This is a genomic window from Ruegeria sp. B10, from assembly GCF_056539825.1.
Genome location: NZ_JBQFVP010000014.1, coordinates 110610 through 155249 on the forward strand (window position 1 = coordinate 110610; position 44640 = coordinate 155249).

Below are 44640 nucleotides of genomic sequence, written 5' to 3' on the forward strand. Positions count from 1 at the left end.
GGCGGTATGGACCCCGAGGACCGGCGCATCGTCGAAACGCGTTTTGCGCGCGAGGACGGGTTGATCGTCGTCGCCACCGTCGCTTTCGGGATGGGCATCGACAAACCCGATATCCGCTGGGTCGCCCATGCGGACTTGCCGAAATCCATCGAGGCCTATTACCAAGAGATCGGCCGCGCCGGGCGCGATGGAGGCCCCGCCGAAACCCTAACTCTATTCGGCCCCGACGACATTCGCTTGCGGCGATCGCAGGTGGATGAGGGCCTCGCCCCGCCCGAGCGGCGCATGGCGGATCATGCGCGTCTGAACGCTCTGCTGGGTCTGGCCGAGGCTCTGGTGTGCCGCCGTCAAACTCTGTTGGGCTATTTCGGAGAAACGGCCGAACCCTGCGGGAAATGCGATCTCTGCGACACCCCGCCCGAGGTTTTTGATGGCACAACCCCCGTCCGCATGGCGCTGTCGGCGATCCTTCGGACCGAGGAATGGTTTGGCAGTGGCCATCTGATCGACATCCTGCTGGCCAATGAAACCGACAAGATCCGCGCGCGCCGCCATGATACGCTGTCGACCTGGGGTATCGGCAAGGACTGGTCGCGTCCGCAATGGCAGGCGATCTTTCGGCAGATGATGGGCCATGATCTGGTTCGCCCCGACCCCGAACGCCATGGCGCCCTGCGCATGACCGAGGCCGCGAAGCCTATCCTCAAGGGTGAGGCGCAGATCAACCTGCGCAAGGATACGATCCGCAAAGCCACGCGCCGCCCTGCGGTCAAGGCGATGGTGGCTGAAGAAGACGCGCCGCTGCTCTCTGCTCTTAAAGCCAAACGCCGTGCTTTGGCCGAAGCCCAGCGCGTTCCGGCCTATGTCATCTTCCCCGACCGCACCCTGATCGAAATGGCCGAGAAACGCCCGCAAACGCTGGACGACATGGCCCGGATCGGAGGGGTCGGAGCCAAAAAACTTGAACGCTATGGTGACATCTTCCTTGAGGTCATCGCCGGGGCCGTAGAAGCTGTCCACCCCGCCCGCCGTAAGCTGGCCGGGCGCGAGCAGGGCGAGATTTACGACCGCCTGCTTGAGGTACAGTCGCAATTGTCCCGTGGGCCAGAGGGGATCGACAAGCCGCTCAGCTGCACGGCCTCGCAACTGGCGAAGGTGGCGCAGATGCGGCCCGATGACCTGCGCGGGATCGAACAGGTGTTGGGCGATCGTCGTCACGAAAGGTTTGGGGCAGCCTTTCTGGACGTGCTGCGGCAAGAGGGCTAAATACGCCCTATCAGGCAAGGAACGAGGGCGGATATGCTGGTAGTGATTTCCCCGGCCAAGCGGCTGGACTGGGCAGAGCGGGATGTTAAGGCCACGCAGCCCGACTTTCAGGACGATGCGATCCGTTTGTCCAAGACTGCGCGCAACCTGACACTGGGCGACCTCAAGAAACTGATGGACCTTAGCGATGATCTGGCCCGGCTGAACCGCGACCGCTATCGCGCTTTCGCCGACTCGCCCGGGCTTGAGGCGACCCGCCCCGCCGCACTGGCCTTTGCCGGTGACACCTATCAGGGGCTGGAGGCAACCTCACTGGACGCTGATGAGATGGCATGGGCGCAGAACCATCTGCGCATTCTGTCCGGTCTTTACGGTGTGCTGCGCCCTCTGGACGCGATTCAGCCCTATCGGTTGGAAATGGGCAGCAAGCTGAAAACGCGGCGCGGAAAGAACCTGTATGAATATTGGCGCGATCAGCTCAGCAAAGCACTGAATGCGCAAGGGGTCGAGGTTGGCAGCGAGGTCCTGGTGAACTGTGCCAGCCAGGAATATTTCGGGGCGGTCGACCTGAAATCGCTGAACCTGAAGGTCATCACTCCGGTCTTCATGGAAGACAAAGCCGGTACGCTTAAAATCGTCAGCTTTTTCGCCAAGAAGGCGCGCGGTGCGATGGCGCGGTATATCATTCAGCATCGCCTGACTGATCCGGCCGATTTGCTAGATTTTGACAGTGGCGGCTATGAATACCGCCCCGATCTGTCCGAGGGCGACAAGCCCGTTTTCGTGCGTCCCTACACTTTGTAGAAGGTAGTAAGCGAGGGGCCAGCCCGCCGACATTGAGGCTTGAACCAACGGCGCACCAATGACGGCTCCCCGAGATATTTTTAGCCAGATGAAGGTGGGATCCCTTATTAGGGTCTCTGCCGCTGCTTAAACGGGTTTAGGCGTGATAGGTTCAGCGTCCTCGGGGCAATGATCCAGGATCATTTGCTGGATGAGGTTCTTGTGCAGCGGTTTGGTCAGGTAGTGATCGAGGCCGACCTCCAGAATGCCCTGATCATCCCCCGCCATGGCGTGCGCCGTCAGGGCGACGATTGGAACGTGACGACCGGTTTCAACCTCGCTGCGGCGGATTTCGGCGGTGGCTTGTTTGCCATCCATGCGGGGCATCGAAATGTCCATGAAGATCAAATCGGGTGAAAACTCCTGATAGAGATCAACAGCCTCTTGCCCGTTGCCTGCGAAACGCAAGTCGATGTTCAGATCCTTGACCATCTTCTTCAGGATCAGCTGGTTGGTTCTGTTGTCCTCGGCCGCCAGAACGCGCATCACGCGGTTCCCGATTGGATGGGTCACAGGCGTAGGTTGAGGCGAGGAATCCGGTTTGGACGCGGTATCCCCCAAAGCGATCAGCCGGCTGTAAAGCTCGGACCGGGGGATTGGTTTTTGCAAAGCGCCTTGGATCAAATGCCGCGCGGGGCTGGCGTGAATGATGCCTGGGTTGGTGGACATGATGACCACCGGCAACTCGGTCCAGCCGCGGTCGTGCAGGATGGTCGCAAGCTCCATCCCGTCCATGTCGGGCAGGTCGTGATCGCATAGCAACAGATCAATCGAGGGGTCCAGTTTCGACAGCGCTTCCCCTCCAGAAGCGCAAACTGTGACCTTTGCCCCAAGGCGCCCCAGTTGCTTGGCGAGGATGGCCCGGTTGGCGGCCATATCCTCGACCAGCATCACGTGTTTCAGATGCCCTTGCAGGTCGGGCGGAGAGGGTTGCGGCCCCTCGGCAGTGGGCAGAGTCACCCGGAAGCCAAAGCACGACCCTTGCCCAACTTCGCTTTCGACCCAGACATTGCCCCCCATCATGGTGATCAGTCGTTTTGTGATTGCGAGGCCCAGCCCTGTCCCTTCGAATTGACGATTGCGTTCATCTTCGACCTGATTGAACTCACCAAAGATGTGGTTGATCTTGTCGTCCTCAATCCCGATACCGGTGTCTTCAATGGCGATGTGAACGTCGCAATCCTGGCGGTTCGAGTGGGGAACACCGGTCACCCGGATCAACACATGACCTTCGCTGGTGAACTTGACGGCGTTGCCCACTAGGTTGGTCAAAACCTGCCGCACGCGCCCCGGATCACCCACGAACAGCGTCGGCAGGAAGATGTCGTAATCCACCAGCAGCGTCAGGCCCTTGTCGCGCACGCTGGGTTGTAGCAGCATCGCGACCTCAAGGATGCAGCGTTCGAGATCGAATTGCTCGGGGTGCAGGATCAGCTTGTCCGCTTCGATTTTGGAATAGTCCAGCACGTCGTTGATGATGACCAGCAAAGCCTCACCCGAGTTGCGGATCGTGTTGACATAGAGGCCCTGTTCTTCATCCATCGGTGTTTCGGACAGCAGCTCGGTCATGCCGACGATGCCGTTCATGGGCGTGCGGATTTCATGGCTCATATTCGCCAGAAAGGCCGATTTGGCGCGGTTTGCAGCCTCGGCCCGGTCGCGTGCGGCCTGCAATTCCGCCTGATGCCGGACGGAAGCGGTGATGTTCAGGGCAAGACTAACCACATCACCGCCGCTGCCACGCTGGTCGATCAGGCGGATATATTGACCATTCCACAATTGGATCACTTCGGGTGGCGGATTGGCCCGTGCCCAGCGTCTTTGCATGCGGGCCTGCCAGTCCCCGGCCTTTTCCGAGCCGGTGTCGACTATGCCTTCGTTGGTCAGCAATTCAAGAATGCGCGTATACGAGATACCCGGCGCGACCTCATCCAGACCCTCAAACACGCTCAGATAGGCGGTATTGGCCCCGATCAGGCGACTGTCACCGTCGAAAAAGGCAAACCCGTCCTGAATGGTCTGGATCGAATGCCACAGGCGACGCTCGGCCACTTCGACCTTGGCATGGGCCTCGGTCAGATCGGATTTGACCTTTTCATTCTCGTCCCTAACGGTTTCAACCTCAGCCTGGGTTTCGCCGATGCGTTTGGTCAACGCCATCGCGTGGCGGCCCAGTTTGCGGTTGGCCGAGGACAGCTCGGCCTGTTTCAGCGCCAACATCCGTTCCGCCGCGAGTCGCGCGCGCCGTTCCTGTGCCAGTTTTTGTGCAAGGCTCATGATGCGTGATTCCGGTCTGCTCTGCCGTCAGCATCCGGGCAATCGGTGAAAAAGTGTTTAAGCCGTTGCCTGAGGGGCACCGCACGTGTCAAATTGACCTGAAACAGGAGGTCAAAATGCACCACTTTGTATTTTTTTCAATAACTTACATCATTTCAACTTTCGCCCTGACCCCGGGTGCTCTGGCCCAGACTGCCGTGCCCGAGTTCCGCTATATCACGACCCGAGATGCGGATTTTTATGGCTCGGATCTGGATGCGCTGTTCGATACGGATCTGAAGTCCTGTATCCGCGCGTGTTCGGTCAATAAAAGCTGCACGGCCTTTACCTACAACACGCGATCGGATGCGTGTTTTCCTAAAAGCGGCGTGAACCGGCAGGAGCCATATCAAGGCGCGGTGTCGGCACAAAAAGCATTCACCCCTGAACAGACCCTATTATTAGGGAAAACGCGCGCTGAGTCCCTCACATTCCTTCGCCAGAAAGACCTGAACGAAGCGTTTCAACAGGCCCGCGACCTTGGGTTTCGCCACTCTGCCGGAGGGCGTGACCTGCAGACTTTGCTGGAGTCAGCGCTGAACGCAGATACGGACCGACTTGCGATGTTGTGGACTGGGGAGGCCGTGACCCTCAGCGATGCGTCCGACCTATGGGTTGAATACGCCCGGCTGCTGCTGCGCCTGAACCCGAACGGATATCAGGAGCAGCAGGACTTCCGCACCCGCGCGTTGAACGCCGCCATCAACGGATATCTGCGCGCGGACACACCGGGGGCCCAAATCGCGGCGCTGATGGTGATGTCAGACGCGCTGGAAGCGGTCGAACGCGGTCGCGATATGGTGTCGGCACTGCGGCTGGCCGAACAGGTGCAACCGCGTGAGGATGTCCTGGCAGCTTTGGACGATGCCATCGGCAAATACGGGTTCCGCATCATCGACAGCACGGTGGAAAGCAACGCCGCCGCGCCGCGTATCTGCGTTGAGTTCTCGGAACCCTTGGTCAAGGCGGGGGTCGACTACGACCCGTTTGTGCAACGCAGTGACGATGGGCTGGTGGTGCAAGTCGATGGCAAAAGCCTCTGCCTGGACGGCGTTGCGCATGGTCAACGTTATCGCTTTGCCCTGCGCGACGGGCTTCCGGCGGCCTCGGGCGAGGCCCTGAACCGTACTGTCGAGCTGACGCACTACGTGCGTGATCGTGCTCCGTCGGTCCGATTTCCGGGGCGCAGCTATGTGCTGCCAAAGTCGGCAGATGCGGCCTTGCCGGTCGAGACGGTCAATACCGGCTCTCTGTACCTGACCTTGCGACGTGTCAGCGATCGCAACCTGATCCGGGCGGTCCAGCAGGATTTCTTTGGCCGCCCCCTCAGCGAATGGCAGGAACGTGAATTCTCGGACGAGATTGCCGAGGATGTCTGGACCGGCACAGCCGAGATCGCAAACGAACTGAACCAAAGCATGACCGCCCGTCTGCCCATGGCCGAAGCGATTGCCGATCAACCCGCCGGGATCTACGCCCTGACTGCGCGCGTCCCCGGAGCCGATCCCTATGATGATCCAGGCGCGACACAGTGGTTTGTGCTGACCGATCTGGGGATCAGCACGGGTCTTGGCACCGACGGGCTGCATGTCACCGTACGCGGCTTGCACGACGCGACCCCTCGCGAGGGGATCGAAGTCTCGCTGGTTTCAAACGCCAACGCGGTGATTGCCAAAGCGCAGACAGATGCCAGTGGCTATGCGCAGTTCGAACCGGGCCTGACCCGCGGCAAAGGCGCAAGCGCACCTGCTTTGGTGATGGTGGCAGACGGGGAATCCGATTTCAGCTTCCTCTCTCTGACCGACCCTGCTTTTGACCTGTCGGATCGCGGGGTCGAAGGGCGCGCGCCTGCGGGTCCTGTGGATGTGTTCCTGACCACAGACCGGGGCGCCTATCGCGCCGGAGAGGTCATTCACATCACAGCTCTATCCCGCGACAACACGGCTCAGGCCATCGAAGGCCTGCCCCTGACTGCCGTTCTCTATCGCCCCGATGGGGTGGAATATCGCCGCGCGGTCTCGGATGGCGGTGTTGCCGGCGGCCATGTCTTCAGCCTGCCCGTCGCCCCGGATGTGCCGCGCGGAACGTGGAAGATCGAGATCAAGTCCGACCCCAAGGCCGACGCGCTAGCCCGTCAAACCGTGCTGGTCGAGGATTTCCTGCCCGAGCGCATCGACTTTGACCTCAGCCTGCCGGACGCGCCTCTGCGCCCCGGCGATACGCCGCCTTTGCAAATTGAAGCACGCTACTTGTTCGGTGCGCCGGGTTCGGATCTGAGCATTGACGGTCAGGTCATCGCCCGCCCAACAGACGCCGTTCCGGGTTTTGAAACCTATCGCTTCGGCCGCTACGACGCCGAGACCTCAACCAAAAGCACCTATTTCGGCGATGCGCAGACGGATGCTTCTGGGCAGGCCTCGATTGCCATCGAAATCCCCGTGTTAGAGACGAATGGCAAACCTCTTGAGGCCGAAGTAATCGCCCGACTGACGGACGGATCGGGTCGCCCTGTCGAACGCCGCCTGACGGCTCCGGTCCGATCCGCACAGGCGACGATCGGTGTCCGCCCCCTGTTCGAGGATGTGATCCCCGAAGGCACCGAAGCCGCGTTCCAAATCATCGGCCTATCTCCAAACCTGACCGCTGAACCCATGCGCCTGCGTTGGACGTTGAACAGGCTGGAGACTCGCTATCAATGGTATCAGCTCTATGGCGACTGGAATTGGGAGCCGACCACGCGACGTACCCGTATTGCCACAGGCGAGATTGAAACAGGCGCAGAGCCGCTGAACCTGTCGCAGCCGGTTGACTGGGGTCAGTACGAAATGGTGGTCGAACGCCTAGATGGCACTTACGCGGAAACCGCCGTGGAGTTCAGCGCGGGCTGGTATCAGGCGGCAGACGCCTCAACCTCGCCCGACCGACTAGAGATGTCGCTGGACCGCGACAGCTATCGCCCGGGTGAGACAGCGCAACTGCGGATCGTGCCGCGCATGGCGGGCGTGGCGCAGATCGAGGTCCTCTCGAACCGTCTGATCCACCGCCAGATGGTCGACGTGCCAGAGGGCGAAACCGTGATCCCGATCGACGTGACCGAGGATTGGGGCGCCGGAGCCTATGTCACCGCCACCGTGATCCGTCCCATGGATGTCGCCGCCGGTCAGAACCCGGCACGGGCGATGGGCGTCGCCCACGCAACGGTTGAGCCTGTCGGGCGTCTGTTGGATGTGAGCATTGATGTGCCGCAGGTGACCTCTCCCAGAACGACGCAGAAAGCCCTTGTTAGGGTCGAAAATGCGCCCGAAGGTGAGCCTGTTTGGCTGACGCTGGCCGCCGTGGATGTGGGGATTCTGAATCTGACCGGTTTCGAAAGCCCCGATCCGCAAGGCTACTATTTCGGCCAGCGCCGTCTGGGCGTGGACCTGCGTGATGTCTATGGCCGCCTGATCGACGGCATGAACGGTGCAATGGGCACGATCCGCTCCGGTGGAGACAATTCGGGAATGCAGAGGCAGTCCCCGCCGCCCACACAAGACCTGATGGCCGTTTTCAGCGGCCCGGTTCAGGTGGATGCAAACGGACAGGTCGAGGTCGACATCCCTCTGCCCGCCTTCAACGGAACCGTACGGCTGATGGCGGTTGCCTGGTCGGCGGCAGCCATAGGACAGGCCGAGGCCGAGATGATCGTGCGCGACCCCGTGGTCGTCACCGCCAGCCTGCCCCGTTTTCTGGCCCCCGGCGACCAAAGCCGGATGCTGCTTGAGATCGTCCATGCCGATGGCCCATCAGGTGAGATTGGACTGGGGCTGACCACCGCATCCGGGTTGGAGTTGGGAACAGCGCCCACCAGCTTTGTGCTGGAGGATGGCGGCAAGGCGGTGTTCGAAATCCCGCTTCGCGCGCTTGCCGTCGGAGACCCGGAAATCAGCGTGGCGATCACGACGCCGGATGGCCGTGACTTGTCGCAAACCCTCCGGATGCCAATACGCGCAAACGACCCTATTGTGGCTCAAACACGGCGGTTTTCGCTGGGTACGGGCGACAATTTCCTGTTCACCCAGGACGTGTTCGATGGCTTCCAGCCCGGCACCGCAAAGGCGATCCTGTCTGCGGGCGCTTTGGCAAAGTTCGACACGCCCGCTCTTCTGGATCAGTTGAACCGCTACCCCTATGGCTGCACCGAGCAGATCACCAGCAAGGCCCTGCCGCTGCTGTATCTTTCTTCCGTTGCCCAAGCGTCGGGGCTGGGTGACGGGCCGGTTGTGGATCAGCGCATCAGCGACTCGATTCGCAGCATCCTGACCCGGCAGGCCCCGAACGGAGCATTCGGCCTCTGGCGGGCGGAGAGCGGAGATTTCTGGTTGGACGCCTATGTCACCGACTTCCTCTCGCGCGCCCGAGCGCAAGGCCACCCGGTGTCGGACCGCGCCTTTGCGCAGGCCATGGACAACCTGCGCAACCGCGTAAACTATGCCCCGGATTTCGACGAAGGCGGTGAAGATATCGCCTATGCTCTGATGGTGCTGGCGCGCGAAGGCGCAGCCTCGATGGGCGATCTGCGCTATTACGCGGATACCAAGGGTGACGCTTTCGACACCCCTCTGGCCGCCGCGCAACTTGGGGCGGCGCTGGCGTCCTACGGAGATCAAACCCGTGCCGATGCCATGTTCGCCCGTGCGGCCCAGCTGTTGCAGCGCCGACCCGTGCAGGAGCGCTACCTGTGGCGAGTCGACTACGGCACAGACCTGCGGGATGCCGCCGGGCTGCTAGCCCTTGCCGTCGATGCGGGTAGTCAGACGGTGGACCGGGACGCGTTGATCCAGCGTGTCACCTCAAGCCGCGCGCATTTGTCGACGCAGGAGGCTTCATGGTCGCTGCTGGCCGCGCATGCGCTTGTATCTGACCCATCCGGATCGGGGTTGGTGGTGAACGGCGCGCCGGTCTCGGGCCCCTTCGTTCAGGTGCGTGAGGCAGGGTTTACTGATGACCTGAACATCTCGGCCACAGCAGCCAACCCAACCGATATCACGCTGACAGTGACGGGCATCGCAACCACTCCGCCCGAGGCCGGAGGCACCGGATACGCCATAAACAGAGCCTATTACTCGCTTGAAGGCGACCCTCTGGACCCGTCCACCTTCACTGCCGGTGACCGCTTTGTAACCGTCCTGACCGTCACACCGTTCGAGAGCGGCGGCGCGCGGTTAATGATCGATGACCCTCTGGCAGCGGGGATCGAGATCTACAACCCCAACCTGTTGCGATCAGGCGATGTGCGCGCGTTGGATTGGCTGGACCTGTCCGACGCGACGCATACCGAGTTCCGCTCAGACCGTTTCCTGGCGGCGGTCGATCTGTCCGGGGGCGAGACGGTGACACTGGCCTATGTGGCCCGCGCGGTCACTCCCGGTACGTTCCACCATCCGGCCGCCTCGGTCGAGGATATGTATCGCCCGCAAAACCGCGCGCGGACGGAAACCGGGCGGGTTGAGGTGCGGTGATCACTCGCCCTCCATATCGGCGCAAGGGGGTCGCCCCGGCGCTGCTAGCGCTGGCCTCTGCGCTCTACCTGACCGCCTTCGCGCGGGACCGGTTGGATACGTGGGTAGACGCGACCGTCCTACCACCTGTTCTGGCCGAAACCTCGGTGGAAGTCAGAGACCGGGACGGAGCCCTTCTGCGGGCCTTCCCGGTCGAGGACGGCATCTGGCGGATGCGCCCCGGCCCGGTTGATCCCGCCTTTACCGAGATGCTGATCCGGTATGAGGATAAACGGTTCTGGTCACATTCCGGCGTCGACCCCCTCGCGTTCCTCCGCGCGGCTGGCCAAGCCCTATGGAACGGACGTACCGTTTCGGGTGGATCGACGCTCACCATGCAGGTCGCGCGGCTGATCGAGGATGGCTCAACCGGGCGCTGGAGTGGCAAAATTCGCCAAGTTAGGGTCTCATTGGCGCTTGAAAGACGGCTGAGCAAGCAGCAGATCCTAGACCTCTACCTGACCCACGCCCCCTATGGCGGCAATCTGGAAGGCCTCCGCGCAGGTAGCCGCGCGTGGTTTGGAAAAGATCCAGCGCGGCTAACTCCAGCACAGACCGCTCTGCTGATTGCGCTTCCGCAGTCGCCCGAGGTTCGACGCCCGGACCGCGCGCCTTTGGCTGCCCGAGACGCGCGAGATCGGGTTCTGAAGCGGATGCAGTCTTATGGGGTTCTGACCGCGTCCGAGACGTACAGCGCGCTGACCGAAGATATCCCGGATCAGATGCGCCCATTTCCCCGTTTGGCCCCTCACCTCACAGACCGAGCGCGGCGCGAAAACCCGGGATCAGAGGCTTTGGATCTGACACTGGATGCCGGGCTGCAGGAACGGCTGGAGCCTCTTGTGGCGCAGGCAGCGGCGCGAGCGGGACCGCGTATTTCGGGGGCTTTAATCGTGGCTGATCACCGCAGCGGAGAGATTGTCGCCTCAGTCGGTTCTGCGGGCTATCAGGGCGCGCGGCAAGGGTTCGTGGATATGACCCGAGCGCTGCGCTCACCGGGGTCGACGCTGAAACCTCTGGTCTATGGGTTGGCTTTCGATCAGGGGATGGTCCATCCCGAAACGTTTATCAGCGACAGCCCGGTGATGTTTGGCCGCTACGCGCCGCGTAACTTCGATGGCGCCTTTCGTGGCGATGTAAGGGTGCGGGACGCTTTGCAACTGTCGCTCAATATCCCGGTTGTTCGGCTAACGGATGAGCTTGGACCTGCGCGCGTGATGGCTGCCCTGCAGCAAGCCGGTGCAGCCCCACAACTGAACGGAAGCACCCCGGGCCTTGCCGTTTCACTGGGGGGTGTCGGGCTGAGCCTGCACGATTTGGTGCAACTCTACGCCACGCTGGCCGCAGGTGGGCAGGGGCCATGGTTGCGCCATGAGGCCTTGGCGGATCGCACTGAGACGCCTCGGGTTCTGTCAGATGTCGCGGCATGGCAGGTGAGTGATATCCTGTCCGGTCTGTCGCCCCCACCGGGGGCTGCCGCGTTTGGCTTGGCGTACAAAACCGGCACGTCTTACGGGCACCGGGACGCCTGGGCGATCGGCTATGACGGCCAGCACGTTATCGGCGTCTGGCTAGGGCGCGCGGATGGCACTCCGGTCCCCGGCGCCTTTGGCGGAGAACTGGCAGCCCCTTTGCTGTTTGAAGCCTTCGGCCACCTGAAACCTACCGCCACGCCATTGCGCCCACCGCCGCCTTCGACCTTGATCTTGGGGGCCGCCGAACTGCCGCAACCCCTACAACGCTTTCAGCCCCGAGGGGCCGCGTTCGACGACAATCCAAGCGCCCCGGACCTGATCTTTCCGCCCAACAACTCTGTGTTAGAGACGGCTGGAGGTCCCGTGACCGTCAAACTACGCGGCGGGGTTGGGCCGTTTTCACTGCTTGCGGATGGTGTTCCGGTTTTGACCGGGCAACGGCATCGCGAGTTCGACATCCCGAACCCGGGTCGTGGGTATTCCGCACTCGTGGTGGTGGACGCACATGGCGCGTCGGATCGGGTGTCAGTTCGGATCGACTAAAGCGTGGCAGAGTATTCGTGTCACTGGTCAAACCCGAAGCGATCTAGCGACGGCCTTCGCGCAGCCAACCGCCCAACAGGAAGCCACCGGCCAGCAGCAGTACCAGCCACGGCGGCAGCAGTCCGGCTTGGGTAACGTCCCGTGTCTCATAGGCCTCGCGCGGGGTTAGGCCGATCCAGCCACGCCCCGCCGCCGGACGCCCGGCGCGAACGTTGCGGATTGAGGGCAAACCCTCTTCCAGCCGGATTACGCCACCGCGCATGGCGGTGATCACAGGTTCCAGCACGTCGCCGGTTGCGATTGTACGCTCAAACTCTTTCGGGGCAGCGGGTCCCAGTCCGATCACGGCCATCAAATCGCCCTCCTGCAGGCGATAGAGGCCAATCTCGGGTCCGAAATACTGCGCTTCGAACCGTCCGGGCGAAACCTCTTCAAGGATGATCTCTAGCGTTTCGCCATTGGGCCGGGTGATCGTAACCGGACCGACATCTTCTTCGAGGGTCTGGCGAATGATGCGCATCGACTGGCCGTTGGCCTCGGCCCAAAGCGCCTCTTCTTCAAGCTCGGGCTCTTTCATCATCCAATGTGCCAGACGTCGCAACAATTCCAGCTGAGGCCCGCCACCCTCAAAACCGCGGCTCCACAGCCAGGCGTGGTCTGACGCCAACAGGGCTACCCGCCCTTCACCGACCCGGTCCAATACCAACAGCGGCCGGTCCTCAAGGCCGGTCATGAGTACTTGGCCCGAGCGTTCATTCACGTCGATCTGGCGCAGCCACGCACCCCAATCCTCGGAATCGCCGAGATTGGTGGTCACAGGGTGCCGATGCCCCAGATCGCTGACCATGGGAACGTAGCGCTCTTCGATCACCCGTGCCGTCGGTTGCGCTGGCAGACTACCTGCAAGGGGCGAGCGGAAGATACTGTCCGCGGTGGCGAAATCAGGGCCTGCTGCAATCAGAACAGCGCCGCCGCTGTCGATATAGTCAGCCACGTTATCCAGATAGATCGCAGGCAGGATGCCCCGCCGTTTGTAACGGTCAAAAATGATCAAGTCGAAGTCGTTGATCTTCTCCAGAAACAGCTCTCGCGTCGGGAAGGCGATCAGAGACAATTCATCCACCGGGACACCGTCTTGCTTCTCGGGCGGGCGTAGAATGGTGAAATGCACCAGATCGACCGAGCTGTCGGATTTCAGCAGGTTGCGCCAGGTGCGCCCGCCGGGATGCGGCTCGCCCGACACCAGCAGAACGCGCAGGCGGTCGCGCACGCCGTTCATCTGGATCAATGCGGTATTGTTGCGATCGGTCAGCTCACCTTCGGCCTCCGGGACCGTAAACTGAATGACATTCCGCCCCCCATGCGGCAGTGAGATAGGCAGTTCAACATCCACGCCAATGGGTATGCGGAATTCCTCCGGCTCGCCCCCATCAACCGAGATCTCAAGCGGCGCGCTGGTGGCTCCGCCCGGAGCCGCCCCGCTGTCTTCAACGTGCAAGGTCAGGGTCACGGGTTCACCGATGATGGCAAAGGCAGGTGCATTGCGGACAATGAGCCTGCGGTCCCAGTCGCTCTCACGCCCGGTCTGCAAAAGGTGAAGTGGCGCAGGCAAATCGGGCGCTTGATCAACGTCATGAACGATACCGTCCGAGACCACGAGGATACCGGCCACCCGCGCGCGCGGCTCCTCGGCCAGGGCCGCGTTCACAGCGGCCATCACCTGCGTGCCTTCGTCGCCATCTCCGTCGCCCACGCGGATGCGGCGCAGTTCGGTATTGTCACGCGACTCGATCTCGGCCGCCAAGGCCTCAGCCGCTTGGGCGGTTTGGTCGGCTCGGTCCGAGAGCGTCTGGCTGGCGCTTTCATCCTCGATCATCAGAACGATATCTGTCAGCGGCGCGCGGTCTTCGACCTGATAGACCGGACCGGCAAGTGCCGCGATCACTACCAAAACAGCTAACCCACGCAAAGCCCATCCGGACAACCCTCGCCAGACCGCCAGGACCACACCTGCAACGGCGATCGAGGCGACCACAAGTAGTATTGGCCACGGGATCAGCGGATCAAAGATAACGGTTCCGGTCATTGTCCCAACCTGTCCAGCAGAGCAGGCACATGGACCTGATCGGATTTGTAGTTCCCGGTCAGCACATGCATCACCAGATTGACCCCAAAGCGATTGGCCAGCTCGCGCTGACGCTCCCCTGCATAGCCTCGACCGACCGGCAGCAGGGCTTGCCCATTGCGATCCACCGCCCAGGCCCCGGCCCAGTCATTGCCGCCAATCACCACGGGTGTCACATTGTCGTTGAGGTTACGGAAGGGCATCCCTTCGATCTGTTCGGCATCCAGCGGAGCGGCCTCGACCCAGACATCGGTTCCGGCGTAGCGGCCAGGGAAATCCTGCAGAAGATAGAAAGTCCGCGTCAGCACGTGATCGTTCGGAATCGGCTCTAATGCGGGGATATTTAGTGGAGCTGCCAGTTGCTGCAGCTTGCGCCCATTGGGGCTGGAGGCTCCGAACCCCGCGATATCCGCATCGCGCGTGTCAAATAGGATCATACCGCCCGAGCGCAGATAAGCATTCAGCTTGGCATAGGCCTCATCCGAGGGGCGCGGCTGATCCTGCGTGATGGGCCAGTAGAGCAATGGGAAAAAGGCCAACTCATCCCGTTCCAGATCGACGCCAATTGGCGCAGCGGGTTCGACCGAGGTGCGGTAGTTCAACGTCTGAGCCAATCCTCGCAACCCAGCCTGTGCGATGTCGTCCACCTGGCTGTCACCAGTCAGCACATGCGCCAAAACCAGTTCATGGGTCGCGGCGAGGGCAAAGTCGGTCTCATCGGGCGACTGCGCCTGCGCCTCGGGCACGAGCAGCACGGCCCCCATGGTAACCGCTGCCGCCTTAGCCAGACCTAAACGACCCGACAAGGCCAGGGACGCGATTACATCCACGGTCAATAGGATCAATGCGAGGCTCAGCAGTAATCCTCCCAAGGGCGTTTCGGTTGAGGCCTCCTGCCCGCGGATCGGAACATCTGCGGGCCAGACAACAGGGCTGAGCGTGGTCTCCTCGGACAGCACATTCCGCGCCAGCTTTTGCTTCCCACTTTCATAAAGGCCAGGACGAAGGTCGGGCCCGATCTGCCCCGACACCAGCTCAACCCCATCCACACCCGCCAGCGTACCGGCATCGGACAACGCGCCGAACCCATCGATGATCTGCACAGGCTCCCACGTGGTGCCCTCCAATTGCGCGACCTGACGCGATTTCGCGGCCGAGGCGACGGCCAGACGGTCCAGCATTTCCACGAACAAGCCGGACAGCGGCAGGCTGGACCATTCCGCATCTGCCGTCACATGGAACAGGACAACCTGCCCCAAACCCAGCGCTTTGCGGGTGACCAGAGGGGTGCCGTCCGACAGCGATGCAATCACGCGATCGGCCAAGTTAGGGTCTGGTTGTGCCATGACCTGAGTGGAAACGGTCACGTCACTCGGGATCTGCAACCCGTAGAAAGGCGAGTCCTCAGGGAACGGTGCCAGTGTCTTGGATTCCCCCCAGCTCATCGCGCCGCCTACGGTACGCCCGCCGCTGCGCAGACGAACGGGCAGCAGCGTATCCTCTTCGTCACGCCCCAGATCGCTGGCCGCCATGCGGGGCCCTGCAAACCGCAGCAACAAACCGCCCTGTTCAACCCACTCGATCAGAGCAACCTCTTCCGGGCCCGAGATCTGGGCGACGTCCGACAGCACAATTACATCGGGATTGGCAGGTAGAACCTCGGGCAGGCCGCCCTCAACAAAATCGGCGGTAGGGATCAGAACCTGCGTCAGGTAGTGCAGCGGAGACAACAGCTCCAGCCCCTCGCGGTTGAGGGTTCCGGCAATCAGCGCAACCTCGCGCCGCCGCAAGCTGTCATCAGTCAGCGTCACCGCCCCGGCTGAGCGCTGGCCCTGAAGCTCAAACCGTGTGATCCGGGCGCGCAGCTCAGACGGCAGGGCGAGGTCGATTTGGGCCTGGGTCTCGCCAGCTGCGAACGTCATCTCGGCCGATTGCAACACCCGCGCCGTGCCCGCCGGGTCACGGCCTTGCGCCAGAACGGTCACACTCTCCTCTGGGCCCGATTCGGCCCGCAAAGCGGTCAATTGAATGACGCCGTCCTGATAAACGGCCGGCAAAAGCGCCAGGGCTGTCGCGTTCGAGCGGTAGACGGTGACCTGCCCTCGGGACTGCAGTTCAGACACTAACTCAGGGTGTTTTTCATAAGCCAAGCGGTCGCTGAACCAATGCGTATCAAACCCGCCGTCGACCTGATCCAGCGCGGCGATGACCTGATCAACCTGATCCTCGGTCGGCTGCCATGGGTTCGGAGCAAGGCCCGGCAAACGATTGCGCCAAGCTTCGGCCGCCTGAAGCACGGGCGGTTCCGGCTCGGTCAGGCGCAGGATCGAGACGGGGCGGCCCGCGCGTCCGGCTTCGGTCAATTGCGCGTCGATCTGGTCTAGCGTTGACGACCAGCGCGTGGCCCCGGCCCAGCTTGCATCGAGTACCAACATCAGGGGGCCAGTGCCCGTCTGATCGCGCGACGGGTTCAATACGGGACCGGCCAGCCCGACGATGATCGCTGCTGCCGCCAGCATTCGCAGTAACAGCAACCACCAAGGCGTTCGGTCCGATACGCTTTCGTCGTCTTTGAGGCCGAGCAACAGTGTGACCGCCGGGAACATCCGACGGATCGGCGCGGGTGGGACCGCGCGCAGGATCAGCCACAGAATCGGCAGGGTCAGCAGACCCAACAACACCCATGGCGCGGTGAAGCCGATGCCCGCCAAAACGGTCATTGAACACCCCCGTCCAGCGCACGATAGAGCCACAATAGAGCCGATTGCGCGCTGTCACCGGTGTGGTGCAAACCCAACTGCCAGCCGGTTGCGCGACACAGATGCGTCAGCGCATCCTTGCGCGCGGCAAGGCGGTCCAGATACCGGTCGCGCAGCTCTCCGGCCTTCAGCGTTTCATGCCGAACGGTGCCGCCGACGCTTTCAAAAATGGTGCGGCCCGCGAAAGGAAACGTCTCTTCCCCCGGATCGAGGACTTGCAACAAAACGCCCCGAACGCCGCGATCTGCGGCTTTGGTCAGGGCCAGTTCAACCTCATCCATCGGGCCAAGAAAATCCGAGATGAACACCGCACGGGCATGAGGGATCATAGCGCGGTGTTCCGGTGGAGCGTAGTCGACCTCCGAGTCCTCGGACCAGGCCTGCGCCAGACGAATGATCTGCGCATTCCCGCGTCGGGGTGGCAGGGTTGTACCCGTCAGGCCAACACGCTCGCCCCCGCGCACCAGAAGGATCGCAGTCGCCAGACCCAACAGTCTGGCGCGATCCGCCTTGGAGGGCAGCGCCTTATCCGACGCAAAGCGCATCGAGGCCCCCTGATCGACCCACAGCATGACCGATTGCGCGATCTGCCACTCGCGTTCGCGCACAAATTGCTGATCTCCGCGTGCCGAGCGGCGGTGGTCGATCATCCGGCGGCTGTCTCCGATCTGAGCGGGACGATATTGCCAGAAGTCGTCCCCCATGCCGGATCGCCGCCGGCCATGGTCACCCAGCAGAACAGTGCCTGCCAAATGCTCGGCGCGCGCCAATAGGGGCGGTAGCCGGGACGCCTCGGCCTCGGAACGTTGACGAAGGGTCAGCGCAGCATTCACGCCGCAGCCTCAGTGCGGATCAGGCCAGCCGCTGTGCTATCGATCAGATCGGCAAGGCTGTCGCCCCGCGCACGTGCCGCAAAGTTCAGAGCCATCCGGTGGCTGAGAACCGGGCGCGCCATATCCAGAACGTCCTCGGCATTCGGGGCAAGACGCCCCTGCAGCATCGCCCGCGCCCGCACGGTCATCATAAGCGCCTGCGCCGCACGCGGACCGGGACCCCAAGCAACGGTTTCAGCGACACGAGCCGAGACGCCCGCTTCCTCGGGACGGAACGCGCGGACCAGATCGAGGATCAGTTCCACAACGGAATCCCCGACAGGCATCCGGCGCAACAGGACCTGAGCTGCCAACAGCTCTTCCTTGCTGAAAATCTGATGCGCCTCGTCCTCGGCCACGCCGGTGGTGGCCAACAGGATATCCCGCTCGGTCTGACGATCGGGGTACTCTACGTCGATCTGCACAAGGAAACGGTCCAGCTGAGCTTCGGGCAGCGGATAGGTGCCCTCTTGTTCAATCGGGTTCTGCGTTGCCAACACGTGGAACGGCGTGCCCAGCACGCGGTCTTCGCCCGCCACGGTCACTGTGCGCTCCTGCATCGCCTGCAGCAATGCCGACTGCGTCCGAGGGCTGGCGCGGTTGATCTCATCCGCCATCAGCAGCTCGCAGAAGATTGGCCCCGAAATAAACCGGAAATGACGGCTGCCATCATCGGCGGTGTCCAGAACCTCGGACCCCAGAATATCGGCGGGCATCAGGTCGGGCGTAAATTGAATACGGTTGCCATGCAGGCCCATAACGGTCGACAGCGTCTCGACAAGTCGGGTTTTTCCCAGACCCGGCAAACCGATCAGCAGGGCATGCCCCCCGCACAGCAGCGCCGTCAGAGTCAGGTCCACGACCCTCTCCTGCCCGATGAAGCGGCGGGTGATCGAGGATTTTGCCTCTTGCAGCTTGTTTTCCAACGCTTCGATCTCGGACACGAGGTCGGCAGGTTCGGACATGACTTTCCCTTCCGTGGACTATTATAGATGAAGTCTATCGCGCTGAGAGGAAATGGCAAAAGCAATGAGCGGACAAAAACCTGTGAAACCTTCCCCTGACGGTCTTGCGGCCTCGATCAAAGCGACCAAAACCAAGGGTTTACCCCCCGTTCACCTCTGGAATCCCCCTTTTTGCGGTGATCTGGACATCCGGATCGCCAAAGATGGCACTTGGAGTTATTTAGGCTCGCCCATCACTCGTTTCGAGCTTGTGAAGCTTTTTTCCTCAATTCTTAAGCTGGAGGACGGGAATTACTATCTGGTGACCCCTGTCGAGAAGGTGGGAATCACCGTCGAGGATGCGCCGTTCATCGCGGTCGACGTCGATGCCTCGGGCGACGGGCAGTCGCAGGTTCTGACTTTCACCACCAAGGTTGGCGATGTCGCGGTGGCCGGGCCGGATCAGCCGATCCGCGTTGTCATGGAACCGCAGACCCAGGAACCCTCTCCATACATCCTGATCCGTGATGGCCTTGAAGCCCGGATTGACCGCAAGAGCTTTTATCGATTGGTGGAGATGGGTACGCATCATGAGGGATGGTTCGGAGTTTGGTCCGAACAGCGCTTCTTTCCGTTGATCAGATCTGAGGATCTGCCGGATTAAGCCGCCTTTGCAACTTTTCGATCCTGCGCCAGCACGACGGCCACCGCAACAACCCCTGCTCCCAAAGCGCGGGTCCAGTTCCACTCTTCCCCCAGCACCAGCATGATCAGCATCACGTAGAACGGGGCGATGTTGATGTGGAACGAGGCCAATGCAACGCCCAGTTTCCCAACGGATCCGACAAACAGAACCTGGCTGAGGCCCATAGACACCAGAGCATAGATCCCAAGCATTCCGATCTGTTGAACATCAATCTGCGCCGTTGGCATGACGTCCATACCCACTTGGCGTGCCCCGAAGAACAGCAGCAAAGCGACAACCAAGCCGCCGAAGAAGGTGATGGTGCTGCGCCCAGTTTGGCTCAGCTCGGGGAAATCCCTCGCCGTTGCCATAGTCGCCCAGCAGAACAACCCGGTGGACACGATGGCGCAGATCGCGCCCAAACCCAATTGCGCGGGCGCCACTGCACTGGTCGCGATCAGACCGCCAATGATGGACACCACAACGCCCAGCGCAAAATTCCAACGCAACCGCCGTGCCCCGGTTGCCAGTTCGATCAGAGTGGCAAACAAAGGCGCGCATGAAGCAATGATGGCAACCGTCACCGGATCTGTCAGCTTCTGCGCCACGATGATCAGGAACATCCCGGCCCCGAGCGTCCCGCCAACAAGCATCGCATGACCCCAACGGGCGCGCAAAACCCGGCTTGGCCCGTCGATCAGGAACCACAGAGGCACCATAACCGCCACGGCAAGCGCCAGCCGCGCCACGAACAGCGCGACCGGAGGCCAGGTCTGCAGCAACACTTCGGCCGCAGGAAACCCCGCTGCCCAGGTCAACATGGACGCCACAGCCAAACCGTTTCCAGACAAGGCCGAGCTGCGGCCAGTGGACATAGGAAAAGTGTTCCCGCGCACAGGATCAGGGCTCATCGCCATGGGACCGGACCTTCTGTTGGAACGGCGCAGAAAAATGATTCGCCGTGTTAGCCCAAACATCTCTGGACTTGAGCCTGCCTTCTTGTCGATTTTCGACAATCTGTCGTTTTCAATCCCTTTCCTCGAAAATCGGTGGAGACTAAGCTTGGGCGGATCACCGACCCAAAGGCCTCTCATGCCCAAATTCGCCGCCAATATCTCTCTGCTCTTTGCCGAACTCCCATATCTGGAGCGGTTCCAGGCTGCGGCCGAGGCGGGCTTCAAGGCCGTTGAAATTCTGTTCCCCTATGAGCTGGCCGCGAAAGAGACCCGCCGTGCACTTTTGGCCAACGGGCTGGAGCTTGTGCTGATCAACGCGCCTCCCCCGAACTACACCGGGGGTGAGCCGGGCTATGCCGCCGTGCCCGGCGGTGAGGCGCGGTTCCAATCCGATATCCGCCGCGTCTTGCGCTATGCCGATGTGCTCAAACCCGGCCTGATCCACATCATGTCCGGCTATGCATCGGGGCCTGAGGCGCTGGATTGCTTTGTTCGCAACCTGCAATGGGCCGCCGATACAGCCCCCGGCCAGACCTTCACCATCGAGCCGCTGAACCAAGTGTCCCAACCCGACTATTTCCTCAACGACTACGATTTGGCCGCGGAGGTTTTGGACCGCGTGGATCGCCCCAATCTAGGCCTGCAATATGACAGCTTTCACGCACAGATGATCCACTCGGATCCGCTGGGGATTTGGGATCGTTTTCACAATCGCGTCATCCACGCCCAGATCGGCGCTGCGCCGCACAGGTCCGAACCGGGTAGCGGAGATCTGGATTTTCAGACCCTGTTCAAGGCGATGGAGGTCTCTGGCTATGAAGGATGGGTCAGTGCGGAATATACTCCCTCAACAGCTTTGACGAGCTCATCACTGGATTGGATGCATAAGGCAGTTCTTGCCAATGCAGATCTCTGAACCGCAGATGGGGTCGTCCGTCCTACCGTAGATACCAAGGAAACGCATTATGATCCCTGCCCGCTACGCCCGCGCCGTGTTCAGCCTGATCATGTCCGGGTTGATGTCCTGCATCGTCACTGGGATCGCAACAGTCAAAGCCATCGGCTTTGGCCCGTCCACCCTCAGCGATTGGATGGCCTCATGGGCCTTTTGCTGGCCAATCGCCTTCACCGTAATCCTGCTGTTTGGCCCCAGTGTGCAACGGTTCGTCAACCGCATGGTCAGGCCGCAGGACTGACCCGCTGCGAAGAGGGCCCGCCGGGCCCGATGAGCAGCGCCTCTTAATGCGCTTCGGCCCAGTTCGCCCCCTGACCGGCATCCACAACCAATTTCACGTCCAGCTTCACGGCAGGGTCTGAGGCACCCTCCATCACGTCCCGCGCAACGCCGATCACTTCATCCACTACATCTTCGGCGACTTCGAACAGCAATTCATCGTGGACCTGCAGCAGCATTTTGGCCGGCAACCCATTGATCGCCTCAGGCATCCGAACCATCGCACGCCGGATCACATCTGCCGCCGTCCCCTGAATCGGGGCATTGATTGCTGCCCGACGCGAGAACCCGGCATGAGGCCCTTTCGCGTTGATCTCAGGCGTATGGATCTTGCGTCCGAACAAGGTCTGCACATAGCCATTCTCTTTGGCGAAGGCGACCGTGTCGTCCATATAGGCTCTAATACCAGGGAAACGCTCAAAATAGCGGTCGATAAACCCTTGCGCCTCGGCGCGCGGAATGCGCAGGTTGCGCGCCAGACCAAAGCCCGAGATGCCGTAGATCACACCAAAGTTGATCGCCTTGGCCTGACGGCGGATATCCGGCGTCATCTCATCCAAGGGCACATCGAACATCTCGGAGGCAGTCATCGCGTGAATGTCCAACCCGTCGGCAAAGGCCTGTTTCAACGCTGGTATCTCAGCAATATGCGCCAGAATCCGCAGCTCGATCTGGCTGTAGTCGAGGCTGACCATCACATTGCCCGGCTCAGCGATGAACGCCTCACGAATGCGGCGGCCTTCCTCGGTCCGGACGGGAATGTTCTGCAGATTCGGATCGGTCGAGGCCAAACGGCCCGTGTTCGCCCCAGTGATCGAATAAGACGTATGCACGCGGCCCGTGTCCGGGTTGATATGTGTCTGCAGCGCATCCGTGTAGGTCGACTTCAACTTCGACAGCTGCCGCCAGTCCAACACCCGACGCGGCAATTCATGCTCGGTCGCCAGGTCCTCAAGAATATCCGCCCCGGTCGAGTACTTTCCGGTTTTTCCCTTCTTGCCGCCCTCAAGGCCCATCTTGTCGAACAGGATCTCGCCCAACTGCGCGGGCGAACCGACATTGAAGTTCTCACCAGCCAATTCGTGAATTTCAGCCTCTAACCCGGCCATTTTCTGCGCAAAGGCATTTGACATCCGGCTGAGGACATCGCGATCCACCTTAATGCCGTGCATCTCCATTTCTTTGAGAACCGGCACCAGCGGACGTTCGAGCGTTTCATACACCGTCGTCACCTGAACCTGATGCAACTGCGGCTTGAACAACTGCCACAGGCGCAGCGTGATATCCGCATCCTCAGCCGCGTAGGCCATGGCCTCATCAATTGCGACCTTGTCGAAGGTGATCGCCGATTTGCCCGACCCCAGCAACGGTTTGATCGGGATCGGCGTGTGGCTCAGATAGCGCTCGGACAGAGTATCCATCCCATGCCCATGCTCACCGCCATGCATGGCGTAGGACATCAGCATCGTGTCATCGATCGGAGCTATCTCGATGCCATAGCGCGCAAAGATCTTGGCATCGTATTTCATGTTCTGCCCGATCTTGAGGATCGAGGGGTCTTCAAACAGCGGTTTCAGCAGTGTTAGAGCCTCATCCAACGGCATCTGCCCCTCGGCCAGCGCATCCGAGCCGAACAGATCATCCGCCGATCCGTCGCGGTGGGTCAGCGGGATGTAACAGGCCTCTCCGGCTTCGATACAAAGCGAAATGCCGACTAGATCGGCGATCATTTCGTTCAGCCCGGTTGTCTCGGTGTCTACGGCAACCCAGCCGCGTTCATAGGCCTGATCAATCCACTTCTGCAAAGCGCCCGCGTCCCGCACGCACTCGTATTTTGACGCGTCAAACGGAAGGACCTCGACCTCTTCCACCTCGACCTGCACCGGCGCATCGGCGATGGCCGGGGCCTCGGCCCCTAGCTTGTCGGCAATTCGTTTGGTGAGGGTGCGGAACTCCATTTCCGCCAGAAAGCCCAGCAGGGTTTCGGGGTCAGGGTCCTGAACCTCAAGGTCGTCGAGGGTGAAATCCAGCGGCGTGTTCTCATCCAACTGCACCAACTTCTTCGACAGTTCGATCTGATCCCGCTTTTCGATCAGGGTCTGGCGGCGTTTGGGCTGTTTGATCTCTTCCGCACGGTCCAGCAGCGTTTCCAGATCGCCATATTCGTTGATCAACAGAGCCGCCGTCTTGACGCCGATTCCCGGAGCCCCCGGCACGTTATCAACGCTATCCCCGGCCAGCGCCTGCACATCAACCACGCGATCTGGCCCGACGCCAAATTTCTCGAACACGCCATCCGTGTCGATGCGTTTGTTCTTCATGGCGTCCAGCATCTCAACGCCGCCGCCGACCAACTGCATCAAGTCCTTGTCGGAACTGACGATGGTCACGCGCCCACCAGCCTCGCGCGCCTGCACGGCAAGCGTGGCAATGATGTCGTCGGCCTCATAGCCCTCAAGCTCTTTGCAGGCGATGTTGAAGGCCTTCGTCGCCTCACGGGTCAGCGGCATCTGCGGGCGCAAATCCTCGGGCATCGCCTCGCGGTTGGCTTTGTAGAGGTCATAGAGATCGTTGCGGAACGTATGTGAGCCCTTGTCGAAAATCACCGCAACATGGGTCGGCGCATCGGGGCCGGCATTTCCTTCGACATATTTCTGCAGCATGTTGCAGAAGCCTGACACAGCCCCGATCGGTAGACCATCCGACTTGCGCGTCAGCGGAGGCAGCGCGTGATAGGCCCGAAAAATAAAGGCCGATCCGTCGATCAGATGCAGGTGACATCCTTTTCCGAAATTGCTCATACGCGTGCTCCCTGTCGGTCAGGGACGGTTCTGCCACAGGGCTGCGCGACTGACCAGTGAGGAACGTCAGTTAACCGCCAAAGAGGCCTCCAAACACATCCGAGAAACTGTGAAGCAGCGCCATGATGATCAACGCGCCCAGGAAGGCAAAAAAAGCCATCGCGAAGAACTGAAACAGGATTGCACCGACGCCAATGGCCACCCCAGCGATGGAAGGCCGCATCCGTTCATGGCGCAATATGCCAATAACAGAGACGACAATGGCCAAACCGCCCAGCATGGCGACACCGATCTGCAGGAAATCGTCCAGATCACGAGTTTGGGCGACAGGTTCGGGCTGCTCTAGCCCAGCAGCGGCGCGCAAGGTGGATCTCCCAAGCTCGGCCGCCAGTTCGCCCAGTGATACGCCTGTGGACTGCTGCGGCGCAAACGGTCCGGCCCAAAACACCAGCAGCGCCGCAAACAACGCAACCGACGCCGTACAAAACCCGATCCATCCGAAAACCGGACGGGCATTATCCGTAGCAGAAATGTCCGCCATCACACTCACCTATGCTGACTGCGCCACCTTAGTACCACCACAATCGCGGCAAGATTTGGGCAGAGGGCCGGTTAGGAGCTCTTCGGGATCGTTTTGTGCCATGCTAACCATAGAAAAGACCGCACCCGCTGCAGCGCCCTATTTATCGGGGCTGTCATGTAGTGCGGAAGACCCGCTGCGACTTGTCCCAGAGCAGCCCCGTGCGATCAGCGATATACTGCATTTGCTTGCTAAGCGAACGGTTGTTCAAACGACGGCTCAGCGTGCGCAAAGGAACCAGATTGCGCTCTCCGTACCCGTCAATCAGAACAAATATTCTGGTTTGATTGCGCAGCCCGTAGACAATGTTTTCCGGGTGGATGTCGCGCCCTACGATCTGAAGCTGAAACAACCGATGCACAAAACTGTTGAGTTCGCTCAGAACGTCGTCCGTCAACTGGCCCTTCTTGCACACCGACGACAGCTGCGGAGCAAGTTGCCCATCCTCAGACTGAATCCGCTCTACAATAATGCCCGGGCCAACATCAGTCTGAACAATTCCGAATGCGCGCGCGATAGGTAGTTTCGCTATGTCAGAGCCGCTTTTCAAGGCCGCCTTCAACTCGCATTCCATCTCTTTGAGGGCGTTACGATATTTTGCATCGGGAAACACCTGCTGGATCAACCGCTTGGTGTAGGACCGAATAGGGCGTTTACGCGGCCTGGTGATTTTGATCAACAGCTCTGGCCGATCTGGGCACGCATATACGTTTCTTTGACCACCACGTGCCAATAGATCCTGTTCTGACAGCTGTAAAGGCTGCGCTGGAAAGAGCATTTGGGTTCCGTTTCATACCGTAGACAAATGGCTGTACCGGCCATGAAAAGCCAAATCAACCACGGCCGCCGTTGATGTAACAGTTATGCGTCAGTTTTGTGAATGTCCATCCGCCAGCACATATTTGCAATCGCAATAAGGGCACTCGACCCATCCGGTGTCTTCCGGAATCTGCAGCCACACCCTCGGGTGTCCCAAAGCGCCTTCGCCGCCATCACAGGCAACACGAGAAGTTTCCACGATCTTTGTTTCCGGCGCTTCGATTGTCACGGCTGGCGATCCTTCACTGGTTGTCGGCCTCGCGGGCATGCATTAGGTGCGTTTATGAGCGATGAGCAAACCAGGGGCAAGAGCCACATGAGCGATGCGGCAATCAGGATCGAAGGGCTGCGCAAGACCTATCGTGGCGGCAAAGGCCAGCCCGAGAAACACGCGTTGAAGGGCGTTGACCTGACCGTGCCACGCGGGTCGGTCTTTGGCTTGCTGGGTCCCAACGGGGCCGGGAAATCGACCCTGATCAACATCCTTGCGGGGTTGGTGGTGAAATCCTCAGGCCATGTTTCGATCTGGGGATATGATCAGGACAAGAACCCACGCTCGTCCCGCGCTGCCATCGGTGTCATGCCGCAAGAGTTGAACCTCGACCCCTTTTTCACCCCTCGAGGCGCGTTGGAGGTTCAGGCTGGTCTCTATGGTGTGCCCAAGGCCGAACGCCGAAGTGATGAGATCCTAGAACTGGTGGGCCTAAGCGACAAGGCCGAGGCCTATGCCCGCACACTGTCCGGCGGGATGCGGCGTCGGCTGTTGCTGGCCAAGGCGCTGGTGCATCACCCCAAGATCCTTGTGCTGGACGAGCCGACGGCAGGCGTGGATATCGAGCTTCGCCAGATGCTCTGGGCCAATGTGCGCAAGCTGAACGAGCAAGGCATGACCATCATCCTCACCACGCATTACCTGGAAGAAGCGCAAGAGATGTGCGACGAGATCGCCATCATCAATCACGGTGAAAAGATCACCCAGGACAGCACGGCCAACCTGCTGGGCCGAATGGACAGCCGAACGATGGTGATCGCCCCTGACAGCCCCGTTACCGATTTGCCCATGACGGATGGTGTCGAGGCCAACCTGCGCGACGATGGCAGCCTTGTGCTGCAGTACCGCAGCGCCCAGACCAGCGCCGAGCAGGTTCTGGAATCGGTGCGCGCCGCCAATATCCGCATCCGCGACGTCCGAACCGAAGAAGCAGACCTCGAGGATGTGTTCCTTGCGCTGACCTCATCGCGCGCGGATGACACCCCGGCCGAGGATCAGGATCAGCCGCGCCGGGGTATGCACCGGGTCAAGCTCTAGGCCCGGTCGATCCGCGCCTGATAGCAATTGTTCCGCGCTGACCGGACGTGGATGTAAGCGATGTCCGCTCTGGCAAAGATATCAGCAATTTTGGCTCCGATCTGGTCCGTCGGCGTGATGGCACCCGTGCCGTAGACGATCCGATCATCCTTACCATAGCCCTTGATCAGGTAGTCGGGGGAAGACTTCAGTATCTCCGGCAATGCATCTCCTTCGTAACGCTCGCATGGTTTGGCGCACAGGAAAATTGGGCCGGTTTCTGCATAAGGATGTGGCTCTAAAAAGGGTCTATGTGCCAAAGTCAGCATGTCCTGCCCCTCTGGGATGTTCTGCAAGCAATGGCGACAGGGATTACCTGCGCCGGTGGAAACAGCCCGCTCTGGCGTGGCGCCGTAGGCATCTGGCCCGCCCGCCTGCAGGGCGCGGACTTCGTCAGTGGGAAGTGCGGTGATCTTGAACATTTCGGGTCTCCTTTTTTCCCAAACCATGCCCTCCTGATCAGCCGCAAGCGACCCGGTTCCTGCGCAAAGGACTCGAAAAGGAACAAAACGTGAATATAATAGTGACTCGCCATGTATGCCGAGCTGTCGATCACGTCAAACTTCACCTTCCTCACCGGGGCCTCTCACCCCGAGGAGTATATGGAGCGTGCCGTGACCCTGGGCCTGCCCGCCATCGCGATTGCCGACGACAACTCGGTCGCCGGGATCGTTCGCGCCCATACCCAAGCGCGCGAGATCGCCCGTAAGGTGCGCGAACGGCTGGAGTGGGAGGCGCAGAACACGAGCCTAGGCCCGCCCTGCCCCGATCACATCCCCAAACCGCCGTCCTATCCGATCCACGCGGTCCCCCGCCTGATCCCGGCAGCGCGGCTGATCTTCACCGACGCGCCCACCGTCACCGCTCTGCCCCTGAACCGACAGGGCTGGGGAAACCTGTGCCGCATCCTGTCCAAAGGCCGCCTGCGTGCGGAAAAAGGCGATTGCATCCTGCACCTGTCTGACCTGCTGGAGTTTTCCGACGGCCTCCACCTGCTGCTCTGGCCACAAGCAGACCGGTCAAAGGGCGGCGCGAGTGTATGGCGGACACAGGCGCAACAGCTGACGCGCCGCTTTGGTGGGCGGATGAATCTGCTGATGCACCCTCGATATGATGGCGCAGATAGTACATATTTCTCTTTATTAGAGACTGAATCAAAGCAACTCGATATCCCCACCCTCGCCAGTGCCGCGCCGATGATTCACCACGGCGCACGCCGCAAGCTGGCCGATGTGCTGACCGCCATTCGCTTGCGCCGCAAGGTGGATGAGCTGGGCCGCGACGCGCTGGCCAATGGCGAACAGCGGTTGCGCTCCGAGGGGGAAATGCTGCGTATCTTCAAAGGTCATGAAGGGGCCGTCACCCGTGCCCATGACCTCAGCGAGCAGCTCACCTTCTCGCTGGATGAGCTGCGCTATGAATATCCCAGCGAAGGCAGCGACCAGGAAACCCCGACCCAACGGCTGCACCGCCTGGCGCATGAGGGGTTGAAATGGCGCTATCCGGCAGGCGCATCCGAGAAGGCCAAAAAGATGCTGGCCCATGAGCTGAGGCTGATCGGCAAGCTGAAATATGAACCCTATTTCCTCACCGTCCGCGATATCGTCCACTTCGCCCGCTCGCGCGACATCCTGTGTCAGGGGCGTGGCTCGGCCGCCAATTCGGTGGTCTGCTTCTGCCTCGGCATCACCGAGGTCAGCCCCGAGATGGGCACGATGGTCTTTGAGCGCTTCGTCTCCGAGGCCCGCGATGAGCCACCCGATATTGACGTCGATTTCGAACACGAGCGCCGCGAGGAAGTGATTCAGCATATCTACGACCGCTACGGCCGCGAACGCGCGGGCCTCTGCGCCACGGTTGTTCACTATCGCGGCAAGCGTGCCATTCGTGAGGTCGGCCGCGCCATGGGCCTGACCGAGGACACGATCTCGGCCCTGTCCTCACAGCTCTGGGGCTTTTTCTCGACCAAAGGGCTCGAGGCGCATCGGATGCGCGAAATCGGTCTCGATCCTGAAGATCGACGGCTAAAACAGACTCTAATGCTGGTCTATGAGATTGACGGCTTCCCCCGTCACCTGTCACAGCACGTGGGTGGCTTCATCATCACCGAGGGGCGGCTGGACGAACTTGTCCCAATCGAGAACGCCACGATGGAGGGGCGCACGGTCATCTGCTGGGACAAGGACGATATCGACTCCTTAGGTATCCTGAAGGTCGATGTCCTCAGCCTCGGGATGCTCACCTGTATCCGCAAGGCATTCGACCTGATCGGGCAGCATCATCAGACAGGCTATACCCTCGCCACCCTGCCGCCCGAGGACCCCGAGGTCTACGATATGCTGTGCAAAGCAGACTCTATTGGGGTGTTTCAGGTGGAAAGCCGGGCGCAGATGAACTTCCTTCCCCGGATGCGGCCGCGTAATTTCTACGATCTGGTGATCGAGGTCGCCATCATCCGCCCCGGCCCGATTCAGGGCGATATGGTCCACCCTTACATCCGCCGCCGGAACGGAGAGGAGGAGGTCAGCTTCCCCTCGGACGCATTGGGGGATGTGCTGGGCAAGACACTGGGCGTACCGCTGTTTCAGGAGCAGGCGATGCAGATCGCCATTGTCGGCGCGGGGTTCACCCCGGAACAGGCGGACCGGCTGCGACGCTCACTGGCAACCTTCAAGAAACATGGCAATGTCAGCGAGTTCCGCGCGCTGTTCTTACGCGGGATGAAGCGCAACGGGTACGAACAGGATTTCGCGGAGCGCTGTTTTTCACAGATTGAAGGGTTCGGGTCTTATGGCTTCCCCGAAAGCCACGCGGCCAGCTTTGCGCTGCTGGTCTATGCCTCGGCCTGGATCAAATGCCACCACCCGGGCATCTTTGCCTGCGCGCTGCTGAACTCGCAGCCGATGGGCTTCTATGCCCCTGCCCAGATCGTGCGGGATGCCCGCGAACACGGCGTTCAGGTGCGCCCGGTCTGCATCAATGCGAGTTTCTGGGACAATGTGATGGAGCCCGACGGCCATGGTGGGCTGGCCCTACGGCTGGGGTTCCGCCAGATAAAAGGCCTCAGCGAGGAGGACGCCAGCTGGCTGACCGCCGCACGGGGCAACGGCTACACTCAGGTCGATGACGTCTGGCGTCGCGCAGGCTTGGGGCCGTCGGTGATCGAACGTCTGGCTGAGGCCGATGCCTTCGCCGCCTGCGACCTGACCCGGCGCGAGGCTCTGTGGCAGGCCAAGGCGATTGCGACCGCGAAGCCTCTGCCGCTGTTTTCACAGGATCTGGAGGGAGAGACGCTGGATGAACCCGAAGCCTACCTGCCGCAGATGACATTGGGCGAACAGGTGGTTGAGGATTACGTCGCCACCCGCCTCAGCCTGAAGGCGCATCCAGTGGCCCTGATCCGGCATCTTCTGACGCCCGAGCCGCGCGACAAAACCACACCTGTTGCCTGACCTCCGCCCCAGATATGTCCCGGACTAGAGTCGAAATCCGAGACCACCATGACCAGACCCACCTTGCCCCCGCGCTTTCCCGCGACACCGGACCAGATCAACGCGCAGGTTCACGCTTTCTATGCCCGCGTGCGCGAGGATGCCGTTCTGGGACCGGTGTTTAACAAGCACGTCAATGACTGGCCCGCGCATGAGGACAAGATCGCCGCCTTCTGGCGCAACGCCATCCTTTATGAGCGCAGCTACAACGGCAATCCGCAGCGCGTTCACAGCGAAAGGCCCGACGTGCAGCCCGAGATGTTCGCTCATTGGCTGGACCTGTTCGAGGAGGTCGCCACCCAAACCCTACCCGCTGAGATCGCCACCCCTTGGGTCGCGCTGGCCCGACGGATCGGTGTGGGGATGAAAGCGGGCGTGCAATCCGCCCGACAGCCCAAGGACGCGCCGCCGATCCTGCGTTGATCTCACAACATGACGGCTTTGCTGTGTTAGCGGTAAAATAGGGGCTATGCGGTCCGGGAAAATGCGTCTACTCAGGGAAAAGACAGCCCATTTGGCTGCGCCGGCTTAAAGCCACCACACCGACATCGCCTGAGGCCAGATCATGAGCACTCAAAACACCACCCTCCGGGGACTTGGTTTCGCGTTTCTGGGATTCGCGGTCTTTGCCAGCCATGACGCGCTGATCAAAGTGCTGGGCGGGACCTACTCGGTAATGCAGATCATCTTCTTCGCCACGCTGTTTTCCTTTGTGCCCATGGCAGTAACGATCTTGACTGACCGCACGACGGGGAACTTCCTGCCACACCACCCATGGCTGGTCCTGCTCCGGTCAGCACTGATGGTCACATCCATGGTCTGCGCTTTCTATGCCTTTTCGGTTCTGCCTCTGGCCGAGGTCTACTCGCTGCTGTTTGCCTTCCCCCTGTTCGTCACGGTCCTGTCGATTCCGATTCTAGGAGAGGTCGTGCGCGTCCAACGTTGGGCCGCGGTCGGCGTTGGCTTGATCGGTGTTCTGATAGTCCTGCGCCCCGGCGCGACGGATATCACGCTAGGCCACATGGCCGCCCTGACAGCCGCGTTTTGCAGCGCGTTAGGCTCTGTTCTGGTGCGCAAGATCGGGAATGAGGAACGCTCGGCCGTGCTGATCCTCTACCCGATGCTGCTGGCGATCGTGGTAATGAGCTTGATGCAACCGGCAGTCTACCAGCCGCCTTCGCTGCTGCATCTGGCGATGATGGCACTGGTCGGCGTGTTCTCGGTGATCGCACAACATCTGATCATCCTGGCCTATCGCGCGGCCCCGGCCGGTGTCGTGGCCCCCAGCCAGTACAGCCAGATCATCTGGGCCACCTTGTTCGGCATGATCTTCTTTGGCGAACGACCCGACGGTTGGGTCGCGGTCGGCGCAAGCGTCATCATCGCCTCGGGCATTTTCGTTGTCTGGCGCGAAAGCCGGTCGAACACCACCTCGGCCAACACGCCGGTTCTGCGCGTGCGGTCACCAAGGTCAGATACGGGCGCATCACGACCCGGCGAATGAAAAACGGCGCGCCAGACAGCGCGCCGCTTAGGCAAATTCAAGTGGTTTAGAGCCTTAGTAGACCACCACCGAGCGGATGCTCTCGCCTTTATGCATCAGGTCGAAACCGTGGTTGATGTCGTCCAGACCCATGGTGTGGGTGATCATCGGGTCGATCTCGATCTTCCCTTCCATGTACCAGTCGACGATCTTGGGTACATCGGTCCGGCCCCGCGCGCCGCCAAAGGCGGTGCCGCGCCAGGAACGTCCGGTCACCAGCTGGAACGGACGGGTGGAGATCTCGGCACCGGCAGGTGCAACGCCGATGATGATCGACTCACCCCAGCCTTTATGCGCTGATTCCAGTGCGTCGCGCATCACCCCGACATTACCGGTGGCGTCGAACGTATAGTCTGCTCCGCCCTTGGTCAGGTTGACCAGATAGGGAACCAAATCGCCTTCGACCTCTTTCGGGTTAACGAAATCCGTCATGCCGAACTTGATGGCCATTTCGACCTTCGATGGGTTCAGGTCGACACCGACGATCTGATCGGCCCCGGCCAGGCGCAGGCCCTGGATCACGTTCAGGCCGATACCACCCAGACCGAACACGATGGCACGGCTGCCAATTTCCACTTTGGCGGTGTTGATCACAGCGCCGATGCCGGTGGTGACGCCGCAGCCGATGTAGCAGATCTTATCGAAGGGTGCGTCCTCACGCACTTTGGCCAACGCGATCTCAGGCAGGACTGTGTGGTTGGCGAAGGTCGAGCAGCCCATGTAGTGCAAGATCGGGTCGCCATCCAAGGTCGAGAAGCGCGAAGTGCCATCAGGCATCAACCCCTTGCCCTGAGTCTCGCGGATCGCCTGACACAGGTTAGTCTTTGGATGCAGACAGTATTCACACTCACGACATTCGGGTGTGTAGAGCGGGATTACGTGGTCGCCCGGCTTCAGGCTGGTGACGCCCGGGCCGACCTCGACCACAACGCCTGCGCCTTCATGGCCCAGAATGGCCGGGAAGAGGCCTTCGGGATCTGCGCCGGAGAGGGTGAATTCATCGGTATGGCAGATGCCGGTGGCCTTCACTTCGACCAAAACCTCGCCCGCCTTTGGGCCTTCGAGGTTCACCTCCATCACTTCCAAAGGTTTGCCAGCCTGAACGGCGACGGCTGCACGGGTGCGCATGGTGCTTGTCTCCCAGTCTTGTTTGACCCGACCCTGCGTCAAATGCAGGGTGTTTTCAACTCCACTTTCATGGCAGATTGGCTAAACATTTGATATTGCAGAAACGACATTGTCATACTGGGGAACGCCAATGCACCGATTTATCCCGATCCTGATCCTTCTGGCCGCCTGCGCCGAAACCTCTACATTGGATGGAGCAGACCTTGCGCCCGAGGCTGCGCCTGTCGATCTGGCCTTCTGCAAAGGCGATCCTTTTGCGGATTCCATCGGCCAGCCGGTTTCGACCATTCAGGCCAGCCTGCCCGAGCGCGCGCGGGTGTTGGGACCCAATGACATTGCGACACAGGACTATCGCATCGACCGGCTGAATGTCTTCGTGAACGGTGCGGGCATCATTCAGCGCCTGACCTGCGGGTAAGCGTGGACTCCGGCGCTGATTCTCGGATAAGAACAAAATGGGAACATTTTGATGTCTGCCGATGCCAAAACGCCGAATACTCTCACTCTGGTTTCCCCGTCTGGGGGCTGAACGGCTGATCCGCGCCGCGCGGGGGCTGCATGTCGGACCTTTGGCCGTGGTGGCCGAGCAGTCGAACATGCAGGTGATCACCTCTCTGAACGCGGAAGCTCAGGCCGCCGGGCTGCAGGTGGGTCAGCCGGTGCGCGATGCCCATGCCATGTGTGCGTCCCTGATCACGCGGCACCGCAATGCCCCGGCCGAGGCCGCGTTCCTGACCGCGTTGCGCCGCTGGGCAGGCAAGTTCAGCCCTTGGGTCGCCGAAGAGACTCCGGACGGGCTGATCGTTGATCTCTCGGGCTGCGCGCATCTGTTTGGTGGGGAAGAGGCGTTGTTGCGCGTGCTTGAGGTCGACTGCGCCGATATGGGCCTGAGCGTGCAGATGGGCATTGCAGACACGCTGGGCGCGGCCTGGGCGCTGGCGCGCTATGCCGGGCAAGAGGCCATATCCGACCGCAACGGCGACGCCATCAGTCAAGAGGCCCGCGCCACCCGGGCCCGAGCCAGCAAGCGACGACACTGGACCAAGGGCGGGGCCGCACCGCAAGTGGTGGCCTTGGGCGGCGGGGCGCGGATCGCAGCCCCGGGGCAGTCTTATGGGGCGCTTAGCCCACTGCCCATCGCAGCACTGCGGCTGGAGGATCAGGTGGTCGCGCAGCTGAACCGTCTGGGCCTGCGCCGGATCGGGGACCTGCTGGGTCAACCGCGCGCCTCCCTCGCCCGCAGGTTTGGGCGGGGGCTGGTCTTGCGGCTGGATCAGGCGATGGGCAGCGCGCCCGAGCCGGTCTCTCCGGCCCGCCCTCCGCATCACTTCGCGGTGCGGATGACTCTGCCCAATCCGATTGGGTTGGTCGAGGATGTGATGGCCGCCATCGACCGGGTTCTGCCGACGCTGTGTGCCAAGCTGGAAGAAAAGGGCCGCGGCGTCCGGACCCTGCGGCTTGAGGCCCATCGCGCAGATCAGGCGGCCGAGGTCATCGAGGTTGGGCTGGCCCGGCCAACTCATGACAAACACCGCATTCGCCCTTTGTTAGAGATAAAAGTCGACAAGATCGACGCGGGCTATGGCATTGACATGCTGCGGCTTGAGGCGGTGCAAACGGAACCCATCCACGCCCGCACCATTGCCGGTCATGCCGAGGCCCGCCGTGTGGCCCGCAACCGGCTTGAGGGCAACACCGCCGTCGAAGACCTTATGGCCAAGTTGGGCGCACGGGTGGGGCTAGAGGTCATTACAAGGCGTCACCCCGCGGCATCGCATATCCCCGAGAAAACCGCGCAGGTGCTAGCGGCAGCATGGTCCGAACCGGCGCGAGACTGGCCTGCGCCGCCACGCCCGCGCCCCCTGCAGATGTGGCAGCCCGAGCCGGTGATGGCCCCGGAAACCCCGGATGTGCCCTCCGCCTTTCGCTGGCGCGGGCGTGATTGGCAATTGGCACAAGCCACCGGCCCGGAACGGATCGCGCCGGAATGGTGGCTGGATGACCCCAACTGGCGCAGCGGTGTGCGCGATTACTGGGTTGTGGTGACCGAACAGGGGGAGAGGCTCTGGCTGTTTTATGGGCACGGCGGCACCATGTCCGCAGGCTGGTTCTGCCAGGGGCAATTTGGCTAGACGCTATAATTAGGGTCTATTTTCCACGATAAATCAGGATGTCGGGCAGATAGTCCAGCAACCGGATCACCCAGGAAAACGGGGCCGGAAAATCAGTACGGAACCGGCGGCGCGACATCGCTTTGATCACACGCTCTGCCGCGTCTTCGGCCGACATCAGCATGGGCATCTTGAAATTGTTCTTCTCGGTCAGGCGGGTTTTGATAAAGCCAGGATTGACGATCCGAACCGTCACGCCCGTACCCGCCAGATCAAACCGCATGGTCTCGGCCAGCGAGACCAGCGCCGCCTTGCTAGCTGCATAGCCCACCGCCGCAGGCAAACCGCGATAGCCCGACAAAGAGCCGATCAGAGTGATATCCCCGCGTCCGGCGCTCACGAAGCCCGGCACGGTTTCACCCAACACCCGAAGGGCACCGGTGTAGTTCACGTCGGTCATCGACAAGACCGCCTCGGTATCCCAATCACCGGTGCGCATAGGCTCATAGGCTCCGGCGTTGTAGACAAGACCATCGACCTCTCCGACTTCAGCCACGGCACGGCGCACGGCCTCAAGGTCGGTCACGTCAAAAGGCACCGCACGCGCATTGGGAAGGGTTGCGCAGATCTCGGCCAGCCGATCCGCATTGCGCGCCGACAGGACAAGATGCGCGCCGCGCTCGCTTAGCCCTTGGGCCAAAGCGCGCCCGAGCCCTTCGCTCGCGCCTACAATCCAATACGTCTTTCCTTCGAAACCGGTCATGCCTGCCCCAACGTGGAACCACGAAACAACGCCCCATGCGCGGTTACGGTTCTGCTTCAGCTATCATGTATATTTTACGACCAAGCCAACCGGTCGGATCATCCCCAGCTGAGTGAATTTTGCCACGAAGTCACAATATAGTGCGTTGGGAAATATAATCTAACCTGATTGATCCGCGTCAGAACCTGCTACGTATCCCTAGATAAATGTCGCACTTAAGGGGATCACATGTTCGACGAAACGCGAGGCGAGCGCAAGAAAATCGCAGTCATAGGTGCAGGCATTTCAGGACTTTCCGCAGCTTACTACCTTTCAGAACTGCACGATATTACCGTTTACGAGGCCGAGCCGCGCCTTGGCGGGCATGCCCGAACAGTGATGGCGGGTAAGAACGGAGACCAGCCGGTCGATACCGGCTTTATCGTCTTCAACTACGCGACCTACCCCCACCTGACCAAGCTGTTTGATGAGCTGAACGTCCCCGTTGAGAAAAGCGAGATGAGCTTTGGCGCGACCATCGACAATGGTCGTATTGAATACGGGTTGAACACGCTGCGCACTCTGACAGCCCAGAAACGCAACCTGCTGCGCCCGTCTTACTACAAGATGATCTCGGACATTCTGCGCTTCAGTAAAGAGGCCCCGGATGCCGCGAAGGATGATGACACAACCATCGGAGAACTGGTGGACCAGATGCGTCTGGGTCATTGGTTCCGCCACAACTACCTCATGCCGATGTGCGGCGCGATCTGGTCTACGCCGGTTGAGTTTGTGGATCAGTTCCCGGCCCGCTCGCTGGTGCAGTTCTTCCGCAACCATGCACTGCTGGCCAGCGGCCGCGCCAACCAGCATCAGTGGTACACAGTCAAAGGCGGAAGTATCGAGTATGTGCGCCGAATCGATGCCGCGCTGCGGTCGCGCGGATGCGACATCCGTCTGGCGGCTCCGGTAGATCACGTACAGCGTCATGAGACCGGCGTCACGGTCACCAGCCAGGGCGACGCCGATCAGTTTGACGAGATCATCCTTGCGACCCACTCGGACCAATCGCTGGCCATTCTGGGCAACAACGCTACGGCGGATGAGGCCGCGGCCCTTGGCGCGATCCGTTATCAGCCCAATCACGCGATCCTGCATTGTGACGAAAGCCAGATGCCAAAGCGGCGCGCCTGCTGGTCCAGCTGGACCTATCGCTCACAAGCCGGGGATGTCGGTGTTACCTATTGGATGAACCGCTTGCAGAACATCCCGGACAGCGATCCGCTCTTTGTATCGTTGAACGCCTCTTCGCAAATTGACGAGGACAAGATTTATGACCAAGTCGAGTTCGCCCACCCGGTTTTCGACAAAGCCGCGCTGAAAGCGCAGGGGCAAATTCGCGACATGCAGGGACAAAATCACACCTGGTACGCCGGAGCTTATAACCGGCACGGGTTCCACGAAGACGGGATCGCCAGCGCGATGCATGTCGTCGACCGCTTGCGCGGCGCCCCGCACATAACCGGAGCTTACAATGGCATTCTTGAAAAAGATCCGGCCATCCATGTGGCCGCCGAATAAATCCACTTTGCGCGCGGCGCTGCTGTCGATCGCCTTACTGTCGAGTGGTGGGGCAGTGGCGTCGCCTCTGTCCAACGAACTGAGTGATCCCAAGCTTTTAGGCAGCTCGACATTTAGGTTCTTGGGCCTGCCTGTCTATGACGCCAAGCTATTCACGCCTGCTGGAGCGGCATTCAATTGGACCGAGGATTTCGGGTTGCAACTGACTTATCGAAAAAACCTCGCACAAAAGGCTCTTGTAGAGTCGACGCTGGATGAGATGGCAAGGCAAGGCAACCCTGCACCGACAAAAGCCCAGCTAGAATCCTGTTTTCAAGCGGTCAGCAAAGGTGACAGCTATCTGGCCATATCCGAAGGACCTAACAAAGTCGGGTTTTGGCGCAATGGTGCACAAACCTGCACGCTAACCAACTCCGGCATCAAGAAATCGTTCATGTCGATTTTTCTTGGCGACAACACTCGATCCGCCAGTTTTACACGGCAGTTGAAGGGACAGTGATGCTGTATCCCCGGGTCAGCCTTTATGCGCTGATGCTCGCTGCGGCGGGTATCCCGCTCTATATTCACCTGCCGCGTTTTGCGGCGGTGAATTTGGGCATTGGCCTTGGGGTGATCGGAACCGTGCTGCTGGTGATCCGGCTGGTCGATCTGGTGCAAGACCCGCTGATCGGCTGGGCCATCGACCGCTGGCCAGGCGCGCAGCTGCTGTTTGCAGCTCTGGCGGCGCTGGGGCTGGCGGTCGGGTTTCCGCTGCTGTTCGGCCTGCCGGATGGGGCAAGCGTTGGCGCGCTGGTCGTCATCCTCGTACTTCTGTTTTCGGCCTACAGCCTGGGCACCATCCTGCTCTACGGTCGCAGCGCAACTTTGGCCAAACAGGCCGACCCGCAAGAGTTGATGCGCCTCGCCGCCTTCCGCGAAGGCGGGCAACTGACCGGCGTCGTTCTGGCCGCCAGCGCTCCGGCCCTCTTCGTTGCTTTCGGCGCTCAGGGACAGGGCTATCCCGCCTTTGGCCTGTTTCTGGGCGCGCTGGCGTTGCTAACCCTGATCGTCACCATACCAATGTGGCGACGCACGCCGATCACGGGCGAGGGCATCTCGTTCACCGCGCTCGGACAATCCGGCGCCCTCCGCCTGCTGGTTCTGGCGCTGATCAACAGCCTGCCGGTCGCTCTGACCGCCACGCTGTTTCTGTTCTTCGTCGAGGACAAACTGCAGCTTTCCGGTATGGCCGGCCCATTACTGATCCTGTTCTTCCTGAGCGCCGGGGCTAGCGTGCCCCTCTGGGCGCGACTCAGCAATCGGATCGGCCCGAAACAGACGCTGATGATCGCCATGCCGCTTGGCATCGCTTCCTTCATCGGCGCGGCCACCCTCTCGGCCGGAGAGCTGGCCGCCTTTGCCGTGATCTGCCTTGCCTCGGGCGCAGCGGCAGGGGCGGATATCGTGATCCTGCCCGCCATGTTTTCCGTGGTGCTGACACGCGCGGGGCTGAATGCCTCGGCCGCGTTTGGCATCTGGTCTTTTGCTGGCAAGCTGGGCCTCGCGCTCGCTGCCTTTTTCACCCTGCCCCTGCTGGAACGCAGCGGCTTTTCACCCGGTCAAGCCAACTCGACACAGGCTCTAAACACGCTCACATTCGCCTATGCCCTGCTGCCCTGCATCCTGAAGCTGGGCGCATTCGGGATGGTCTTGACTCTGCCTACGGAGGTCCCAGCCAAATGAATACGCTTGTTGTGATTTTGCTCGCCATCCTCTTTATCGTGGCGGTCAAAAGACGGTTCCTGAGCTTTCGCTCACAATCCCCGGCTGACTATTCGGGAACGGGACCGGAGTTTTCTCTGACCAAACACCTGAACGGAGATATCCTGTCCGAAGGGCTGATCTACGGCCCCAATGGCAAGATGTCGAACAGCTTTGTCGCCCGCATGGTCGGCGAATGGGACGGAAACACGGGCACCTTGGCCGAGTGGTTCACCTATTCGAACGGCAAACAGATGACCCGAAAGTGGTATCTGACAATGGGAACCGGCAACACCTTCACGGCCACGGCAGACGATATCGTCGGTGAGGGCAAGGGCGTGATCTCGGGCTCGACCGTCAAGCTGTCCTACCGGATCATCCTGCCCGAAGACGCTGGAGGACACACGCTGGACGTGACTGATTGGATGTACCTGACCGAAAACGGAGCGATCATGAACCGCTCAGAGATGCGTAAATTCGGCCTCAAGGTGGCGGAATTGGTGGCAACGATGCGCCGAGCGCCCGAGGTGCATACCGCGCATGTGCCCGGAGCAAACGGTTATGATGCAGATGCTGAAAACAGGCCGCTGCAATGACCCGGTTGCGTTTTCTGATCTCACTGGTCGCAATCGCCAGCCTGACGCTGCTCGCGGCCTGCTCAGCCAAGCCACGGGTGCCCAAAAGCTTTCTGTCCGACCGGCAGCTGAACCTCGAAGAGTTCTTCGAAGGCAAGACCGTGGCCTATGGTCAGTTCCAGGACATTCTGGGCAATGTGCCGCGCCGTTTCACGGTTGAGATCGACGGCACCTGGAACGGAGAAACCCTGACCCTGATCGAGGATTTCGTCTACGATGACGGCGCAACCGAACAGCGCATCTGGACCCTAACCAAAACCGGCGAAGACACCTGGACCGGCACGGCTCCGGGTGTTCTTGGTGTGGCCGAAGGGATCGAGCGCGGCGATACCTTCAACTGGAAATACAAGATCGACCTGCCAATCAAAGAGGGCACTATGCGGGTCAGTTTTGACGACTGGATGTGGCTTCTGGAAGAGGACCGTCTGCTGAACCGCGCCTATGTTTCGCGTTTTGGCGTCCGTATAGGCGAGGTCATCCTGTTCTTCGAGAAACTGTGACGGCCAGACGGGGCCTCGGCGCGCTGATCTGGCTGCTCCGCCCTGTCGCGTTCATAGAAGATAAACTCATCAACCCAACCGAATATCTTGTTCGACTCGGGCTGACGCGACTCAGAGGGCGGTGGCGCGGCCTTGGCCTTCACTTGAGCACGCTCGACCTCGGCCCACAAGAAGAACAACCCGCGTCGGGTGCCGTTGAGATGTTCAGGTATTTTTACCCACACCACCTGTGAGGAATTTCCGGATTTCTGCTCGATTTTTGCCCCCGGGTTTCTAACGCCCTTTAGCCAAACGATAGCAAATGTTGCTGAATCTGCCAATTTTTTCGAATCGCGCAAGCGGAAATCCACTCGAAAGTCGCCATTGAACACGCTTGAATATAAATGGAAATTTCACAAGCAACCAAAGGTGGTGTCACTGACCGGCACCTCTACCTCAAGCGCTTCCCGTTTTGGCGGAATCAAAACCGATCCACAAAAACCTGGCATTGACGCACAAGTGTTTCGCTTGGATACAAGTCTCCCACCATTAGCGAAAAGCACTCTTATCCATTCCTTCGATCTCTCTGAATGTCAGTAACCCGCCTATGAATGCCAAATAGAGGGAGTTCTAGACATGCCAGGACCAGAACCCGGAATCGTTTGGATAGAGGAATGGGACGGGCGGCTGCTCGCCATGTTTTAATGCTACTTTTGGAGCGGAAAAGCCCGTTAAAGAGCTTTCCCTTTGATATCCGCGTGAGTCTCAAAACACCAAATATTGATGGAAGTCGCCAGCAACAAAGGCCGAAAATGCGACCACAAAACCCGATACATAGTCTGTCAGCTTAATCTGGCGCTTCTTTGGGTGGAGGGTCCACTCTGCCCACTTCTTGTAGTCGTCGTTCAGTTCAACATACGCGCCACGCTTCATCGCTACCACCATTCTCACTGTCAAAGCTGTACTGTTATTGGTTTGGAAACATTGTCAGAACGAGCCTTAATCAAGCAGAAGCGTCTTGTTCATGCAGCGTTAATATTCACTGACTTAGTGGACCAGTCGAACTTGCCGATTGACGCAACCTAAGCCGAGTAAAGTCCCAACCAAACACGACAAAAGGCCCGCCAGCGCGAACGATGTCAGCGACATGCTCTGCCTGCTTTGTCGCGGGTAGCTTCTTCAACTCATCCAGAACCACACCCTTGTCATGCTCTGTGCCTCTGATGGCGTCTCTGGCTTCCTGTGTGACGCCCTCTGCGCGGGAAACAGCGCGCTGAACTGTACGTGCGTCTACGCCCGCCACATCAGCCGTTTCCGAGGCAAATTCGCTCGGGCGATCACCCTGGGGTTTTGCGACAACTTGTCGTGAAACGGAATGCGCCTCCCAAAGTTCTTTCCTCTTGGCTAGATGCTCAGCCATCTGCGTCAGGGTTAAGGTAGCGCGAACCTCCCGCAATTGTTGATATTTTCGGTTAAAAGGTTTGCCTACTCAAATCATTCAGTTCATCAACGACGAGACTTAGCGCTTTAAGAAGTTGATACTTCAGTGTCACCTGAGCACTGAGAATCTTCTTTGTTTCTTCCAAAGCTGAAATCAGTGCATCAGCTCTAAGTTCTTCTTCCTTATATATTTTTGTGAACTTCGATTTCAGCCCTTCCACATCTTTCTGTGACTGTTTGAAGACGCTCTCGCAGTGTCCGAACAGATTGGCAAGAGAGACTTTTGACGTCTCCCGTTTGCATTTTGCCTGAGCCTTTTCGAGCTTCATGGAATCCGTGATGTACAAATGGTTTATCTTCGCCGTTCCGTTTAGTGCTTCTTTCTTTCTTGCCTTCGCTTCTTTGATGTCGGCCTCAACACTTTTTAGCAGTTCTTGTGTAGTATTGAGAGACGCATCAGCCGCAAAGTTCATGTCCAAAAAAAGCGAATGCACAGGTCGAAGGTCTTTCTTTGTGACAAGGGGCAGAAAAATTTCGTCTCCTGCTGTTACGTCCGTGTACTTCTTGCGGGTCTTCCGAATTTTGGCGTTGAATGTTGCTTTGAAAATCTTTTCGACGTCCGCGCCGGGAAATTTGTGTTTGGTAACTGCGGAGAGCATCGTCTCTCCTTTGCCGAGCTTGTATTTTTTCACGGGTAGCTTCATGGTCACAATTCTCTCTTTTTTTAATTTTTTCAATAAATTATAAAGGGACCCGAACAATAAGGGCACCTGGATCTTGCTTTTCTTCAAAGGAAGGAGGCGCGCCCAGCCACAAGCGCGCCCCAGTCCAACAGGGAGGAGAAAAACTTGCGTTCTCAAATACACCAACGCTAGTTCATCAATGTGTTAGTTATGGATGGATCTGTCGAGGAGTGCAGTGAAGTTGGTCACGCAAGCCATAAATTTCCGTAGCGCAGGTCCCCTCTGGCTGCTCGTTGCTAGTTGCAAGCTGATTGACCAGCATACATCCCTAGTCCAGCACCTGCTGCTGTTGCTAGCGTCTTGCCTGATCCACCACCAAACCGATTTCCAACTACCCCGCCAAGGGCCGCGCCGCCAAGGACACCCGCCGCGCACCGTGCGTCATGCTGTGCTTGGGCCTGCGTTGGAGTTGTCGGCGCTCCGCAAGCAGCCACGAGTAGAGAGCCGCCAAGAACGCACGCCATCAATGTCTTCTTCATCTCGATTGCCTCTCAAACTATCGAATTGGTTGTCTGAGTAGGTGGCTCCTTGTCGTCTGTCGTACAAGGCTTCAAAGTTGGTGTGACTACGAGTTAACCAAATCTTAACAAATAGACCTGAAGGAAACTCCTCGACCGACAAGCTGCCTGCTTCGAGTTTTAATTCTCATTTGGAAAGGCTGTCTGAGGGCTAAACCGCCAACTATTCCTTCACCAACACCACACCGACCCCGTTGGCCGTATCGCCCTCGTCGACGAATTGGATGCCTTGGGCTTCGAATGCAGCTCGAATTGCTTGCGCAGTTACCTTTCTACCGCCTATCGGACCGTCGCTTGTCTCAAGTCTGGCTATAGTGGGGTAGGACACACCTGACCTTTCTGCCAAGTCCACTTGAGACCAAGCTAAAAGAGCCCTAGCGGCTTTGATTTGCCTAATTGATAGAATTACTATTGACATTTGATCTGTCCGTTATGATATGATTTCTATCAATACCATAACCGGAGGAAACAGCAATGACTGAACAACGCGTTTGCGCGAACCATAGCGCTCAACCTGAATTCTTCACGGCTGACCATCGAGACTTGGCTACAAGCTGCGTTTAGTCTCTGAGGTTCGCTAAGAGCTTTGGCTCGATCCCAAAAGGTTTGAGCGCGCGCGTGTGTGTCAGCGTTTTGAGGTTGCGCAATGGATGGCAAAAGAGAAAACGCTAGCAAGCTAGCCAAAACAATACGCTTCAATGCAAGGCTCCGTTTAAAACACGCCATCCTTCGCATGCTTAAGCGGAACTTGGAAAATGTATTCCGAATTTATCTTTTGGATGCTCTATTCGTGGAATTTGAAGCAGACTGGTGGACGGTTCAAAAAGCTTTTGTCTGGATTTCTACTGAAAAAAACGGGCCTCTTGCCGTTGGCGTCTCCGAAGCAAAGCGAGCCAACCGGTAGGGCCAAATTTGGTACTGTTGCAGGTCACGGAGAGCCAGATTGAAATCGCGTCGTTTGTTAGTCCAACCAAAAGTCATCCAGGTTTTCCCTACTCTCCAACTTGCATTTGAGGTCGAACGGAATTGTTCTGGGCCATTTGTTTATGAACTAATGTTCTACCCTTGTTCTCATGTGGTTCAAGGCAAGAATTTAGAGCTTTGTCCCCCATATGTCCCCTAGCACGGCAACGCAGCACCAATTGGCTCGCGTACACCTTCTAAACGCCAGCTTCAATCCACTGTTTTAAAACGGAAAAAAGTGGTGAGCCGTGCAGGATTCGAACCTGCGACCCACTGATTAAAAGTCTTATTATCTCATTTTCGGTAGCATTTTAGCCAATTCGATTGAACAGTATATTCTATTAAATAACAGAAGCTTTAGCGTGCAGAGGTTTCTTAAAGACCCTTCCTAATTCTCCGCACTTTGCTTACCTTGTGCTT

At 59.8% G+C, this 44640-nt stretch carries 37 protein-coding genes (1 of these 37 cut by a window edge); 19 read left to right on the forward strand and 18 right to left on the reverse strand.

All coding sequences use genetic code 11. The annotated features are described in order from the left end of the window. Both recQ and yaaA read left to right on the forward strand, forming a co-directional pair. Positions 1 to 1266, forward strand: partial view of a DNA helicase RecQ gene (gene recQ / locus ACR0J4_RS18815; protein WP_170643711.1) — the 3' portion only. Its footprint begins 774 nt before the window's first position; only the last 1266 of its 2040 coding nucleotides appear in the window; its start codon lies beyond the left edge, outside the window; it ends in the stop codon at positions 1264 to 1266. A 33-nt stretch (positions 1267 to 1299) separates the two neighbouring features. Continuing rightward, positions 1300 to 2070 carry a peroxide stress protein YaaA gene (yaaA, locus tag ACR0J4_RS18820; protein ID WP_170643712.1) on the forward strand — a complete coding sequence of 257 codons (771 nt, stop codon included), beginning with the start codon at positions 1300 to 1302 and terminating at the stop codon, positions 2068 to 2070. 126 nt (positions 2071 to 2196) lie between these two features. Here yaaA and ACR0J4_RS18825 read toward each other — a convergent pair whose 3' ends face one another. Next, complete coding sequence (locus ACR0J4_RS18825) at positions 2197 to 4386, reverse strand: response regulator (protein WP_170643713.1); 2190 nt, start codon at positions 4384 to 4386, stop codon at positions 2197 to 2199. Between the two features lie 116 nt (positions 4387 to 4502). Here ACR0J4_RS18825 and ACR0J4_RS18830 point away from each other — a divergent pair, with 116 nt between their 5' ends. Both ACR0J4_RS18830 and pbpC read left to right on the forward strand, forming a co-directional pair. Further along, positions 4503 to 9926, forward strand: a complete 5424-nt coding sequence (locus ACR0J4_RS18830; RefSeq protein ID WP_170643714.1) for an alpha-2-macroglobulin family protein — start codon at positions 4503 to 4505, stop codon at positions 9924 to 9926. Continuing rightward, positions 9923 to 11983 (forward strand): penicillin-binding protein 1C, encoded by a 2061-nt coding sequence (pbpC, locus tag ACR0J4_RS18835; protein ID WP_170643715.1) that lies wholly within the window; start codon positions 9923 to 9925, stop codon positions 11981 to 11983. Before ACR0J4_RS18830 ends, pbpC begins: the two co-directional genes overlap by 4 nt. 43 nt (positions 11984 to 12026) lie before the next feature. On the opposite strand, the gene ACR0J4_RS18840 is transcribed toward pbpC, so the two are convergent. The 4 genes from ACR0J4_RS18840 to ACR0J4_RS18855 are packed head-to-tail and all read right to left on the reverse strand — an operon-like array spanning position 12027 to position 18704. After that, complete coding sequence (locus ACR0J4_RS18840; RefSeq protein ID WP_170643716.1) at positions 12027 to 14069, reverse strand: hypothetical protein; 2043 nt, start codon at positions 14067 to 14069, stop codon at positions 12027 to 12029. Further along, entirely contained in the window at positions 14066 to 16828 is a 2763-nt protein-coding gene (locus ACR0J4_RS18845) for a DUF4159 domain-containing protein (RefSeq protein ID WP_170643717.1), read from the reverse strand. The genes ACR0J4_RS18840 and ACR0J4_RS18845 overlap by 4 nt, the downstream gene beginning before the upstream one ends. Further along, the gene (locus tag ACR0J4_RS18850; RefSeq protein ID WP_170643718.1) at positions 16825 to 17700 is read right to left on the reverse strand and encodes a DUF58 domain-containing protein; all 876 of its coding nucleotides are present in this window, start codon (positions 17698 to 17700) and stop codon (positions 16825 to 16827) included. Before ACR0J4_RS18850 ends, ACR0J4_RS18845 begins: the two co-directional genes overlap by 4 nt. Beyond that, positions 17697 to 18704 carry an AAA family ATPase gene (locus ACR0J4_RS18855; protein WP_170643719.1) on the reverse strand — a complete coding sequence of 336 codons (1008 nt, stop codon included), beginning with the start codon at positions 18702 to 18704 and terminating at the stop codon, positions 17697 to 17699. The genes ACR0J4_RS18850 and ACR0J4_RS18855 overlap by 4 nt, the downstream gene beginning before the upstream one ends. Positions 18705 to 18768: 64 nt before the next feature. Between ACR0J4_RS18855 and ACR0J4_RS18860 the strand changes: the two genes are divergently transcribed. Next, the gene (locus ACR0J4_RS18860) at positions 18769 to 19347 is read left to right on the forward strand and encodes a DUF1285 domain-containing protein (protein WP_480668776.1); all 579 of its coding nucleotides are present in this window, start codon (positions 18769 to 18771) and stop codon (positions 19345 to 19347) included. On the opposite strand, the gene ACR0J4_RS18865 is transcribed toward ACR0J4_RS18860, so the two are convergent. Continuing rightward, complete coding sequence (locus tag ACR0J4_RS18865; RefSeq protein WP_480668777.1) at positions 19344 to 20243, reverse strand: DMT family transporter; 900 nt, start codon at positions 20241 to 20243, stop codon at positions 19344 to 19346. The genes ACR0J4_RS18860 and ACR0J4_RS18865 overlap by 4 nt on opposite strands. Before the next feature lie 217 nt (positions 20244 to 20460). Between ACR0J4_RS18865 and ACR0J4_RS18870 the strand changes: the two genes are divergently transcribed. Both ACR0J4_RS18870 and ACR0J4_RS18875 read left to right on the forward strand, forming a co-directional pair. Beyond that, positions 20461 to 21240: a TIM barrel protein gene (locus ACR0J4_RS18870; protein WP_170643721.1), complete on the forward strand. Its 780-nt coding sequence runs from the start codon at positions 20461 to 20463 to the stop codon at positions 21238 to 21240. Between the two features lie 49 nt (positions 21241 to 21289). Continuing rightward, positions 21290 to 21520 carry a DUF2798 domain-containing protein gene (locus ACR0J4_RS18875; RefSeq protein ID WP_170379529.1) on the forward strand — a complete coding sequence of 77 codons (231 nt, stop codon included), beginning with the start codon at positions 21290 to 21292 and terminating at the stop codon, positions 21518 to 21520. A gap of 43 nt (positions 21521 to 21563) precedes the next feature. Here the strand turns inward: ACR0J4_RS18875 and polA are convergent, their stop codons facing one another. From polA to ACR0J4_RS18895, 4 genes are all read right to left on the reverse strand, one after another. Next, the gene (gene polA, locus ACR0J4_RS18880; protein ID WP_170643722.1) at positions 21564 to 24359 is read right to left on the reverse strand and encodes a DNA polymerase I; all 2796 of its coding nucleotides are present in this window, start codon (positions 24357 to 24359) and stop codon (positions 21564 to 21566) included. A gap of 70 nt (positions 24360 to 24429) precedes the next feature. Then, complete coding sequence (locus ACR0J4_RS18885) at positions 24430 to 24900, reverse strand: hypothetical protein (protein ID WP_170643723.1); 471 nt, start codon at positions 24898 to 24900, stop codon at positions 24430 to 24432. A gap of 154 nt (positions 24901 to 25054) precedes the next feature. Then, on the reverse strand, positions 25055 to 25717 hold the full coding sequence (locus tag ACR0J4_RS18890) for a YrbL family protein (protein ID WP_170555304.1): 663 nt from the start codon (positions 25715 to 25717) through the stop codon (positions 25055 to 25057). 90 nt (positions 25718 to 25807) lie between these two features. After that, entirely contained in the window at positions 25808 to 25987 is a 180-nt protein-coding gene (locus ACR0J4_RS18895) for a zinc-finger domain-containing protein (RefSeq protein ID WP_170379537.1), read from the reverse strand. An 87-nt stretch (positions 25988 to 26074) separates the two neighbouring features. Between ACR0J4_RS18895 and ACR0J4_RS18900 the strand changes: the two genes are divergently transcribed. Then, positions 26075 to 27067 carry an ABC transporter ATP-binding protein gene (locus tag ACR0J4_RS18900; RefSeq protein ID WP_170379840.1) on the forward strand — a complete coding sequence of 331 codons (993 nt, stop codon included), beginning with the start codon at positions 26075 to 26077 and terminating at the stop codon, positions 27065 to 27067. Here the strand turns inward: ACR0J4_RS18900 and ACR0J4_RS18905 are convergent. After that, complete coding sequence (locus ACR0J4_RS18905) at positions 27064 to 27528, reverse strand: DUF1203 domain-containing protein (protein ID WP_170379539.1); 465 nt, start codon at positions 27526 to 27528, stop codon at positions 27064 to 27066. The two genes, ACR0J4_RS18900 and ACR0J4_RS18905, sit on opposite strands and share 4 nt — an antisense overlap. Before the next feature lie 111 nt (positions 27529 to 27639). On the opposite strand from ACR0J4_RS18905, the gene ACR0J4_RS18910 reads away from it, so the two are divergent. From ACR0J4_RS18910 to ACR0J4_RS18920, 3 genes are all read left to right on the forward strand, one after another. Beyond that, entirely contained in the window at positions 27640 to 30558 is a 2919-nt protein-coding gene (locus tag ACR0J4_RS18910; RefSeq protein WP_170747420.1) for an error-prone DNA polymerase, read from the forward strand. A 48-nt stretch (positions 30559 to 30606) separates the two neighbouring features. Next, entirely contained in the window at positions 30607 to 31020 is a 414-nt protein-coding gene (locus tag ACR0J4_RS18915; RefSeq protein ID WP_170555298.1) for a group III truncated hemoglobin, read from the forward strand. A gap of 142 nt (positions 31021 to 31162) precedes the next feature. Next, positions 31163 to 32101: a DMT family transporter gene (locus ACR0J4_RS18920; RefSeq protein WP_170555296.1), complete on the forward strand. Its 939-nt coding sequence runs from the start codon at positions 31163 to 31165 to the stop codon at positions 32099 to 32101. Between the two features lie 54 nt (positions 32102 to 32155). Here ACR0J4_RS18920 and ACR0J4_RS18925 read toward each other — a convergent pair whose 3' ends face one another. Further along, entirely contained in the window at positions 32156 to 33268 is a 1113-nt protein-coding gene (locus ACR0J4_RS18925; RefSeq protein WP_170555294.1) for an S-(hydroxymethyl)glutathione dehydrogenase/class III alcohol dehydrogenase, read from the reverse strand. A 130-nt stretch (positions 33269 to 33398) separates the two neighbouring features. Here ACR0J4_RS18925 and ACR0J4_RS18930 point away from each other — a divergent pair, with 130 nt between their 5' ends. Continuing rightward, complete coding sequence (locus ACR0J4_RS18930) at positions 33399 to 33686, forward strand: I78 family peptidase inhibitor (protein WP_170379547.1); 288 nt, start codon at positions 33399 to 33401, stop codon at positions 33684 to 33686. 61 nt (positions 33687 to 33747) lie between these two features. Further along, the gene (locus ACR0J4_RS18935) at positions 33748 to 35400 is read left to right on the forward strand and encodes a Y-family DNA polymerase (RefSeq protein WP_170643725.1); all 1653 of its coding nucleotides are present in this window, start codon (positions 33748 to 33750) and stop codon (positions 35398 to 35400) included. 16 nt (positions 35401 to 35416) lie between these two features. Here the strand turns inward: ACR0J4_RS18935 and ACR0J4_RS18940 are convergent, their stop codons facing one another. Next, the gene (locus ACR0J4_RS18940) at positions 35417 to 36142 is read right to left on the reverse strand and encodes an SDR family NAD(P)-dependent oxidoreductase (protein WP_170493021.1); all 726 of its coding nucleotides are present in this window, start codon (positions 36140 to 36142) and stop codon (positions 35417 to 35419) included. Positions 36143 to 36370: 228 nt separating this feature from the next. Between ACR0J4_RS18940 and ACR0J4_RS18945 the strand changes: the two genes are divergently transcribed. From ACR0J4_RS18945 to ACR0J4_RS18965, 5 genes are read left to right on the forward strand one after another with little or no spacing between them, the layout of a single operon-like run. Further along, positions 36371 to 37702 (forward strand): FAD-dependent oxidoreductase, encoded by a 1332-nt coding sequence (locus ACR0J4_RS18945; protein WP_170643726.1) that lies wholly within the window; start codon positions 36371 to 36373, stop codon positions 37700 to 37702. After that, complete coding sequence (locus tag ACR0J4_RS18950; protein WP_480668778.1) at positions 37686 to 38201, forward strand: hypothetical protein; 516 nt, start codon at positions 37686 to 37688, stop codon at positions 38199 to 38201. The genes ACR0J4_RS18945 and ACR0J4_RS18950 overlap by 17 nt, the downstream gene beginning before the upstream one ends. Next, positions 38201 to 39424, forward strand: coding sequence for an MFS transporter (locus ACR0J4_RS18955; protein WP_170643728.1), 1224 nt, complete (start codon positions 38201 to 38203; stop codon positions 39422 to 39424). The genes ACR0J4_RS18950 and ACR0J4_RS18955 overlap by 1 nt, the downstream gene beginning before the upstream one ends. Further along, entirely contained in the window at positions 39421 to 40038 is a 618-nt protein-coding gene (locus tag ACR0J4_RS18960) for a DUF3833 domain-containing protein (RefSeq protein ID WP_170643729.1), read from the forward strand. The genes ACR0J4_RS18955 and ACR0J4_RS18960 overlap by 4 nt, the downstream gene beginning before the upstream one ends. Beyond that, complete coding sequence (locus tag ACR0J4_RS18965) at positions 40035 to 40577, forward strand: DUF3833 domain-containing protein (protein WP_170643730.1); 543 nt, start codon at positions 40035 to 40037, stop codon at positions 40575 to 40577. Before ACR0J4_RS18960 ends, ACR0J4_RS18965 begins: the two co-directional genes overlap by 4 nt. 744 nt (positions 40578 to 41321) lie before the next feature. On the opposite strand, the gene ACR0J4_RS18970 is transcribed toward ACR0J4_RS18965, so the two are convergent. From ACR0J4_RS18970 to ACR0J4_RS18990, 5 genes are all read right to left on the reverse strand, one after another. Then, complete coding sequence (locus ACR0J4_RS18970; RefSeq protein WP_170555283.1) at positions 41322 to 41501, reverse strand: hypothetical protein; 180 nt, start codon at positions 41499 to 41501, stop codon at positions 41322 to 41324. A 94-nt stretch (positions 41502 to 41595) separates the two neighbouring features. After that, a complete protein-coding gene (locus ACR0J4_RS18975) occupies positions 41596 to 41976 on the reverse strand; it encodes a hypothetical protein (protein WP_170643732.1) in 381 nt (126 codons plus the stop codon). 52 nt (positions 41977 to 42028) lie between these two features. After that, complete coding sequence (locus ACR0J4_RS18980) at positions 42029 to 42700, reverse strand: hypothetical protein (protein WP_480668779.1); 672 nt, start codon at positions 42698 to 42700, stop codon at positions 42029 to 42031. A gap of 275 nt (positions 42701 to 42975) precedes the next feature. Continuing rightward, entirely contained in the window at positions 42976 to 43218 is a 243-nt protein-coding gene (locus ACR0J4_RS18985) for a glycine zipper 2TM domain-containing protein (protein ID WP_170555277.1), read from the reverse strand. A gap of 202 nt (positions 43219 to 43420) precedes the next feature. Continuing rightward, complete coding sequence (locus ACR0J4_RS18990; protein WP_170555276.1) at positions 43421 to 43675, reverse strand: helix-turn-helix domain-containing protein; 255 nt, start codon at positions 43673 to 43675, stop codon at positions 43421 to 43423. 228 nt (positions 43676 to 43903) lie between these two features. Between ACR0J4_RS18990 and ACR0J4_RS18995 the strand changes: the two genes are divergently transcribed. Then, positions 43904 to 44161, forward strand: coding sequence for a hypothetical protein (locus tag ACR0J4_RS18995; protein WP_170555274.1), 258 nt, complete (start codon positions 43904 to 43906; stop codon positions 44159 to 44161). Positions 44162 to 44640 lie beyond the last annotated feature (479 nt).

Coding starts and splice junctions, on each gene's coding strand:
- ACR0J4_RS18845 (WP_170643717.1), bottom strand. CDS start 16,828: ATGACCGTTTTGGCGGGCATCGGCTTCACCGCGCCATGGGTGTTGTTG.
- polA (WP_170643722.1), bottom strand. CDS start 24,359: ATGAGCAATTTCGGAAAAGGATGTCACCTGCATCTGATCGACGGATCG.
- ACR0J4_RS18840 (WP_170643716.1), bottom strand. CDS start 14,069: ATGACCGGAACCGTTATCTTTGATCCGCTGATCCCGTGGCCAATACTA.
- ACR0J4_RS18925 (WP_170555294.1), bottom strand. CDS start 33,268: ATGCGCACCCGTGCAGCCGTCGCCGTTCAGGCTGGCAAACCTTTGGAA.
- ACR0J4_RS18920 (WP_170555296.1), top strand. CDS start 31,163: ATGAGCACTCAAAACACCACCCTCCGGGGACTTGGTTTCGCGTTTCTG.
- ACR0J4_RS18980 (WP_480668779.1), bottom strand. CDS start 42,700: ATGAAGCTACCCGTGAAAAAATACAAGCTCGGCAAAGGAGAGACGATG.
- ACR0J4_RS18965 (WP_170643730.1), top strand. CDS start 40,035: ATGACCCGGTTGCGTTTTCTGATCTCACTGGTCGCAATCGCCAGCCTG.
- ACR0J4_RS18830 (WP_170643714.1), top strand. CDS start 4,503: ATGCACCACTTTGTATTTTTTTCAATAACTTACATCATTTCAACTTTC.
- ACR0J4_RS18900 (WP_170379840.1), top strand. CDS start 26,075: ATGAGCGATGCGGCAATCAGGATCGAAGGGCTGCGCAAGACCTATCGT.
- ACR0J4_RS18975 (WP_170643732.1), bottom strand. CDS start 41,976: ATGGCTGAGCATCTAGCCAAGAGGAAAGAACTTTGGGAGGCGCATTCC.
- ACR0J4_RS18885 (WP_170643723.1), bottom strand. CDS start 24,900: ATGGCGGACATTTCTGCTACGGATAATGCCCGTCCGGTTTTCGGATGG.
- ACR0J4_RS18915 (WP_170555298.1), top strand. CDS start 30,607: ATGACCAGACCCACCTTGCCCCCGCGCTTTCCCGCGACACCGGACCAG.
- ACR0J4_RS18825 (WP_170643713.1), bottom strand. CDS start 4,386: ATGAGCCTTGCACAAAAACTGGCACAGGAACGGCGCGCGCGACTCGCG.
- ACR0J4_RS18865 (WP_480668777.1), bottom strand. CDS start 20,243: ATGTCCACTGGCCGCAGCTCGGCCTTGTCTGGAAACGGTTTGGCTGTG.
- ACR0J4_RS18930 (WP_170379547.1), top strand. CDS start 33,399: ATGCACCGATTTATCCCGATCCTGATCCTTCTGGCCGCCTGCGCCGAA.
- ACR0J4_RS18950 (WP_480668778.1), top strand. CDS start 37,686: ATGTGGCCGCCGAATAAATCCACTTTGCGCGCGGCGCTGCTGTCGATC.
- ACR0J4_RS18940 (WP_170493021.1), bottom strand. CDS start 36,142: ATGACCGGTTTCGAAGGAAAGACGTATTGGATTGTAGGCGCGAGCGAA.
- ACR0J4_RS18905 (WP_170379539.1), bottom strand. CDS start 27,528: ATGTTCAAGATCACCGCACTTCCCACTGACGAAGTCCGCGCCCTGCAG.
- ACR0J4_RS18970 (WP_170555283.1), bottom strand. CDS start 41,501: ATGGTGGTAGCGATGAAGCGTGGCGCGTATGTTGAACTGAACGACGAC.
- ACR0J4_RS18955 (WP_170643728.1), top strand. CDS start 38,201: ATGCTGTATCCCCGGGTCAGCCTTTATGCGCTGATGCTCGCTGCGGCG.
- ACR0J4_RS18985 (WP_170555277.1), bottom strand. CDS start 43,218: ATGAAGAAGACATTGATGGCGTGCGTTCTTGGCGGCTCTCTACTCGTG.
- ACR0J4_RS18935 (WP_170643725.1), top strand. CDS start 33,748: ATGCCAAAACGCCGAATACTCTCACTCTGGTTTCCCCGTCTGGGGGCT.
- ACR0J4_RS18910 (WP_170747420.1), top strand. CDS start 27,640: ATGTATGCCGAGCTGTCGATCACGTCAAACTTCACCTTCCTCACCGGG.
- ACR0J4_RS18870 (WP_170643721.1), top strand. CDS start 20,461: ATGCCCAAATTCGCCGCCAATATCTCTCTGCTCTTTGCCGAACTCCCA.
- ACR0J4_RS18995 (WP_170555274.1), top strand. CDS start 43,904: ATGGATGGCAAAAGAGAAAACGCTAGCAAGCTAGCCAAAACAATACGC.
- yaaA (WP_170643712.1), top strand. CDS start 1,300: ATGCTGGTAGTGATTTCCCCGGCCAAGCGGCTGGACTGGGCAGAGCGG.
- ACR0J4_RS18960 (WP_170643729.1), top strand. CDS start 39,421: ATGAATACGCTTGTTGTGATTTTGCTCGCCATCCTCTTTATCGTGGCG.
- ACR0J4_RS18945 (WP_170643726.1), top strand. CDS start 36,371: ATGTTCGACGAAACGCGAGGCGAGCGCAAGAAAATCGCAGTCATAGGT.
- ACR0J4_RS18990 (WP_170555276.1), bottom strand. CDS start 43,675: ATGTCAATAGTAATTCTATCAATTAGGCAAATCAAAGCCGCTAGGGCT.
- ACR0J4_RS18875 (WP_170379529.1), top strand. CDS start 21,290: ATGATCCCTGCCCGCTACGCCCGCGCCGTGTTCAGCCTGATCATGTCC.
- ACR0J4_RS18855 (WP_170643719.1), bottom strand. CDS start 18,704: ATGTCCGAACCTGCCGACCTCGTGTCCGAGATCGAAGCGTTGGAAAAC.
- ACR0J4_RS18890 (WP_170555304.1), bottom strand. CDS start 25,717: ATGCTCTTTCCAGCGCAGCCTTTACAGCTGTCAGAACAGGATCTATTG.
- ACR0J4_RS18860 (WP_480668776.1), top strand. CDS start 18,769: ATGAGCGGACAAAAACCTGTGAAACCTTCCCCTGACGGTCTTGCGGCC.